The sequence below is a fragment of the Pseudomonas sp. HY2-MNA-CIBAN-0224 genome (assembly GCF_040310285.1).
Lineage (GTDB): Bacteria > Pseudomonadota > Gammaproteobacteria > Pseudomonadales > Pseudomonadaceae > Aquipseudomonas > Aquipseudomonas helleri.
In genome coordinates, this window is sequence record NZ_JBEOPQ010000010.1 from 57,672 (window position 1) to 106,867 (window position 49,196).

Genomic DNA, 49,196 nt, shown 5'->3' on the forward strand with positions numbered 1-49,196 from the left:
CCGTTGGGGTTGTGCAGTGAAGGTGGTGTCAAGTCAAATAGTGGGCTTGGTACCGACTCATCAAAAGTACACGCAGCTATTGATGACGGCGCACCCGCAGTTCCTGGCTTTGAAACAGGTTACTTGTACCGGGGGGATACACGATCGCATGAAACTATATTCAAAGAAGGTTTCCAAAGTAAGGGAGATAGCACGGACTTGGAGTTGCATGTGTTTGATAATAATACGCCTCCCAGTAATTTTGTGAGTACGTCTATCTCTCCTGAGGTGGCTATCGACTTTGGAACGGTGTATAGAACAAAGAGAGGATATCTTTATACATTGCGCTTGATGAGCGGGCGAGACGTAAACCGTGAATTAGGAGGGAAAGTGCCATTTCCTGAAGAGATGGAAATTGCTATCCCAGGAAACATAAGAAAGGAAGATGTGTTAGGAGTTACTCCGGTAAATGCTGATGGAACTCACATGGGCTATTCTATTCCTAATCTCGCGAGGGAATAAAAGTGGATGATCGAGAAATTGCGGTGAAAATTGACGGCCTCTTAGTAAAAGCAAAGCTGTCATATGACGTTGAGTCGTCCTGCATTGATTTGGCTATAAATGGGGCTGTGTATTCTTGTTGTGCAGAAAACTTATTTTCGAGCTTTATAAAATTAAGAGCCATGCTGCCAAATATTGAGTTCTTTTGTAAGGGGGCGAAAGTCAATGTGCATCCTTCAAGGGCCTCTTCGCAAATGTCATCAGGGCTTTTGGCGTATGAGCTGACCCTTGGGAAGCAAGCTCTCAGGGAGAATTTGGTCAATATTTTTGACTATGATTCTGAGGGAGTTACTAACGATCCACTTGTTCAGCGCGAATTTTTTGAACGCTGGATGAAATCTTTGAGATGAAGTCGTCAGGTTTGGTTTGTTAATCAAAATAATGCTCTTTTAAAAAGTTGTTCACCTAATGCTGCTTGAAAATACTCCACTCTGTAGGAGCGAGCTTGCCTCGCGATCTTTTGACTATTTAAAAGATCGCGAGGCAAGCTCGCTCCTACAGGGTTTTGTTGTTATCGCAAGGCAGTATTCAAATCGACAAATGCAACACGCGTTCATCTTGCTTGGGTTCTATTGCGCTGCGTTTGTTGACTTTTAATTCCCCGAGGTTGATCAACAGGGTGCGGGTGACGTTGCGGCTCAGCCCCAGCAGTTTGGCGGTGTGGACCTGGTTGTGGTGGCAAAATCGATAGGCCGCGCGTAACAGGCTGCGTTCGACGTTTTCGTGGAGGTTGTCAGACTGGCTCTCGAACAGGCGCTGGAATGCATGTTCCAGCAGTTCTTCGGCGCTCTGGTCGCTGTTGACGGTGCTGGTTTCTGGTCGGGTGATGCGCAGGTTGGACATGCGCAGGTCGTCACTCTGGATGACACCGTCGCGGCAGATCAGCAGGGTGTGGTGAATGACGTTTTCAAGTTCGCGGATGTTGCCCGGCCAGTTGGAGTGCGCGAGTTTTTGCTCTGCCTCCGGGCTCAGTACGACGTCACCATAACCGAGGCGACGGCTGTAGGTGTCGATGAAGTAGCGGGTCAGCGGGAGGATGTCGCCGGGGCGTTCGCGCAGCGGGGTAAGTTCCAGGTTGACCACGTTCAGGCGGTAGAACAGGTCTTCGCGAAAGTGCCCGGCGTTGATGGCTTTTTCAAGCTGTACGTTAGTGGCGGCCAGTACGCGGACGTTGATGGGAATGCTTTTGCGCGAGCCCAGGCGGACCACTTCGCGCTCTTGTAGAACACGCAGCAGCTTGACCTGAATCGGCATTGGCAAATCGCCAATTTCATCGAGAAACAGGGTGCCGCCGTTGGCTTCTTCGAACCAGCCTGCCTTCGCGCCCAGCGCGCCGGTAAAGGCGCCTTTCTCATGGCCGAAGAGTTCGGATTCCACCAGCGATTCTGAAAACGCCCCGCAGTTTACGGCCAGGAAAGGCTGGTGTTTGCGCGCGCTGAGGTTGTGAATGTGGCGCGCAATCAGTTCTTTGCCGGTGCCGGTTTCACCAATGATCAGCACGCTCGCATCACTGGGCGCGATTTGTTGCAGGTGCTGGAGCAAGGCTTTGGACTTGGGGTCTTCAAAGACTTGTGCGGTTGCCCGGATCGAGGTGGCCAAGGCCGGGGAAGGGGGGAGGGTTAGCAGTTGCATGTCGGTCCCTATGAATAAAATGTCGGGATGGGGGACGTGCCGTTAAGTGCCCAGTCGCCCAGTTCCTGAAGCTTGTAGTCCAGAGGGTCGTGCAGGCTCTGCGTGCGCAGGTTGCGCCAGTGCCTGTCGAGCGCCACGGAGGTTTGCGTCGCGCGCGCTCCGGTGACCTCGAAGACCTTGCTACACAACTCCAGGCCATTGCGGCTGGCGGCTACTTTGGCGGTAGCAATGGCGATGGCGACTTCGCCGCGCTCTTCACTGGTGAGCGCCGGGCCTTTGGCCCATGCCTCGTCCAGTACGGCTCCGGCGCGTTCGACTAGCAAGCGGGTGCTTTCCAGAGCAACCCAAAAGTCGCCGTAATGGCCAAGAATGTAGGGGTCCTGGGTGTTTTGGCTGGCGCTGGATTTAAACCAGGGCCGGGTTTCTTCCAGGGTGTAACGGCGCGCTTCTTCAAAGGCGCCTTCGGCGATGCCGAGAAAAATATTGGCGAAATGCAGTTGGGCTATCAGCGGCCGCAGGCAGGCAAAGGGCGTGCTCAGCGGGCCGGGATCGAGCAGCAAGTCCGAGTCTTCAACCCGCACACGCTGGAACGTCACGCTGCCACTGTCGGTCTGACGCTGGCCCATGTTGTGCCAGTCGTTGTGCAAGGTAATGCCCGAGCGGGCGCTGGGGATGGCGGCTATCAACAGCTTGCCGCCTGCGCTTTCGTCAATCGCAGAGGCAATCAGCATTTCAGAGTCGTTGGCGCCGGAGCAGAAGCTTTTTTTGCCGGAGAATTCACGCCAGCCTTCACGCTCCTTGACCACGGTGCGGGTGTCCAGCGGGTTGAGGGTATTGCCCCAGAACCAATTTTTGTTCGCCGTCAGCTTGAACCAGGTTTGCCATTGCGAGGGTTTGGCGAACAGTCGCACAGTGGATAGCATCAGGTGATGGAAGCCGAAGACATGGGCGATTGAACTGTCCACCCGGGCAAATTCGCGCACCACTGCAAACGTTTCAGACCAAGTGGCATTGAGACCGTCGAACTGGCCCGGAATGCTCATGGCCAGCAGGCCGCTGTCGCGCAAAAGATTACGTTCGTGCTTGGGCGTGCCACCTTGGGCATCACGCTCCACGGCGGTCAGGGCGAACTCGGCTGCCAGCTCTCGAGCGATGTCCAACGGTGCCTTCCTGGCATTTAGCTGTGTGACAGTCACGTGTGTTCACCTCGTTTGAATGTCGCCCCCCCAACGTGGTGTCAGGGGGTTGCCAGAAGGCTGCGGGTTATTTCACTTGGCCGTAATCACCGACAGCTTGGTGATCCCTGCGCGCTCAATCGAGGCCATGGCGCGTGCCACTTCGCCGTAGTTCACACCGTTATCGGCTTGCAATTGCACGCGAACTTCCGGGTCTTTGGCCTTGGCCGCCTGCAGGTTGAACTCCAGCAGGCCCGCTTCAACTTCATCCTTGTTGATGAACACTTTGCCCTGATCGTCGATGCTCACCACCAGCGGATCCTTTTGCTCCACAGGGGCGACCGAGTCGGTCTTGGGCAGGTTGATCGGAATCGCGTTGGTCAGCAGTGGTGCGGTGACGATAAACACCACCAGCAGCACCAGCATCACGTCGACCAGCGGCGTGACGTTGATTTCACTGAGTACTTCGTCGTTGTCTTGGGTTGAAAAGGCCATCTCAGGATGCCTCCTTCACTTTTTGCGCGGGCGCTGCAGACTTGTTCAGCACCGGGTGCAGGTGCACACGGAAGGCGCTCTTCTGGGCCAGGCTGTAGAAGTCGTGGGCGAAGTCGTCAAGGTCAGCAGCGGTCAGTTTCAGGCGACGCAGGAAGTAGTTGTAAACCAGCACCGCAGGGACTGCGACCGCGATCCCGACACCGGTGGCAACCAGTGCCGCACCAATCGGCCCCGCCACAGTTTCAAGGCTGGCAGAGCCGGCGGCGCTGATGCCTTTCAAGGCCGACATGATGCCCCACACGGTGCCGAACAGACCGATAAACGGCGAGGTGCTGCCGATACTGGCGAGGATCGCCAGGCCGGTTTCCAGCGAGCGGCGCTCACGCACGATTTGCTGGCGCAGCGAACGCTCCAGGCGGTCCTGATGGTTGATGTTGTGTGCCAGGTCATTGGCCTGTGGCGCATCGGTTACTTGAATGGCGGCATAACCGGCTTGGGCTACACGGGCAGCAGCACCCGGCGCCGTGCTGGCCAGCTCGGCGGCCGAGTCAAGGCTGGTGGCGGCCCAAAATTGCTTGAGAAAGCGACGGTCCTGGTTTTTCAGGCGGCTGAACTGCACGCCCTTGAGTAAGAACAGGCCCCAGGTGGCAACCGAGAAAATAATCAGCAGCCAGATGACCGCATGTTCAATGGATTCAAAGGGGGAAGCGATAAGGTTCATGGTTCAGGCTCTCTAAATTAGGTCATCAAAACGTTCAAGGCGCCGCGTCTTTTTCAGGACGCTCGCGGTGTAAAAAATGAGGTCCGGGCTTATTTGATTTTGAAATCAATCGGCACGCTGACCCAGCCGTCAATCGGGTCATTACCTTGTTTGGCCGGGACAAAACTCCAGCGTTTCACCGCATCTTTGGCTGCGTTGTCGAGTTGGTCGCGACCGCTGCTTTTCTGGATCTGGATTTCGCCAGGCTTACCGCTGGCCAACACGTGGACCCGCAGCAGCACAGTGCCTTCCCAGCCACGGCGCATGGCCAGTGACGGGTATTCCGGCGCCGGGTTGTGCAAATAGCCGGCATTGGCAGAAGCCGGGGTTATTGGCGCAGGGGCTGGCGGCGCGGGTAGAGCAGGGGGTGCAACCGGTTGCGGCGGCGCTGGCGGTTGTTCAACAGGCTTGGCCACGGGTTTAGGCACAGGCTTGACCACCGGTTTGGGTTTTGGGATCGGCTTGGGCGGTGGCGGTTTTACGGCCAGTTCGTCTTCCACAGGCGGAGGCGGTTCGACCACGGGCTGAACAACCGGCTCGGGCGGAGGCGGTTCCACCACAGGCGGTGCCGGTTGAGAAAACTCGATGGTCATTGGCGGAACTTCCGGCGGCACGATCGGCAATACCGGCGTCGGGTTCTGACTGATCCAGTAAATCACCGCACCGTGCAGTGCCAGTGCGAAAACCCCCAGCAGCACTGCTTCACGGCGGCTCAGGATGCGCTTGGGCGTACTTTGCAGGCGCGACAATGACAGTGGGCCGCGAAACGTGCGCCCAAGATCAAGCAGTTCGCCGCCGGGGCCCTGGCGCCAGAGCACATCCAGCGCGCTGGCAGTTTGGACATTGGCCATTAATAACTCCTGGCTTTTAGCAAAACGAAGTCGTATTCGCGATCAATACACTCCACTGAATGCACTTAGTTGCCGAAGCAAACAGGCATGCAAAAGTAATAGCAAGAGCCATACCAACTAGTAAAAGCGCCGTAAATCGGGCGTATTTTGTTAATTGTCAGACACAACAGTGTGGTTAATTCAGCGCATTGTTCATACACTGTTGCTGGAGCAACACGTGTTGAACAGCAGGCAGGCAAAACCCCTCTACCATGGGCGTCACGGCAACGACAGCAAGTGATGCAAATGCATATGCACTGATCAAATTGTTATAAGAAAACTTTAAAGCAGGTCGACTGTTGAAATGCAAACAGCCCCTTTACAAACTGTTTGGTTGACACCTGAAAGTTGCTCTTTAATTGCCGGAAATCGCTGTTTTTGGGCTGGCACGAACTCTGCAAAAGTCCGTGTGAGAGCGAGACTATACGAATAGATGCTCCACTCACTAACAGGCAGGAGCATTAATAATGAACAGTGCGTCAGAAAGGCGAGTATTACGACGTAGTGCACTGGCGACAGCTTCCAGCATGGGAATTCTCCTGATGCTGGTTCAGGCCACAGCGGTGGCTGCCGAGGACAAAGATCCTACGTTAGCCACGGTGGTGGTGTCCGGCGCCGAGGCCAGCGAGGCGCAGAAAACGCAAAAAGAACTGAAGAAAGTGGCGGGCAACACCGCCGTGGTCGACAACCGGGACATCGAGCGCGGTCGCGCAGCCAATGCCGAAGACGTTCTGGCCTTGCAACCCGGTGTGTTCGCCCAGGCCACCAGCGGCTCAAGCGCCAACAAGATTTCCATTCGTGGCTCGGGGCTCAATACCTTCTATCAAGGCTATGTGCTGGGCATCAAGTTTCTCTTTGACGGCCTGCCGCTGACCGGGCCGGGTGGTACTCAGGAAGACATGCTGGACATGCAGGCGGTGGACCACACTGACGTGCTGTACGGCGCTAACGCCTATCTCTATTCCGCCTTGTCGCTGGGCGGGGCCATCAACTTTGTCAGTAAAACCGGGCGCACTGATCCAGGCAATTACGCGCGCTTTGAGGCGGGCAGTTACGGCTATCAAAAAGAGCAATTAAGCACCGGCGGGGTCGTGGGTGATGCTGATTACTACGTCAGTGTTCTGCACAACCAGCGCGATGGTTATCAGGACGACACGTCCAACAAAGGCCAAGGCCTGGTCGCCAACTTTGGCTACGTGTTCAACCCAAAGCTGGAAACGCGATTCTTTGTGCGTTATCGCGAAGAGACCCTGACCCAGGGCAACACGCTGACCAAGTATCAGCTCAAGCATGACCCGACCAGCAACGCCGTGCCGATTGGTCGCAAGAAAGACGGCTCGACCCTGTTGGGCAGCAAGACAACCTACACCTTTGACGATAACGCCAAGCTGGAAGTGGGCCTGGGCTACAACGACTATCCGCTGTTGAACGGCTGGCGCTACAGCCCGTCCCCCCAAGATTGGCGCTCCAAAGACATCAACCTGACCCTGCGTTATCTGCGCACTGGCGACACGTTCCTGGGCTTGCCCAGCGACAGCAGCGTGACGTTCAGCAATACCCAGTCTTACCTGGCGGACGTGAAGTCCCACAGTCGGGTTACCGGCGCAACGCTCCAGAAAACCGATTACACCGGCTCACGCGATACGGTGTTCTCGTTGGGGAACGAGTTGCAGTTGGGCGATAAAACCTGGCTGTCCAGCGGGCTCTCGCTGATCAATATCAAACGCAAGGCCGACATTAAATACACCACCGGTGTTAATACCAGCGCCTTCCCCAGCGGTGTTGAATACACCGAAACCGATCTGGCCCCGCGTCTGGGCTTGCGCTATCAACTGACACCGGAATTCGAGTTGTTCGGCAACGTCAGCCGTTCGGTCGATCCACCCGTTACCTGGCAACTGGGTAGCACCGGGACCCCCTACATTCGCGATGTCCGCCCGCAAAAGGCCAACACCGTGGAGTTCGGGATTCGTGGCGGTCATGGCATCTTTGACGGCAGCCTGACCGTGTACCGTTCGTGGGTGCAAAAGGAATTGCTTTCGGTGGTCGTGCGTCAGGCCACGGCGACCCAGGACCAATTGGTGGCCACCTCCAACGGCAGCCCGACCATTCACCAGGGGATAGAGGCGGGGCTCAACGCATTGCTCTGGGAAGGCAAGAATGGCGACACGGTGTCGTTGCGTCAGGCTTATACCCTGAACGACTTCTACTACCGCCACGACTCAACGTTTGGCGACAACCAGTTGCCGGGGCTGCCGCGTCAGGTGTACCAGGCCGAGCTGCAATATCGGCAAGCGGGTGGTTTCTACGCACAACTCAATGCACGTGCGGCTTCCAGTTATTACGTCGATTTTGCCAACACCCTGAGTGCGCCGTCCTACACCCTCTGGGGAGCTAAAGTCGGTTACGAAGCTCCGAGCAAAAAATGGGAAGTATTTGTGGATGCCCGCAACCTGACCAACCAGCGCTACGCCACGGCGACCAACACCGCGTATGACGCCAAGGGTCAGGACTCGGCCAACTTTTATCCGGGCGACCCGTTCAACGTCACCACCGGCGTTTCGTTCCACTTCTAATAGGTGAAAATCTACAGATCGCGATACAAACTCGCTCTTATCAAACAGAGAATAAGTGATTGATTCTAAAGGCCTTGTAGGAGCGAGCTTGCTCGCGATCTTTTGATCTTGGTCTAAGAGCCCCCTCACCCTAGCCCTCTCCCGAAGGAGAGGGAACCAATTGGGGGATGCTGACGATATTCGCTGTCCTGTTTGATGCGCGACAGCGCGGCGTCGAAGACGGGGCGGCCATTCCTACAGTTTTTGGCACGATTCAAATTTCCTGTAGCCGCTGCCACCCATCGCAGCCTCATTCTTCGGCAGCGACTACAGGGCATTTGCCAGGTCTTGGCATTGTGCAAATACCGCTCTCTAAGCCAAAGGTTTAGAGTGGTGCCCAGGTTTGGATCGGGCGAGCACGGCGTTATGAATATTCGATTTCTGCAGACCTTCGTTTGGGTCGCACGGCTTGGCAGTTTTCGCCTGACCGCAGAGAAGCTTTCAACCACCCAGGCGGCGGTTTCCAGTCGCATTTCAGTGCTTGAAAACGAGCTCGGGGTGCAGTTGTTTCAGCGTGATTCGCGTGGGGTGAGCCTCACGCGCGAAGGTCAGAAGGTGTTGGGCTATGCCGAACAGATGCTCGCGACCCAGCAGCGTTTGTTGCAGTCGCTCGGCCAGACAGACAGTTTCGCCGGGCGCTTGCGTATCGGGGTCATGGACACGGTGATCCACAGTTGGCTCAGCGATCTGATCAGCGCCATAAGCCGCGATTACCCTCAGGTTGAAGTCGAGCTGACGGCGGATACGGCGTTGAATCTCAACGAGCAACTGCTCAAGGGGCATCTGGACCTTATTTTTCAAACTGATCTGGTGCGTGCCGACGGGGTGCGCAATGTGCAACTGGCCAGTTACGCGCTGAACTGGGTCGTGGCCAAGGCCAGCCCGCTTGATCGCAGCTATGCAAGCCTTTCAGACCTCTGTCAGGAACGCTTGCTGACCTTTTCGCGGTTATCGCGGCCACATCAGGACATGCTTAATTTCCTGCATCAGCAAGGCATTGCGACGCCCAGGGTCAGTTGCATCAACTCAGTGGCGGCGATCATCAAACTGGTGGCTGACGGCTTTGGCATAGGCGCGTTGCCACCGGTGCTGGTCAGCCGTGAATTGCACAGCCAAGCCATGGTTGCGTTGCCCATGGAGGCGCCACCAGGGTTTGCGGTGTTTGCCAGTTGGCGCGTCGGAGCAGGGCTGGAACTGAACGAAGTGGTGGTCAATCTGTGTCAGAGCGTGGTCGCGGATTATCAGCGCAGCGTGTCACACGACCACTTCGTATTGCCTGACAACTGATCCGTATTTTTTCGCCATATCTGCGTCTGTTATGAGTGCAGATCAAGGCGCACAATTCCCATCAACCTCTCGAGACAGGCAAGAACGTGAGACCCCAAGCTGTACTCGCCTCTTGCCGCCCGATGTGCTGCACCTGTTTTATTACGTAGGTTTGACGGGGAAATGTGATGGGTAAGATGGCGTGGTTTTTAGGCGGTTTTTTAATACTGACCATCGGTATCGGTATTTTGGCGACCATTCCGCCGGGTTGATCAGATGTTTCCACTCAGATGCGGGCATACCGGTGTTGCCCGCTCTGCCAGCAGCACTCCGACTACGCCCGCACGTATGATGAATGCGTTTATTCGATCGTAAAATCGACAGCGTAGTTATAGGGGTAGATATCCGAGTGTTGTCTTAACCGGGAATTACAATCTCCTGGGCCGATGACGCTATGAGTCCAGAAGTAATTAACTTTCGGCGACTGATGCAGATACGACTTTTCATAGGCGTATAAGAAGCTGGTTTCAAAATGCAGCATGTCTTTGCCAATGCTGTAGGCAAACCGGGTTTCAAATAAGGGTTTTTTAACACCGTACTCAATTAAAATGTCGCCCTTGAAGTGGGGGGCTGCATGGAGCTGGAAAACATTTCTGCTGTGGGCGGAAAACTCAGGAGGGAAGCTTCCCTCTCTGCCGCTGTGGGTGCCTTCTATTCTTTTTAGTTCATGCGCTGTGTTGTTGATAACGCGCAGGTTAACTATCAGTGTGTCGCTGAATTTGCTATTCATTTTTGAGATCCTTCTCATGGGGTGAATAGCTGAAGATTAGAGCCTTAACTTAGGTGCTGTCGGTGTAGTTGTCCTTTCTCTGATGCTGTTAATTCGTTTTTTAACGTAAGAATTATCTTGGTTATTTCTCAGGCAGATGCATCTTTTTCTAGTATGAGCTTTTAGGCAGCAAGAGTTCTGCGCACAGTCCGCCCCCTTCGCGATTGCTCAGGCAAAGCGAGCCCCCCAAGGCAATCGCCAGTTGCTGGGCAATCGCCAGCCCGAGCCCGGTGCCGCCCGTGTCGCGATTGCGCGAGCTTTCAACCCGGTAGAACGGTTTCAATACTTCGCGCAGTTCTTCGGCTGAAATTCCCGGCCCGCGATCAAGCACTTTGATTGATACATTGCCGTTGGCTTGCGCGCTGACTACCAGTTCGGCCGCTCCGGAAAACTTCAAGGCATTGTCCAGCAAGTTGATCAGTACCCGGCGCAGGGCATGGGGTCGGGTTTCGATGGGGGAGCCATAGCTGCCACTGCTGCTGACCGCTTTGCCCACGTCTTGATAGTCGAACACAATGCTGTCGACAAAGGCATCCAGGTCAAGTTTGCAGTTGGCCTCGGTTGAGCCATGCACGCTGCGGGCGTAGGCCACACCCTCGCGGACCAGGTGTTCCATTTCCCCCAGATCACTCAGCAGTTTGTCGCGCTCAGTCGAGTCGTCCATAAACTCGGCGCGCAGTTTCATGCGGGTAATGGGGGTCTGCAAATCGTGGGAAATGGCTGCGAGAATCTGCATGCGCTCTTTGAGGTAGTCTGCGATGCGCTGCTGCATGGCATTAAAGGCCACGGCGGCATGGGCGACCTCGGTCGGGCCGCTTTCGTCCAGATGCTGGATGCGGGCATTCGGGTCCAGGCTTTCTACCGCGCGTGACAGCCGGCTGAGCGGGCGTATGGCCAGCCTCACCGCCATCCAGGTACATCCCAGCAGCAGCGCCAGTTGCAGCACCAAAACCACCGGTAGCCACAGGGCCACGGGAATATCGGCCGGGCGCACGTCAATGGTCACAGGGTTGCCGTCAGCCAGTTGCAAAAACACCTGATAGTGCGGGCGCACGCCAGGGATGTCGGCAAAGGTCAGAGCGTAATGTTGGCCCAGCGTGTCTTTGATCGAGGAAGCCGACATGGGCGGGTCTGCAGTGTCCATGGGCACACCGCTGTCGCCTTTGGTTAACAGGTACTGGTAATGCTCCCGATTCAGGCGCGAGAGCCAAGCCTGACGCTCTTCGGCGGGCAGGCGGTCCAGGATGGCAACGGACGTTGAAATGTCGTTTTCCATGTTGTTGAGCATCGTCGAACGGGCGCTCAAATAGCGCTCATAGAACTGCACGCTGAACGACAGACCGTTGGCCAGTAGCAGACTTACCAGAAAGATCAGCGACAATTGCGACGCCAGGGTCTTGGGCCAGCGCAGCCATTTCATAGCGATGCACCGAGAATTTTCACGGGCAGTGAGAACACATAGCCTTCACTGCGCACGGTTTTGATACAGGCTGGCTCGCGGGCATCATCGAGCAAGCGTTGACGCAAACGACTGACCAGCAGGTCTATGGAGCGATCAAACAAGTCGGCATCACGGCCCTGTGTCAGGTTGAGCAATTGATCACGGCTGAGAACCCGCTGTGGATGGTCAAGAAACACGCGCAGCAGGCGGTATTCGGCGCCGCTGAGGGCGACCATGGTGTCGTCCTCATCCAGTAAATGGCGGGCGCTGGTGTCCAGCCGCCAACGACCAAAAGCCAACAAGCTGCCACTGTCGGTGACCTGCAAGTTGGGTGGCAACATGCGCGTACGCCTTAAAACGGCGTTGATCCTTGCGAGCAGTTCACGGGCAGCGAAAGGTTTGACCAGGTAGTCGTCGGCGCCCATTTCGAGGCCGATGATGCGGTCGGTTTCGTCACTGCGTGCTGTCAGCATTAATACCGGCGTGGCCTTGTGCTTGCCGGCGCGCAGTTCGCGGCACAGCAACAAGCCATCATCACCGGGCATCATGATGTCCAGCACAATCAAGTCGACAGGTGTGCTTTCCAGAAAGCTGCGCATTTGCCTGCCGTCGGCAACCACGGTGGTGCGCAGACCATTCTTTTTCAGGTAATTGCCCACCAGTTCGCGAATCTCACGATCATCGTCAACGATCAGGATGTGATCGACATGCTCCATGGCTTTAATCTCTCGCGGGTGGTTGGTGAGGCGCATCATAGCCAGAGACTGCGCTCTTGCCTGCAGGCCTTTGTATTTCAGTGTATCTGAGGTTTTACAGATACATCCTGAGGCAAAAATCTTCAGGCCGCTCCCACCCGGCCTTGGCCTGGAATGTATCGCTGTGTATCTGCACGCCTTCCAGATACGCAAAGAGTCATCGAGGCCGATTCTCGACACATTCGCGATACCTCACGGGCTTTGAATAGGACCCATCGAGATACCAAGCCTCGATGACTCTTAACCAAGACTGTGAGGAACTGATCATGAACATCAAAGCTACCTGTGCTGCCGGTGTGTTTGCCGCGTTAAGTCTGTTTGCCCTGGGGGCCCAGGCCCAAGAAATGCCGGTTGCGCAAAACTACACCTACGGCACGCATCTGGATGTGAAGAAGGTACTGGCTATCACTGAAGACCCAGGTTACGACTGCCAGGTGGTCAAATCGCACATGACCTACCTCGACTCCAAGGGGCAAACCCAGCAACTCAACTACCTGAAAGTTTCGCAAAACTGCAACGAGGGCGGCTAGTCCATGGCTGGCAAGTTTGCAGGTGTTGGCCGGGCAGCGCGTTGGCTGGCGTTGCTGGGTGCGATGGCCGCGAGTGGAGGAGCGTTCGCGGCCCAAGAAGGCGGTGTGCCGATGCCGGCGTTGTCCGGCGCCGTTGAATGGCTCAACTCACCGCCGCTGACACGCGAGTCGTTGCACGGCAAAGTGGTGCTGGTGGATTTCTGGACCTATGGCTGTATCAACTGTCAGCGCAGTCTGCCTTATGTCAATGCATGGGCAAAAAAGTACGCCAAAGAAGGGCTGGTGGTGATTGGCGTGCATACGCCTGAATATGAAGAAGAGCGAGTGATCGAGAACGTACGTCAGCAGGTGAAGAAGTTGGGTATTGAATACCCGGTTGCAATCGACAATAACAGCGTGATCTGGCGTGCTTTTGATAACCAGTATTGGCCAGCCCACTATTTTGTTGATGCCAAAGGCCAAGTACGGGCCACGCATTTTGGCGAAGGTATGTATCAGCAGCAGGAACAGTTTATACAACGTTTACTTGCCGAGAATCATGAGCAGTGATGCGGTATGTGACTGCGGGTTTGAACGAAATTTGTCAGTTTATTCTGTGATGCGGGTGGGTAAGTTCGACTTGAATGATTAGTGGCAGTTTTATTGTCCGCGAAGTGCTTCACTTTTTATTTATCAATAATTAAGAGTGAAGTGGGATGTTAAGCCGAGAAATCATGTTGAAGTTGTTTGCCAGGAGTGCACCGTATGTTGATCTATATTTGCCGCTGATTCATGGCGTGATTGATCGATATGAGATTAATACCCCGCAGCGGATAGCTGCTTTTCTTGCCCAGGTGGGACACGAAAGTGCCGGTTTCACGGTGCTTGTCGAGAACCTTAATTACAGTGCAGACGGTTTAGCCATGACCTGGGGGGCGCGCTTTGCCCTGAAGGATTCAGCGGGTAAATATGTGATGGTAAAAGACGGCAGCCGTTTGCGGCGTATGCCTAATAGCGAGGCGCAATTGCTGCACCGTAAGCCTGAGGCCATTGCCAATCGTGTGTACAGTGATCGTCTGGGTAACGGCTGCGAGGCGTCGGGGGAGGGGTGGCTCTACCGCGGTCGAGGTCTGATTCAAGTCACCGGCAAAGAGAACTATCGCGCCTGCAGCCTTGCGCTGTTTGCAGATGATCGCTTGCTCACGACTCCCCACTTGCTGGAAAACTGGCAATGGGCGGTGGCGAGTGCGTGCTGGTATTGGCAGGCACGCGGTATCAATAAATGGGCTGATGGCGATGATTTTGAATCGGTCACCAAGGCAGTCAATGGTGGTTTGAATGGGCATGCCGAGCGCTTGGCGGTGTACCGCGAGGCGTTGCGTTTATTGGAGGATTCCCCTTGATGCAGCGTTTGCTGCTCAACGAACGCCAAGGCTTGTCAAGGTTTCGCAGCTGACGCCGTGAAACCTCAACAGGCCAAGGGTGGCGCCTTAACTGACGACGCGATAGCAGGGCACGTAAGCGGCGCCGCCGGGCAGCTTCATGCGGTGTTGTTTAACGAAGGCATGCAGCAGTTTATCCAGCGGTTTCATGATCGCGGCGTCACCGTGAATCTCGTACGGGCCGTGCTTTTCGATCAGGTGAATGCCTTTTTCTTTGACGTTGCCGGCCACGATTCCGGAGAAAGCCTGGCGCAGGTTGATGGCCAGCTCATGGGGTGGCAGGCCGCTGCGCAATTGCAGGTTGGCCATGTTGGCATGGGTCGGGTCGAATGGGCGCTGGAACCCTTCATCGATTTTCAGCAACCAGTTGAAGTGGAACGCGTCATTGCGCTCGCGGCGGAACTGCTTCACCTCTTTAAGCCCTGCGGTCATTTGGCGGGCCACTTCAGGCGGGTTGTCGATGATGATCTGGTAGTGCTGTTGTGCCGCTTCGCCCAGGGTGGCGCCGACAAACTCGTGCAACTGTTGCAGGTAAGGTTCGGCTTCTTTGGGGCCCGTCAGAATGACCGGGAAGGGCACGTCTTTGTTGTCCGGGTGCATCAGAATCCCGAGCAGGTACAAAAACTCTTCAGCCGTGCCCGCACCGCCCGGGAAGATGATGATGCCGTGCCCTACACGCACAAACGCTTCGAGGCGTTTTTCGATGTCAGGCAGAATCACCAGCTCGTTAACGATTGGGTTCGGGGCTTCGGCGGCGATGATGCCGGGCTCTGTCAGGCCCAGGTAACGCCCCCCCACCAGGCGTTGCTTGGCGTGTGAAATGGTGGCGCCCTTCATCGGGCCTTTCATCACGCCGGGGCCACAGCCGGTGCAGATGTCCAGACTGCGCAAGCCCAGTTCATGGCCGACTTTTTTAGTGTATTTGTACTCTTCGGTGTTGATCGAGTGACCACCCCAGCACACCACAATCTTGGGGTCTACGCCTGGGCGCAGGGTGCGGGCGTTGCGCAGAAAATGGAAGACGTAGTCGGTGATGCCGGCAGAAGAACTCAGGTCAACGCGTGTACTTTCCAGACCGCTTTCGGTGTAGACAATGTCGCGCAGGGCGCTAAACAGCATCTCTCGGGTACTGGCAATCATTTCGCCGTCGACAAAGGCATCGGCCGGTGCATTCAATAGTTCAAGGCGAACACCACGGTCTTGCTGGTGAATCCGGACTTCGAAATCTTTATAGGCTTCAAGAATGGTTTTGGCGTTGTCGACGTGAGCACCGGTGTTGAGGATAGCCAGTACGCATTGGCGGAACAGTGTGTAACTGCGGCCTGAGCCGACTTCGCTCAGTTGTTGCACTTCACGTTGCGAGAGTGTCTCCAGGCTGCCTTTCGGGCTGACCGAAGCATTGATGACTTGTCTTTGAACCATTGTGGGCTTCCTGTGAGCGGGATCAAAAATGGCGTGGCGCAGCTTTATGAGTTCATATCAGCACTTCGCATTGGCCGAGCGAGAGGTCCCAACTCTTACGTCTTTGGATTCATTCGATTAAAGCATAGTGCCTCTGTGCAGGCATGTCGCAGAGCGATCCACCTTACGCGGGTCGCGCTGGCTACAGTAACACCGCGCACGCAGAAGACCACCTATCGATCGGCCAACTTTAGCTGTGGTCTCTGAGCAATTGCGGTGTCTGCAAGGGGTGGTCAACGGTAGGGCCTGGGCACGGTTTTAAGCGGGGATTTACAGGCATGGATGCGCAGATTCAGGGTTTCGACTGCCCGGCAGGGGCAGTCGAATCGTCAATACGGTGGTGCCGTTTTTAACGATCAGGCAGCCGGTTGGGCCTGCACATGATGGGACAGGGCTTCCTGAAGTTTTTTCTCTTGCTCAGGGGACAACGAGGTGCGCAGAACTTTGCCCTCGAAGCCTGCTTTTTGCAGTTCTTCCAGCACTCTCTCCGGTTGGTATTTGCGCAACAGCACAAACAGCGCCGAAGAGTTGTTCGGGATGGTTTCGCCCAGGTTCTTGATGAACTTGTCGTCGATCCCGTAATCGCTCAACGAGCCAGACAATGCACCGGCGCCAGCGCCCAGGGCGCCGCCAATGGCAAAACCGGCCAGCGGGTTGAGAAACAGCAGGCCAACCAGTGCGCCCCAGAGCCCGCCAGTGACCAGGCCCGAGGTGGCGCCAATGGCGGTCAGGTTGACGCTTTGTTTGACGTGGAGCTTGCCTTCACCGTTGCGCGTAACAATGACCGAGTCTTCGAGCTCAACCAGATATTCTTTGCTCAACGACACCAGCTCGGTGAGCGCGCGGTCGGCGGTTTGGGTGTCTGAAAATCCCACTACGATTAGATCGGACATGTCTTTCATTCCTTGGCAATACAGGTCCAGCCCAGAGGGGCTGATGTTAGAAGGAGTCGCTCAGTCGCCATGATGCAGGGGCATCGTGGCCGCAGTTATTCAGAGAATTTGAGTCTTCTGCGAGGAGAGAGCGTGGTCGCAAACCTGGATATGTCAAGTCAGCAGCGCATCACTGCCAGCAATCAGGGGGCATGATTGCAGAAAAAACGGGGATGGTTTCAATCGTGGAGGGCTGGCTAGGCAGCCCTGACACTCACTCCAAGGGCTGATACCTCGGAGAATTAAGACTGGTTGCCTTTGTCCGATGCATTCAGACCTGCCTGGATGCGTTGATAAATTTCTTCGCGGTGTACTGCGACGTCTTTCGGCGCGTTTATGCCGATTCTGACCTGCTGCCCGCTGACTCCTAAAATAGTGATCGTAATATCGTCACCGATGTTTATGCTTTCACCAACTTTACGGGTGAGTATCAGCATTTTTTTCTCCTTGATGGCTTTGTAAGGCACGTCTCTGAGACGGTGCGGCTTCGGTCATGGCTACAGAATACTGCTAAGTGCATATAAATGCGCCGCTCATTACAGACGTCATAGCCAGAGGTAAAATTCCCCAAACGAGGGAAGCTCATGCCTATGAAGCTTAAATAAGGGCGGATTTGATTTGTTCAAGGAGAGCAAAGGCCACTGCCCCAGTGATAAAATCGACCCACTCATACAGATAGGGGAAACGCAGTGCGTAAAGTCATCGTGATGACAGCAATATTGGCCTTGACGGCTTGCGGTCAGGAGTCTAACGATAAAATCGAGCAGGCTAAAGCGGCTTCTCACTCTGCGGTGGTCCAGGTGCCTGTTGCTCACTGGGCGCTGGAGCTCACTGAAGGGCAGAGAGCGACGATTACGGATACCACTGGCAGGCTGCTGGATAATGGCTTTGTTCCCTACATTCTCGAAAAAGACGGTGTGCAACATTTCTTGATCGGCCCTTATGCGACCGAGGCTCAAGCCCGGGAAGTGCAAGAACAGATCAAGCTCAAACCCAAGCTCGAAGGCATTGAAACCGACGTGATAGAGCTGCCGCCTTCGCCTTGATCGACTACCTGTCAGCCATGGATTCAAGCGTAGTGCCCAACGGGCACTACGCGAATGTCGGCACCTGTTTTTTAAGCGTGTCCGGCGCTACCGGTCCAAGCGAGAGCAGGATTACAGCAATACGATGCCCTGATTACACGCACATTAAGCGCGTGTCGTCGGCAATCTGGACATGCGAGTTGTTCAGCGTTTAGAAAGGTGTGACAAGCCCCAGGGCCGTTGCTTTGATCAATGCAGCGCTACGGGTTGAAACGCCGAACTTAAGACGAATATTGCTGAAATGAAAATTGACCCCCGACTCCGTGCATTTGAGGATCAGCGCAATCTCCCAGGAGGTTTTGCCCTGAGCCCCCCAAGCGAGCACTTCCTTTTCTTTGGGGGTGAGTTTGATAGCGCTCAGAGCATGCTCTTTGGTCTGGGCGTTAGGCTGCAGATGTGCTGATTGTCCACTGGTCGCTGATTGAGGCTGATGCATGGCAAGACACTCCCATAGATCAAAAAACGTAAGCGGGTTGTAGGAAATCTCTCTCTGTGCGAGAGGAATTTCCCGTAGGACTTTTCCTTGCTATGGGCTTATTTATAAACCGTTCTGCGGTGTTTGGAACCTGTCAAAAATAACAGTCTGAACACATTTCTGATCTCGGACTGGCAGGCGAGGCACCGCATTGCTTCGCCCCCTGACTGGCCCCTCAAACCAGCCTTAGCCCTTGCTTGCAACGAGCAGATGGCGCAAGTTTTATCTGGACACATATCGACGAACCGTGACGACAAGGGCCGCACGCTATGAGCAATCACAAGATCGAAATTCGTCGCAGCAATGTCGAAAAAATCCTTCTCGGAGCCGAGAAGGTCTTTGCCGAAAAAGGCTTTGCGGGCACCGCCATGGCGGATATTGCCGCTGAAGTTGAGCTGCCTCGTTCCAACTTGCACTATTACTTCAGTACCAAAACCGAGCTGTATAACGCGGTTTTGCTGGGTTTGCTGGAAGTGTGGAAACAAGATGCGCTGTGTTTTGAAACCTATGATGACCCGCGCCTGGTTCTCAGCAGTTACATTCGCGCCAAGATGACCCACTCGCGTACGCGGCCCTACGGCTCGAAAGTCTGGGCAGACGAAATCATCCATGGCGCGCCCACGTTGGGGCTCACGCTGGATGCGAGTCTCTATGATTGGGCAAAAATGAAAGAAGCCAAAATCCGCCAGTGGGTGGCAGACAAACGGATATTGCCGGTAGAGCCGTCCAGCGTGTTGTTCATGATCTGGGCTTCAACCCAGCACTACGCAGACTTCGATCACCAAGTGAACATCATCAACGAGCATCAACCGTTGAGTGACATCCAGTTCGAGCGCGCCATCCACAGTGTCACCAGCATCATCCTGCGCGGTATCGGGCTGGAGCCGTGACAGCGTCGCCCCATGTGATAACTACCCGTACCTAACCTGTGGGAGTCGGGCTTGCCCGCGATGCAGACGACTCGGTTAGCAATCGTCTGCGGTATTGATTCAATCGCGAGCAAGCCCGCTCCCACAGAGGGTCAAGAAGCCACGTGGTACGGATTACGCGGGTCGTGGTTCCAGTCCAAGAAAGGTTTGCCGGTGTTTTGCGGCACCATCTCGATACAGTCGTCCACCGGGCAAGTGATCTGGCACAGGTTGCACCCTACGCACTCATCATCAATCACTTCATAGCGGTGGGTCCCGTCGGCCAGTTTCTGGCTGGAAATGGCCTGGTGCGAAGTGTCTTCGCAGGCGATGTGGCAACGACCACAGCCAATGCATGCTTCTTGGTCGATCTTGGCGATGACTTGGTAGTTTATATCCAGATATTTCCAGTCAGTGGTATTGCCCACGGCCCTACCCGAAAAGTCCTCCAGGCTCGAATAGCCTTGGCTGTCCATCCAGCGCGATAAACCGTCTTTCATCTCATCAACAATCCTAAACCCGTGGAGCATGGCCGCGGTGCACACTTGCACGGCGCCACAGCCCAGGGCGATAAATTCCGCAGCATCGCGCCAACTGCCAATGCCGCCAATCCCACAGATCGGCAAGCCTTGGGTCTGTGGGTCGCGGGCAATTTCGGCCGCCATGTTCAGCGCGATCGGCTTGACGGCCGAACCGCAATACCCCCCGTGGGTACTCTGGCTGCCCACCACAGGCAGGGCGACCATGCGATCAAGGTCGACACTGGTGATCGAGTTAATAGTGTTGATCAACGACACCGCATCGGCACCGCCGCGATGGGCCGCCCGGGCGCTGAGGCGGATATCGGTGATGTTTGGCGTCAGTTTGACGATCACCGGCAGCGAGCAGTACGTCTTGCACCAGCGCGTGACCATTTCCACGTACTCCGGCACTTGGCCAACGGCCGCGCCCATGCCGCGTTCCGGCATGCCGTGTGGGCATCCAAAGTTCAGCTCGATACCATCGGCGCCCGTGGCTTCAACCAGCGGCAGGATGTACTTCCAGGCTTGCTCCTCACACGGCACCATCAGCGACACAATCAGTGCGCGGTCTGGCCAGTCTTTCTTGACCTGAGTGATTTCACGCAGGTTGATTTCCAGCGAGCGGTCGGTAATCAGCTCGATATTGTTGATGCCCATGACTTCACGGTTAGGCCCGAAGTGCGCCGAATAGCGTGAGGATACATTGACCGCCGCCGGGTCTTCGCCCAGGGTTTTCCAGACAACGCCGCCCCAGCCTGCCTCATAGGCGCGGACCACGTTATAGGCTTTGTCGGTCGGCGGCGCAGAGGCCAGCCAAAAGGGATTGGGGGCTTTGATACCGGCGAAGTTAATCGAGAGATCGGCCATTTACGCAGCCTCCTGAGTGAGCATGAGTTGGGCATGAATGGCTTGCGCGGCCAGCTTGCCGTGTTGCACCGCTTGCACGGTCAGGTCCTGGCCCAGCGAGGTGCAATCGCCACCGGCATACACGCCGGGGATGCTGGTGCGCAGGTGCTCATCCACGGTGATCCGATCGCCTGTGCGCTGGAGTGAATGGGCCAGCGGGTCACTCAGGGTGGCTTCGTCAAAGGTTTGGCCGATGGCCTTGAATACCGCATCGGCGGCCAGCTCAAAGGTTTCGCCGGTTTTCACCAGGCGACCGTCTGCAAGGCGGGTGCGGGCAAAGCGCATGCCGCGAACTTGGCCCTGATCGTCGAGCAACACCTCATCGGGTTGGGCCCAGGTCATCAGGCGCACCTGATTGGCCTTGGCGATGTCTTGCTCATGGCCGGTCGCACCCATGTCTTCCTGACCACGGCGATACACCAGGTTCACCTCGCGGGCGCCCAGACGGGCCATTTGTACGGCCATGTCGATAGCGGTATTGCCCGCGCCCAACACGATGCAACGTTCGGCCAGTGGCAGTTGGGTCAGGTCGTCGCTTTGGCGCAGCTCGCGAATGTAGTCAGTGGCAGCCAATACACCGGGTGCCTCTTCGTGGGCCAGACCGAGCTGCCGACTGGCGGCCAGGCCGATGGCCAGAAATACCGAATCAAATTGTTGGTGCAGGTCGCTCAGGCTCAGGTTGTCGCCCAAGCGCTGGCCGTGGCGAACTTCGATGCCACCGATCTGCAAGACAAAATCCACTTCACGCTGAGCGAAATCATCCACCAGCTTGTATTTGGCGATGCCGTATTCATTGAGACCGCCGGATTTTTCCCGGGCTTCGAAAATCACCACCTCGTGCCCTTGCAGGGCCAGCCGATGGGCGCAGGCCAGTCCGGCCGGGCCCGCGCCGACCACGGCAATGCGCTTGCCGGTTGAGGCGGCGCGGGTGAACGGGTACTCGTTGAATTGCGCATTATCAATCGCATAGCGCTGCAACAAGCCGATCAATACCGGCGCACATTCCTGCGCGTTATTGCGCACACACGCTTGCTGGCACAGCACTTCGGTGGGGCATACGCGGGCGCAACTGCCGCCGAGAATGTTGGCCGAAAGGATTTTCTGCGCAGCGCCTTGAACGTTTTCCTGCTGGATATTGCGAATAAAAGACGGAATGTCGATGTCGCTTGGGCACGCATTTACACACGGTGCGTCGTAGCAATACAGGCAACGCGAGCTTTCCAGTTCAGCCTGACGGGCGCTGAGCGGTGGCGCCAGATCAGTGAAGTGACTGGCCAGCACCAGCGCATTTTCGTGGGGGTGCGGTAGATGATTCAGGGACTTGATCACAGGAATTGCCTCACGGTTGTGGGAAGCGTCTGCCTCTGACGGGCAGTGGTGGTGTACTCAGCGCTTAACAGCAACGGGCTGGTGATGCTCGGCGCGCTTTTTCAACAGGTCGTACACGGCGGGGTAGGCCGGGCGTTCGATATAACGCCCGGCGCCGCGTTCGGCCCGCAAATCGCCATCGGCCCAGACCACCCGGCCCTGGCTGATGGTGTGGCTGGGCACGCCGCGCACGGTCTTGCCTTCGAATATGTTGAAGTCGACCTGTTGGTGGTGGGTTTTAGCGGAAATGGTGCGCGTGCCTTGCGGGTCCCACAGCACCAGATCGGCATCGGCACCCACGCGGATTGCGCCTTTGCGCGGGTACAGGTTGAAAATTTTCGCGGTGTTGGTCGAGGTCAGCGCCACGAACTCCTGCATCGACAAGCGCCCGGTGTTCACGCCTTCATCCCAGAGCACGGCCATGCGGTCTTCGATACCCGCCGTGCCGTTAGGGATTTTGCTGAAGTCGTCACGCCCGACGGCCTTTTGCTCGGCACAGAAACAGCAATGGTCGGTGGCGGTGGTGTGCAAATTGCCGGATTGCAGACCGTGCCACAGCGCTTGTTGGTGGCCCTGGGGACGGAAGGGCGGGCTCATCACATAGCCCGCGGCGGTTTGCCAGTCGGGGTTTTGATACACGCTGTCATCGAGCAGCAAGTGCCCGGCCAGCACCTCGCCGTACACCGGCTGGCCCTGGCTGCGGGCATAGGTGATTTCGTCCAGCGCTTCACGGGTCGAGACGTGCACCAGGTACAACGGCGTGCCAATGGTTTGCGCGATGCGAATGGCCCGGCTGGCGGCTTCGCCCTCAACTTGCGAAGGCCGCGACAGCGGGTGGGCTTCCGGGCCGGTGATGCCCTGTGCCAGCAGCTTGCGTTGCAAGTGATACACCAGTTCGCCGTTTTCTGCGTGCACGGTGGGCACCGCGCCCAGTTCCAGGCAGCGTTCAAAGCTGGCGACCAAGGTGTCATCGGCGGCCATGATCGCGTTTTTGTAGGCCATGAAATGTTTGAAACTGTTGATACCGTGATGGCTCACCAGCTCGGCCATTTCTTCGCGGACCTGCTCGCTCCACCACGTGATGGCGACATGGAAACCGTAGTCCGACGCGGACTTCTCAGCCCAGCCGCGCCACTGGTGAAAGGCCTCCAGCAACGACTGCTGAGGGTTGGGAATGACAAAGTCAATAATCGACGTTGTCCCGCCTGCCAGACCTGCCGCCGTACCACTGAAAAAGTCTTCACTGGCAACAGTGCCCATAAACGGTAACTGCATATGCGTGTGGGGATCGATACCGCCGGGGAGTAAATATTGGCCACTGCCATCCAGCACTTCACAACTGGGCGGAACTTCAAGATCAGTGCCAATTGCGCGGATTAGACCGTCTGCGCAATAAACATCAGCACGGTAACTTTCATCATGGGTCACAAGCGTAGCGCCACGGATTAACAGCGACATACCAAGTTCCTCGCAGGCAGACCGGCTGAGGCCGGTTCTAATGTTGTTATTACGACCGTAGTACAGGTTTTTATTCCTGTCACTGGTGACAGGAATAAAATCTAGTGGGTTGTTGAGGAATGAGCAAACATTATTTTCAAGTATGTATGTGTTACTTAATTTGTTGATTTATATAGGTTTAATCTTTAAATCACCAAATTGGTGCGCGCTTTCACCATTTCGGCGCACTTGACAGGAATTAAATATAGGTGAAGTTTCTTATGCTAAATCAGGCGCTTGAAGTCTTCGGAGAACAGCCAGAGTCAAACAAAAATAAATAAGCGTGCACCGATATGTTTCGTTTAGTTCTATCCGGCAATGCAAACTATTCTTGATAAGGGTTTATCGGCGTGTTGTGTGCGGTTTGAAAGTGCTTATAAACCAGCGAGTTGTAAGGTGTGAACACAACTGTCCGTGAACACAATAATTAACACGGCACAGTTTTTGATTGTCGCTGCCATTACCTCGCCGCCAAGGTTCGCAGGTAAGTGCACAGAGAATCGCCCTGCGTCCGTGCGCAGGGTTAATCACCATAAAAAAGAGAGTGAATGAGCATGCAACCGAGCAGATCCCAAGTCACCGAACGCAATGGTTTGTACGAATTGGAAGCCGGGCCTGAAGTTCTCGATAGCCCCCGGTACAACCACGACATTGCCCCCACCCGTGTGCATGAACGCACCTGGAATAAATGGCACATCACCGCGCTGTGGGTGGGCATGTCAATTTGTGTGCCGACTTACACCCTGGGCGGCGTATTGACCGCTTACTTCGGGCTGTCCGTCGGTGAGGCGCTGCTGGCGATTTTGCTGGCCAATATCGTGGTGCTGATCCCGCTGACGCTCAACGCTTTTGCCGGCACCAAATACGGCATTCCCTTTCCGGTGCTGTTGCGGTCCTCGTTCGGCATCCTCGGGTCCAACGTCCCGTGCCTGATCCGGGCACTGGTGGCCTGTGGCTGGTTCGGGATCCAGACCCTGTTCGGTGGCCTGGCCATCCACTTGTTTCTGGGATCGGTGTTCGAAGGCTGGAAAAGCCTGGGGGGCATCGGTGAAGTCATCGGTTTCATGCTGTTCTGGGCACTCAACCTGTGGGTAGTACTACGCGGAGCCGAGTCGATCAAATGGCTTGAGACCCTGTCTGCGCCGTTGTTGGTGCTGGTAGGGCTGGGCCTGCTGGTGTGGGCCTTACCGAATGTGTCGATGACCGAACTGTTGGCCCAGCCGCCGAAACGTCCTGAAGGGGCCAGCGCGTATGGCTACTTTTTTGCCGGGCTGACGGCGATGGTGGGTTTTTGGGCTACCTTGTCGCTGAATATTCCCGACTTCAGTCGCTATGCCAAAAGCCAGAAAGACCAGATTCTGGGGCAGATATTTGGCCTGCCGCTGACCATGTTTCTGTTCGCCGCGCTGGGTGTGATCATGACTGCCGCCTCGCAGAAACTGGTGGGCGTGACCGTCTCTGACCCCGTCAGCCTGATCGGCCATATTCAAAGCCCCGGCTGGGTCGCGCTGGCCATGGCGTTGATCATCATCGCCACCTTGTCGACCAACACCGCCGCCAACATCGTTTCCCCGACCAATGACTTCCAGAACATCGCGCCCAAGCTGATCAACCGCACCACGGCGGTGATTTTGACCGGGCTGGTGGGGCTGGCGCTGATGGCCCATGAACTGCTGAAAAAACTCGGTTTGCTGGTCTCGGATGTCAGCCTCGAAACCGTGTATTCCAACTGGTTACTGGGCTACTCCAGCCTGCTGGGGCCGATTGCCGGGATCATGGTGGTCGACTATTTCATCATCCGTCAGCAAAAACTCGACCTCGCCGGGCTCTACCGCGACGGCGTGTACCCGGCCTGGAACTGGAACGGTTTTATCGCCTTCGGCGTGCCGGTGGTCTTGACCCTTATGTCGTTGGGCAGCAGCGCTTTCAGCTGGTTTTATGACTACGGCTGGTTCACCGGGTCGCTGCTCGGTGCCGCAATTTACTACGGCTTGTGCCGCCTGAGCAGCCCGCAAACCGCGGTTGCCAAAAGCACGCTCTGACCCAATAAAAACGGCCTGAGGAATAACAATATGAACGCAGCACATCCCCTTCAGCAGCAAGCCACCCAGTCGATCAACGGTGAACGCCTGTGGGCGTCACTGATGGAATTGGCCAAGCTGGGCGCCACGGTCAAAGGCGGCGTGTGCCGCCTGGCCCTGACCGACCTCGACCGTCAGGCCAGGGACATCTTTGTACGCTGGTGCGAAGACGCCGGTTGCACCATCAGCGTCGACGCCGTGGGCAATATCTTTGCCCGCCGACCGGGGCTTTATCCTGACCTGCCGCCAGTGATGACCGGCAGCCACATCGACACCCAACCTACGGGCGGCAAGTTTGATGGCTGTTTCGGCGTGCTGGCCGGGGTCGAAGTGCTGCGTACCCTCAATGACCTGAACATCCAGACACAAGCGCCGATTGAAGTGGTGGTATGGACCAACGAAGAAGGTTCGCGCTTTGCCCCGTGCATGATGGGCTCGGGGGTGTTTGCCGAAAAATTCACCCTGGAAGAAACCCTCGCCAAAACCGATGCCCAAGGCGTGACTGTTGGTGAAGCACTGAACGCCATTGGCTATGCAGGCAGCCGCAAGGTCAGCGGGCATCCGGTAGGGGCTTATTTTGAAGCGCACATCGAGCAGGGGCCAATTCTGGAAGACGAACGCAAAACCATCGGTGTGGTGCTCGGGGCGCTGGGTCAAAAATGGTTTGACCTCAACCTGCGCGGCGTCGAAGCCCATGCCGGGCCAACCCCCATGCATTTGCGCAAAGACGCGCTGGTCGGCGCGGCGGCCGTGGTCGCGGCGGTCAACAAAGCTGCCCTGGGCCACCAGCCCCATGCCTGCGGCACCGTGGGCTGCCTGCAAGCGTACCCCGGCTCACGCAACGTCATCCCCGGTGAAGTGCGCATGACCCTGGACTTTCGTCACCTGCAGCCGGAACGGCTGGATTCGATGATCAGCGAAGTTCGCGACGTGATTGAGGCGACGTGCGCCAAGCACGGTTTGAGTTTTGAACTCACCCCGACGGCTGATTTCCCGCCGCTGTACTTCAACCCCGATTGCGTCAACGCGGTGCGCAACGCGGCGAGCGAGCTTGGCTTAAACCACATGGACATCGTCAGTGGAGCAGGGCACGACGCGATCTTCCTCGCCGAACTGGGCCCGGCGGGCATGATATTCGTGCCGTGTGAAGGCGGCATCAGCCACAACGAAATCGAAAACGCCGACCCCAAAGACCTGGCGGCGGGTTGCGCGGTGCTGCTCAAAGCCATGCTGGCAGCCTCCGAAACTGTAGCTGCCCAGCACTAACGCCTATCCCTTGTAGGAGCGAGCTTGCTCGCGATCTTTTGATTTTTAAAAAGATCGCGAGCAAGGTTTTTGATCTACTGCTGCCCCTCCCAACCACCCCCCAACGCGGTCAATAGCCCGACACTGGCTTGCAACTGCCGGGTGCGCAGGGCTTGTACCTGGCGTTCGGCCTGCAAGGCAGCGGTTTGCGCGGTCACTACATCCAGATAGCTCACGGCGCCTGCTTCATAGCTGTTGGTGGCCAGGGTCTGGGTGTGTTGCGCCGCATTGGCTGCGGCTTGTTCGTCGAGGTTTTCCTGTTGCAGGTCACGCAATTGCGCCAGGTTGTCTTCGACTTCGCGAACGGCGCGCAGCACTTGACTGCGGTAGTGGGCAGAGGCTTCTTCGAACTCGGCCTTGGCCTGACGCTCTTGGGCGTCGAGCCTGCCGCCGTCAAAAATCGGCAAGCTGACCAGCGGGCCCAGCGCCCAGAAGTGGTTGCCCGCCGCCAACAGGTTGCCGTAGCCCTGAGTCTGCCCGCCAAACAGGCCGGTCAGGCTGAAGTCGGGGTACCAGGCGGCCTTGGCCACGCCTATTTGCGCGTTGGCGGCAAATACCCGACGCTCGGCCGCGGCGATATCGGGGCGCCGTTGCAGCAGGGTGCTGGGCAGGGCTTGCGGTGGCTGCGGCAGGTTTAAGGTGTCGCTGCGCGCGGCCAGCTGGAATTGACTGGCGGGCACGCCCACCAGTTCGCCAATGGCGTGCTCGGTCAGGTTGCGTTGACCGCGCACATCGTCCAGTTGGGCTTCGGCCTGGGCCAATTGGTTCTGTGCACGGGTCAGGTCCATCTCCGAGGCAATTTGCCCTTGATAGCGTGCCTTGGTCAGGTCCAGGGCCTGGCGGTAATCGTCCAGCGACTTGGACAGGATGCGGCTTTGCGCATCCAGGCCATCGAGTTGAACGTAAAGGCCGGTCAGTTGCTTCTGCAAGCTCAAGCGTGCCACCGCCAGGTCATCGGCCGAGGCCTGAACCTGTGCGTCACCGGCGGCGACCTGGTTGCGGATTTTGCCCCACAGGTCCAGGTCGAAACTCAGCGCAAAGCCTGCGGTGTTGCTGTTGTACACCGAAGGTTGGGTGCTGCCGCGCAACGGTCGGTTTTCCGATTGGCGCTGGCGCAAGGTTTGCTCGCTGGCGGTGATTTGCGGGAACAGCCCGGCATGCAACTGGCTGGCATACGCCTGCGCCGAATCGAAGTGCGCGAGGGCCGCAGCAAGGTCCGGGTTGGCGCTGAGCAAGCGCTGTTGCAGGTCGTTCAAGCGCTCATCCTGATAGGCGCGCCACCACTGTGGCGACACGCTGTCGCCCGGCTGCGCACTGTGCCACGGGCCATCACTGGTCTGTTCGCGGTAGTGCTGCGGCAGGTCCAGCAGCGGCGGTTTGTACGTCGGGGCCAATGAGCAACCTTGCAGCGCGAGTGCCAGGAGCAAGGCGCTGCGTTTAAGTTTTGGCGACATGAGGGGCTCCCGCATCGGCAAGTTTGACCGAGTCGCCGTCACGCAAAGAATCAGGCGGGTTATCGATGACGGTGTCAGTGGGTTTCAGGCCCTGGTCGATCACCAGTTTGTCGCCCAGGTCCATGCCGATATGAATGTCCTGCAAGTGCACGTGTTGCGCGGTGTCCAACACGGCCACCTGGGTGCCCTGGGCGCGAAAGATCAACGCACTGGCCGGAATGCTGACGCCATGGGTATCTGCCGGAATCGACAGGACCGCTTCGGCGTAGTCGCCGGGCAGCAGGGCGTCGTTGGGGTTTTGCACCACAAACTGTGCGGTCAGGGTGCCGGAGCGCCGGTCAATCGAGGTCGAGTTGCCGACCAGCGTGGCGCTGAAGGTTTGCCCCGGATGCTCAGGCACATTGAGTTGCACCTGCATGTTGGGGCGAATCACGCTGGCATAGTTTTGCGGCACCGGCACGTAAAGGCGCAGTTGATGGGTGTCGGCGATGTCGAACAGTTCCGGATCGCTGTCGGTGTCGGCCTTCACCAGTTGGCCGATGTCGGTGTTGCGCGCGGTGATGGTCCCGGCGAAGGGCGCGCGGATGGTCTTGTAGTCTTCCAGCGAAGCCAACCGCGCGTAGTCCGCTTCGGCGGCCTGCGCGTTGGCTTTCGCCGCAGCGGCATTGGACAGTTTCTCGTCGGCTTCCTGACGCGATACCGAATGGCTGTCCACCAAGTTTTGCCAGCGCGTCGCGGTGGTCGCCGCGAGCTTGGCGTTGGACTGCTCTTGCAGCATATGTGCGTGAGCCTGTGCCAATTGCTGGTCAAGATCGGGGCTGTCAATCACCGCCAATACCTGACCGGCCTTGACCTTGCTGCCGATGTCGCTGGTCCAGCTTTTCAGGTAACCGTTCACCCGGGCGTGAATCGGCGCTTTGCTCCAGGCTTCCAGATGCGCGGGCAGGCGCAGAGTGTCGCCGTGGGCGTTTTGCAAAGGCTGGAACACGCTGACCACGGGCAGGGCGGCGGCTTCGGTCCAACCGACCACCGCCTGCTCATGCCGGCTGCGCGCGGCGAGGCCATTGGCGACCAGCAGCGCGGCCAGTGTCAGGCCGCCGATGCCCAGCAGCATCAGGCGCTTGCGCGAAGGTTTTTGATCAGACGACATGGGTAGTTTCTCCAGCAGCAGCGCGATTTTTTTCACGGCCGTGCACCAGGCTGAATACCACGGGCACGAACAGCAGGGTGGCGACGGTTGCCAGCATCAGACCACCAATCACGGCGCGTCCTAGCGGGGCGTTCTGTTCTTCCGAGATGGCCAGCGGCAGCATCCCGATCATCATCGCCAGGGCGGTCATGCACACCGGGCGGAAACGGGTGTAGCCCGCTTCAAGTGCAGCCTTGAGGGCATCGCCGTGAACGGCCAGGCGCTCTCGACAGAAGCTCACCACCAGGATCGAGTTGGCGGTGGCCACGCCCATGCACAAGATCGCACCGGTCAAGGCCGGGACCGACAGCGAGGTGCCGCTGAGGAACAGCATCCACACGATCCCGGCCAGGGCCGCGGGCAGGGCGGTGATGATCACAAACGGGTCAAGCCAGGACTGGAAGTTGACCACGATCAAAAGGTAGATCAGCACCACCGCACCCAGCAGACCAAAACTCAGGCCGCTGAACGCCTCATGCAGCGCGTCGATCTGACCGTGCAGGGAGATGATCGCGCCTTTGGGGCGCAGGTCCGACGCACCGTCGATGACCTTTTGTACATCCGCTGCCACCGAGCCCAGATCGCGGCCCTGAATGTTGGCGTACAGATCCAGGGTGGGCTGGATGTTGTAGTGCGTGACCACCGCCGGGCTGTCTACGCGGCTGATGGTTGCCAGCCCGCCGAGGATCGCTGACTGACCATTGCTGCCGGTCACCGGCAAGGCTTCCAGGGTTGGCAAGCTGTCGAGGCGATACTGCGGGGTTGCGGCCACCACGCCATATGACACGCCGTTTTGCGGGTTGAGCCAGAACGTCGGTGCCACCTGCGAGCTGCCGGCCAGCGAGGCCACCATGCTGTTGGTCACGTCGCGTTCGGTGATGCCCAGGCCATTGGCCCGCAGACGGTCGACCTTGACTTGCAGTGACGGGTAACCCACGGACTGCTGGATGCGCAGGTCGGCAATGCCCGGTACATGTTGCAGGCGCCGTTGCAGTTCCAGGGCGTAGGCCCGGTTGGCCGCGTCGTCACGCCCGGAAATCTTCACGTCCAGCGGCGCCGGAGCACCGAAGTTGAGGATCTGGCTGCTGATGTCGGCGGGCATGAAGGCGAACTGGCTGCCGGGGAAACTCTCGGGCAGGGCCTCGCGCAGGCGTTTGACATACTCGGCGGTCGGGCCGTGATTGGCTTTGAGGGTGACCTGGATATCGCCATCCTGCGGGCCAATGGTGCCGCTGCTGCTGTACGCCATGTCGATACCGCTCAACGGGATGCCGATGTTATCGATGATGGTGTCCAGTTGATCAGCCGGGATGATCTCGCGAATGCGCGATTCGATATGGTCAAACGCCGCGGCGCTTTCCTCGATCCGCGTCCCCAATGGCAAGCGCACGTGCAAGGCCAGCGCCCCGGCATCAGTCGCCGGGAAGAAGTCCTGGCCCAGGGTCGGGAGCAAGACAAAGGACGCCAGCACACAGGCCATGAAACCGAGCAAAAAGCGTTTGCGATTGGCCAGCGCCAGTTCCAGCACGCCGTAGTACGCATCGCGCACGGCCGAGAAGCGCCGTTCAAAACCTTGCTGGAAGTTCAGCAACGCACGCACTGGCGCCGAGTGTGTCCGGGTCGGCTGATCGCCCTCGTGATGGTTGATAAAACCATCTTCCGGGTGATGCCCGGGGCCTTGCTCCGGGTTGTGTGGCTTGAGCAGGAACATCGCCAGGGTGGGCACCAGGGTCCGCGACAGGATGAACGAACTGCCCATCGCAAAAATCACCGAGAGTGCCATGGGGCGGAACAGGTAGCCGGCAATCCCTTGCAACATGAACATCGGCACAAACACGATGCAGATACACAGCAGCGAGACAAACGCCGGGCCAACGATCTGTTTGGCACCATCGAGAATCGCCTTGCGCACCGTCTTGCCTTGCTCAAGGTGCCAGTTGATGTTCTCGATGGTCACCGTCGCATCGTCGACCAATATCCCCACCGCCAGTGCCAGCCCTCCGAGCGTCATCACGTTCAGGGTTTGCCCGGTGGCGGCCAGCAGGGCAATCGCCGAGAGCACGGCCAAGGGGATCGAGACGGCAATGATCAGGGTCGAACGCCAGCTGCCGAGGAACAGCAGAATCATGGCGCTGGTGAGCAGGGCGGCAATGATCCCTTCCTGCGCCACGCTGCCCACTGACTGTTTAACGAACACCGAAGCGTCGCCCAGCAATGAAGTTTTCAGTGAGGGTGGCAAGGTTTCATTGATGCGCGGCAGCATCCCGCGAATCCCGTCGACAATCGACAGGGTCGAGATATTGCCGTTCTTCAGTGCGGGCATGAGCACGGCGCGATGGCCGTCGACTCGCACGATGTTGGTTTGCGGCGGCGAACCATCCCGCACGTGGGCCACTTGGCCAATGGTGATCAGCGCACCGTCAACGGTCTTGATGGGCAAATCGTTGAGTTCATCAATCGCCGTTGGGCTGTTGTTCAGCATCACGGTGTATTCGTAAGTGCCGAGCTTGGCCGTGCCCACCGGAATGATCTGGTTCTGCGCGGCCAGCGCATTGCCCACGTCTTGCGCCGACAGGCCTTTGGCCGCAAGGGCCTGGGGGTCGAGGTCAAGGGTGATTTGGCGCTGCTTGCCGCCCATGGGCGTTGGCATGGCCAGGCCGGGCAGGGCGCTCAGGGGCAAGCGAATGTTGTTCTGCACCAGGTCGCGAATTTTCGCTTCTGAGAGCGTCGGGCTGGAAAACGCCAGTTGCAGGATCGGCACCGTCGAGGCGCTGTAGTTAAGAATCAGCGGCGGGGTAATGCCTGGCGGCATCTGCTTGAGCACGGTTTGTGACACGGCGGTCACTTGCGCGTTGGCCGTGCGGATATCGACGCCCGGCTGGAAGAAGATCTTCACAATGCCCATGCCGGGTAAAGATTGAGACTCGATGTGTTCGATATCGTTAACGGTGGTACTCAATGACCGTTCGTAGGTGTAAATAACTCGACCTGCCATGTCGGCAGGCGCCAGCCCTGTGTATTGCCACACCACGGCAACCACGGGGATACCGATGTCAGGGAACACATCCGTCGGGGTGCGCAAAGCCGCGAGAGGCCCGATGATGCAGATAAAAATCGCCAACACGATAAACGTGTAGGGCTTGTGCAGTGCGGTCTTTACCAGCCCGAGCATGCCTGAACCTCCGAAGGAGTGAAAATTGCAAACACGGGCAGTCTTACCGTCACACCTTAACTTTCAGCTTTCACCAACATGAAGGTTGCGTTAGTAAAGTCCTTAAACTCCCTTCACCTAGATTCATTGGGCCAGAGCGGTTTACGGGGCCAAGCTTGGAACCACTCGACGGGTTGACTCTCGGCCAGTCGCACTCTTTGGTTCCCTGTGTGAGGCATACCGTAATGAACCTTAAACCACTGCTGCTTATCCCGACCCTGAGCCTGGCCCTGCTGCTGACAGCGTGTGCCGGCCCCATGCCAAAGCAAGATCCGGGTGAGGCCTGGATTGGTTTGCAGGAAGAAGGTAACAGCGACCTGATGGCCGAGCGCGTAGACGGCAAGAACATCAATGATGGCCGCTACTTTGAAGTCACCCCGGGCGCCCACAAGCTGGACGTGACCTTATATGAAGGCGCCACCGGTGATGAAAACGAGGTGGATTGCCAGGGCAATGTCAACTACCAGAACTTCAAGGCGGGCGAGCGCTACAAGCTGGTTGAGTCGAGCCTTGGCACTCACGTAAGCGCCACTTTGGTGGATGCAAGCGGTAAAGAAGTGGCCCACACCGCCGACTTCAACTGCATGCCGGGCTAATCCCCCCCCCCCCGCGGGTGCGGAACCATGTGGGAGCGGGCTTGCTCGCGATAGAATCGACGCGCTTGAAGATTGAAACGCGTTGTTCTAATCGCGAGCAAGCCCGCTCCCACAGTTGGTTTTAAGGGGGCTTTAAAAAGAACGAACGATCTTGCCCAAGGTTTCCATGGCCTTTTCAGTGGTCTCATCCCACGGGCTGCCGTAGTTCAGGCGGATGCAGTTTCTAAAGCGCTGGGTCGCCGAGAAGATCGGCCCCGGCGCAATGCTGATGCCTTGAGCCAGGGCCATCTGGAACAGCTTGAGCGAGTCCATCTGCTCAGGCAGTTCAAGCCACAAAAAGTACCCGCCCGCCGGTTTGCTGACCCGGGTCTGCGCCGGGAAATACCGCGCAATCGCTGCCAGCATCGCGCTTTGCTGGTCTTCCAGAGCATCGCGCAGGCGCCGCAGGTGACGGTCGTAGCCGCCGTGCTGCAAGTAATCGGCAATCGCCGCTTGGGCGGGCATCGACGGGCACAGCGAGGTCATCAGTTTCAGCCGTTCGACCTTCTGCGCAAATCGCCCGGCGGCCACCCAGCCAACCCGATAACCCGGCGCCAGGCTTTTCGCGAACGAACCGCAATGCATCACCAGCCCTTCGGTATCAAAGGCTTTGGCCGGTTTCGGCGCGTGCTGGCCGAAGTACAGCTCGGCGTACACATCGTCTTCAATCAGCGGCACTTGATGCTCGCGCAACAGTTCGACCAGCACCTGCTTTTTGGCTTCGGGCATGGTCGCGCCAATCGGGTTTTGAAAACTGGTCATGCTCCAAACGGCTTTGATGGGGTGCCGTTCGAGGGTATGGGCCAGTGCGTCGAGGTCCATGCCGTCACGCGGGTGCACGGGGATTTCCACGGCCTTGAGCTTGAGCCGCTCCAGCACTTGCAGGCAGGCGTAAAAGGCCGGGGCTTCAATGGCCACCAGGTCGCCGGGTTCGGTCACCGCTTGCAGGCACAAGTTCAAGGCTTCCAGCGCGCCGTTGGTGATCAGCAATTCCTCCATGGGCAGCATCAGGCCGCCGACCATATAACGCAGGGCGATCTGGCGACGTAATTGCGGGTTGCCCGGCGACATGTCGGTGACCACCATACGTGGATCCATTTCGCGGCTGGCGGTGGCCATGGAGCGGGCCAGGCGTTGCAGCGGAAACAACATCGGGCTGGGGAAGGCCGAGCCGAACGGTACGGTGTGCGGGTCTTTGATGGAGTCCAGCACCGAGAACACCAAATCACTCACATCGACCTGGGTGGACTCGGTGGGGTGGCTGCTGACTTCCGGCTCGGAAAACGGGCTGGGTGCATGGGTGTTGACGAAATACCCCGAGCGCGGCTTGGCGCGAATCAGTCCACGGCGTTCGAGCAGGTAGTAGGCCTGGAATACCGTAGACGGGCTCACGCCGTAGGTCTGGCTGGCATAGCGCACCGAGGGCACGCGCTGGCCGGGGCCGAGCACCCCGGAACGGATCAGTTCAGCAATATCGTCAGCAAATTTTTCGTAGCGTTTCATGAACTAAAGCTCAGCTAATCCTGTGGGAGCGGGCTTGCTCGCGATGTTAACGACGCGGTTTGCCGGTATGGCCGGTCGATGCTATCGCGAGCAAGCCCGCTCCCACAGGAGAATGTGTGATTTAACGATTTATCGGTGCAACAAACCGGCTTTGGGCCACGCTGCGCACACCGGGGTCTGCGGTGTCGGTGACCACAAACTCAAGGGTTTGCGAACTGCTTTTCGGTGGTTCGGCCAGTAACGCGACAGACACGGGCACTTCAGCAATTTCGCCGGGGGCCAGGGTCAGCTCGGTCTTGCCGTTTAACTGGAAGTCATCGCCCTGTTGCAGCGCCACCCGGTAGTGCTGTGGCTGCTGGGTTTTGTTAATGATCTTGAGGCTGTAAATGTTCTCGATCTGGCTCAGGCTGTTCTCGCGGAACAGGCCCCGGTCCTTGATGACATCCAGTGACACCATCGAACGTTGGTTCAAGGCAATGACCAATGCGCCGATCATGACCACCAGCACCGCAGCGTAGCCAATCAGCCGGGGCCGCAGCAGGTGGGTTTTGCCGCCCTGCAATTCATGTTCAGAGGTGTAGCGCACCAGGCCGCGGGCATAACCCATTTTGTCCATGACCGAATCACAGGCATCGACACAGGCGGCGCAGCCAATGCACTCCATCTGCAAGCCGTCCCGGATGTCGATCCCGGTCGGGCACACTTGCACGCACATCGTGCAATCAATGCAATCGCCGAGCCCGGCCTGCGCCGGTTCAACCCCGCGTTTGCGCGGGCCACGGCTCTCGCCACGGCTGGCGTCATAGGCAATCGCCAAGGTGTCTTTGTCAAACATCACGCTCTGAAAACGTGCATACGGGCACATGTGCATGCACACCGCTTCACGCAGCCAGCCTGCGCTGAGGTAGGTGGCACCGCTAAAAAACACCACCCAGAACAAACTGATGCCGGCTATTTCCAGGGTCAGCAACTCGGCGGCCAGCGGCCGGATGGGGGTGAAATAGCCGACGAAGGTCAGCGCGGTCATCACACTGATCGCCAGCCACAACGCGTGTTTGGCCGTGCGCCGGGCAATCTTGTTGATGCGCCAGGGCGCGGCCTGCAGTTTGATGCGTTGGTTCCGATCGCCTTCAGTGACTTTTTCACACCACATAAACAGCCAGGTCCAGATGCTTTGCGGGCAGGTGTAGCCGCACCACACCCGGCCCGCAAACACCGTGATCGCAAACAGGCCAAAGGCCGCGATGATCAGCAGCGCCGACAGCAAGATGAAATCCTGCGGCCAGAACGTCGCGCCGAAAATATGGAACTTGCTCTCGGACAGGTCCCAAAGTACCGCCTGACGGCCATCCCAATGCAACCAGACCGTGCCGAAAAACAGTAAAAACAAAAAGCCGCTGCCAGCGATTCGAATCGAACGGAACAGCCCGGTAAAACTGCGGGTGTGGATCTGTGCGTCGGCAGGCTTGTTTTTTCTCGGTGCAGCGCGGCCAGGCGACGCTGCAACAGGGTCAAGTCTGTGCACGGGAATGTGTCTGCTCATGGTCTTTCGCTCATCAGCCTCCATCAGGCCAAGGCACTATCCCTCGCAAACTGTTTGCATAACAGGCTCAGCTGGCTGATTAAAAAGCAGATCAGAGAGGTTTTTTTGCAGGCTGCGACACTCTACCTCAGCTGGGTCAGGTCGCGATTTGCATGACGTGTACGGGCATGGCGCTTGTCAGATGAACTGATCTTGATCACGTGCACTGAAGCCACCGATCAACGGCATGGGCTTCAGGCTCCGCCCAGTGGTTTGAACTTTAACCCTGGCGCTGCGCTCGTAACCCTGCACGCAGTATGGGTATAAGAGTTGCAAGTGTTTTGCCATGACACCGCTGGCGCGAGGTGTTATCCAACGCAGGTCGAGCGCCGGGCGATACAGATACGCCAACCACGACTAGGCTAGGAACTGACTGCGAGTTGTAGGTACAGCTCAGGGGATGGTTCAGCGGCATGCAGCGTCATGCGTAACCTTTAGCGTACGGAGAGCAGCATGAGTTCGAGTGGGCAGGCAGGTGGGGGTAAGGACGCGCTGTTACCCGAGATTGCGGACATTCAAGCACTGGTCCGGGCCGAGCACCCGGACCCGTTTTCAGTCTTGGGCCCGCATGCGGATGGCAAGGGGGGTCAGTTAATTCGGGCGTTTCTGCCTGGAGCGGTGAATGTTCAGGTGCTGGCGCGCGAGGGGCAAGCGCTGCTGGGCAGTCTTGAGCAGGCTCAAACCCCAGGCTTGTTTGTGGGGCATTTTGTGCAGGCGCAGGCGTATCTGTTGCAGGTCGATTGGGGCGATGTTCAGCAAATCAGCGAAGATCCCTACAGTTTTGGCCCGCTGCTGGGTGAGATGGATCTGTATTTGTTCGCAGAAGGCAATCATCGTGATTTGAGCCATTGCCTGGGGGCGCAGTTGACCCACGTTGACGGGGTGCCAGGCGTGCGTTTCGCGGTGTGGGCGCCGAATGCGCGGCGGGTGTCGGTGGTCGGTGATTTCAACGGCTGGGACGGACGCCGTCACCCGATGCGCTTGCGCCATCCGAGCGGGGTGTGGGAGCTGTTTGTGCCACGTTTGCTGGCCGGTGAAGCGTACAAGTACGAAATACTGGGGGCGCAAGGGATTCTGCCGTTAAAGGCCGATCCCATGGCGCTGCAGACTCAATTGCCGCCGCTCACCGCGTCCATCGTGGCGGCGCCCTTGAACATTGACTGGCAGGACGGTGACTGGATGCACGCCCGTGCGCAGCATCAGCGTACTGATGCTGCGTTGTCTATTTATGAGCTGCACGTGGGCTCGTGGCAATGTGAAGTCGATGACGTGGGGGATGTGTCGCGCCAGTACAACTGGCGCGAGTTGGCCGAGTGCTTGATCCCTTACGTGCAGCAGCTGGGTTTTACCCATATTGAACTGATGCCGATCATGGAGCATCCGTTTGGCGGGTCGTGGGGTTATCAGCCGCTGTCGCAGTTCGCCCCCAGCGCCCGATACGGCTCGCCAGAAGACTTCGGTGCTTTTGTGAATGCCTGCCACGTGGCCGGGATCGGGGTGATTCTGGATTGGGTGCCCGCGCACTTCCCCAATGACACCCACGGCCTGGCGCAGTTTGACGGCACCGCGCTGTATGAATATGCCGACCCGCGAGAAGGCTTCCATCAAGACTGGAACACCTTGATCTACAACCTGGGCCGCACGGAAGTGCACGGTTTTATGCTTGCTTCGGCCTTGCACTGGCTCAAGCACTATCACGTTGACGGTTTGCGGGTCGATGCGGTGGCCTCGATGCTGTACCGCGACTATTCGCGCAAGGCCGGCGAGTGGGTTCCGAATATTCACGGCGGCCGGGAAAACCTCGAAGCGATCGACTTTTTGCGGCACCTCAACGATGTGGTCGCGCTGGAAGTCCCCGGCGCGCTGGTCATTGCCGAAGAGTCAACGGCCTGGCCCGGCGTTACCCAAGGGACCGAGCAGGGCGGCCTGGGCTTCTCGTACAAATGGAACATGGGCTGGATGCATGACTCGCTGCATTACATCCAGCAAGACCCGGTATACCGCGCCCACCACCACAACGAGTTGAGCTTTGGCCTGGTGTACGCCTGGCACGAGCACTTCATCCTGCCGATTTCCCACGACGAAGTGGTACACGGCAAGCACTCATTGATCGACAAAATGCCCGGCGACCGCTGGCAAAAATTCGCCAACCTGCGGGCTTACTTGAGCTTTATGTGGGCGCATCCGGGCAAAAAACTGCTGTTTATGGGCTGCGAGTTCGGCCAGTGGCGCGAGTGGAACCATGATCAGCAACTGGACTGGTACTTGCTGCAATACCCTGAACACCGGGGTGTGCAGAAACTGGTCAGTGACCTCAACCAGCTGTACCGCGAAGAACCGGCGCTGCATGAGCAGGACGTCGTGCCGCAAGGGTTTCAATGGTTGATTGGTGACGATGCGACCAACAGCGTCTACGCGTGGTTGCGCTGGAGCAAAGCCGGCAAGCCGGTACTGGTCGTCGCCAACTTCACCCCCGTACCCCGTGAAGCCTACCGCGTGGGCGTACCCGAGGCCGGGACCTGGCACGAGATCATCAACAGCGACGCCGGGGTCTACTCGGGGTCCAACTACGGCAATGGCGGCGGCGTGAACACAGACCCGCAACCGAGCCACGGCCAGGAAGTGTCATTGGCCCTGAACCTGCCGCCGTTGGGGGTGTTGATACTGCGGGCTGAGTAAAAACTCGCGTTGCCCTCTGTAGGAGCGAGCTTGCCTCGCGATCTTTTGATCGTTAAAAGATCGCGAGGGTAGGTCCCGGTTTACAAATGCACTTCAACCGCCAGCGGCAAATGATCCGACAGGTGCGTCCAGGGCTTGTTGCCCAGAATGACGGGTTCATGCCCGGTGGCATTGCGCAGGTAAATCCGGTCAAGCCTTAACAAAGGCCAGCGCGCCGGGTAGGTCTTGGCCAATTGGCCGTGATGGCGTTCAAACACTTCATGCAGGTCATCACGCTGCGCGAGGGCGGCATTGCCTTGCAGCTTCCAGTCATTGAAATCTCCGGCAATGATCACCGGCTCATGGGGCGGCAAGGACTTGAGCAGTTGGTGAAGCAATACGATTTGTAGCTGACGATGGCTTTCGAGCAAGCTCAAATGCACGCAGATCGCATGCACGTTTTCATGCCCCGGTACGTCCAGCACACAATGCAGCAAGCCGCGCCGCTCAGGGCCGGTGATTGAAACGTCGAGGTTGCGCGACGATTTGATCGGGTATTTGGACAGCAGTGCATTGCCGTGATGCCCGTTCGGGTACACCGCATTGCGGCCGTAGGCAAAATCAGTCCACATGCTGTCGGCGAGGAATTCGTATTGCGAGGTTTTTGGCCACTCTTCATAGCGCGAGGCATGTTTCTCATGCTCACCGAGCACTTCTTGCAAAAACACCAGGTCGGCCGACGTACTGCGCACCGCTTCACGCAGCTCAGGCAGGATGAAGCGGCGGTTGAACGCGGTGAAGCCCTTGTGGGTGTTGACGGTCAGTACTTTGATTCGGTGCACGGCAGGCTCGGGTACCGAGGCTATGGGCGCCCGAGTGTTGCCGACTACATCAATGGTCATGGTCGCTCCTGTCCTTTTAGGCGGCATGCCGCATGTCAATCACAGGTTATAGCTTAAGGAATGGGGACGTGACTGATGTTTATCAAGCTTTGCGTAATTAGCCACGCACGTGTCTGGCACGGGCGTGGCTGACGGTTTTTAAGACGCCTTGGCGTGTTGCAGTTCCAGCAGCACCAATGAGCGGCCGGTCACGCTGTAGGGCGTGTTGAATGCCAGGGCGGGCGAGCTTTTGAGTTCTGGATCGGTGGTGTCGAGCTTGCACACCCAACTGCTCCCATGGTCGACTTCGGGCAAGTTGAAGTCGAGGGTGTCGTGGCCCGCATTGACGATGATCAGCAAGGTGGCATCGGCCCCGGATTTCTGTACGCCGGAGATTTGTGTGCGGCCATCGAGCAGCATGCCCAGGCAACGGTTTTGCGCGTCTTCCCAGTCTTGGGTGGTCATCTCATTACCCGCCGGGGTGAGCCAGGTGACGTCCTTGACCCCGGGCTGTTCGCTGCTATGACCCACCAGGAACACCCCGCGGCGCAAGATCGGGTAGTGCAGGCGCAGCTTGATCAGGCGTTTGACAAAGGACAGCAGCGTTTTGGCGGGCTCGTCCAGTTCCCAGTTGACCCAGCCGATTTCGCTGTCCTGGCAATACGCATTGTTGTTGCCGTGCTGGGTGCGGGCGAACTCGTCACCGGCCACCAGCATGGGCGTGCCCTGGGCCAGCAACAAAGTGGCCATGAAGTTGCGCATCTGACGCTGGCGCAGCGCGTTGATCTCGGGGTCGTCGGTGGGACCTTCGACACCGTGGTTCCATGACAGGTTGTTATTGCTGCCGTCCTGGTTGTTTTCGTCGTTGGCTTCGTTGTGCTTGTCGTTGTACGACACCAGATCGTTAAGGGTGAAGCCGTCGTGGGCGGTAATAAAGTTGACGGACGTATAAGGGCGGCGCCCGCGTCGGTTGAAAAGGTCGGCGGAGGCGGTCATGCGCCCGGCAAACTCGGCCAGTTGCCCTTCATCGCCTTTCCAGAACGCCCGCACATTGTCGCGAAAGCGGTCATTCCACTCAGCCCAGCCGGGCGGGAAGCCGCCGACCTGATAGCCACCGGGGCCGCAGTCCCAAGGCTCGGCAATCAGTTTGACCTGACGCAGCAGCGGGTCCTGGCGACAGGCCACCAGAAAGCTGTGGCGTTCATCAAAACCATCGTGATAGCGGCCCAGAATGGTCGCCAGATCGAACCGGAAGCCATCGACGTGCATCTCCCCGGCCCAGTAGCGCAGCGAGTCGGTGACCATCTGCAAGACGCACGGGTGGCTCAGATCGAGGGTGTTGCCGGTGCCCGAATCGTTGATGTAGAAGCGCTTTTCATCGGGCATCAGCCGGTAATAGGAGGCGTTGTCGATGCCGCGCATGGACAGGGTCGGGCCTTGTTCATTGCCCTCAGCGGTGTGGTTGTAAACCACGTCCAGAATCACTTCCAGCCCGGCCTCATGCAGGTGCGCGACCATTTCCTTGAACTCGGCAATTTTGCCGCTGGCCAGGTAGCGCGGGTCGGGCGCGAAAAAGCTCAGGGTGTTGTAGCCCCAGTAGTTGGTCATGCCTTTTTGCAGCAGGTGCTGATCATTGACGAAGCCGTGGATCGGCAGCAGCTCGACACTGGTCACGCCCAGGTTGCGAATGTGCTTGATCACCTCATCGACCATCAGCCCGGCAAAGGTCCCGCGCACCGCCTCGGGCACCGCCGGGTGGCGCATGCTGATCCCGCGCACATGGGTTTCGTAAAAGATCGTGCGTTCCCACGGCACGCTGATGCGGTGGTCATGGCCCCAGGTGTGGGCCGGGTCGATGACTTTGCACTTGGGCACAAAAGGGGCGCTGTCGCGCTCGTCAAAACTCAGGTCGGCATCCGGGTGGCCAATGGTGTAGCCAAACAGCGCCTCGGACCATTTGAGTTCGCCCACCAATTGCTTGGCATAGGGGTCGATGAGCAATTTATGGTGGTTGAAACGGTGGCCGTTTTCGGGATCGTACGGGCCGTACACGCGATAGCCGTAGACCTGCCCCGGGTGTGCATCGGGCAGGTAGCCATGGAAGGTTTCGTCGGTGTATTCGGGCAGTTCGATGCGTTCCAGTTCGACTTCACCCGCAGCGTCGAACAGACACAGTTCAACCTTGGTGGCGTTGGCGGAAAACAGCGCGAAATTGACCCCCAGTCCATCCCAGGTTGCCCCCAGCGGGAAGGGCAGACCTTCTCGAATGCGTGAGGGCTGCGGTGCTGCTGACGTGCTCGTGCTCATGGTCGCTCCTTGATAAGTGCCGGTACTCAGGCGTTTCTCAACGCCGTGCATAATCCATCGCGTTCACTGCCGATGGCTTCAAGACCCCGCAGGTTTACGTGGCGCCCGCGGCTTTTTCTCGGCAGGGGGTTTGGGCTTGGCTGGCGCTTTGGGTTTGGCCGCTTTCGGCGCCGGTTTAGTCGGTGCCAATGCTTCGGCCTGGGCCAGCTTGCGGGCCATTTCCCAGTGCCGATCATGTTGGCCATCAGGCCTGCCTTCGGACTCCCAGATCTGGTAGGCAAACTCACGGATACGCTTATCGTCGTGACTCATGGCAATGGCTCCTCGGGTTAACGGTCTCGTTCATGGGCCTGCAAACGTGCGCAGGCGAGTAACTCGAAGCGCCGCGTTGCATCCAGGGTGTCCAGCAGGGTGTTGCAATCTGCCGGCAAGCGGCGGCACCAGTTGGGGTGGCCGCTGACGGTGCCGGGCAGGTTGGCCTGTTCTTCCAGGCCTAATGCATCTTCGATGGGCAGCAGTACCAGTGGTGCGCGGGTGTGGCCGAGAAAACGGATACTCGCGTCCAGCGTGGGGGCGTTGCCCAGGGTTTCTTCCTGAAAATTCTGCGGGTCCTGGCGCAATGCACGGTCCAGCCCTTCGCATTCACGCTGGCGGTTACGCCGCCAGTCATTGGCGGTGACCGGATCGATCAGATTAAGGCGCTCGTTCCAGTCAATATCGCGGCCTTGCAGCCAGCCGTTGAGCGTTGGCAGGTCATGGGTGCTGGTGGTGGCGAGGGCGTCATCCGGCCAGGCCAGAATGGGCTTGAAGTGCGCACCGTAGTCCTGCTCGAACAACAACACGCGCATGCCGAGAATGGCCCGCTCACTGAGCTTTTCACGCAGGCCTTCGGGGACCGTACCCAAGTCTTCACCCAAGACGATGGCTTGATGGCGCACCGACTCCAGGGCGACCAGACGCAGCAGGTCATCCACCGGGTAATACAAATAAGCGCCTTGGTCAGGCGAGGCGCCCAGCGGGATGACCCACAAGCGTTGCAGCCCCAGCACATGGTCGATGCGCAGGCCACCGGCATGGGCAAAGTTGGCGCGCAGCATTTCGATAAAGGCGCGGAAGCCGCTGCGTTTCAGGCCCTCAGGCGAGAAGGCCGAGATACCCCAGCCTTGCCCTGCGCGGTTGAGCAAGTCGGGCGGGGCGCCCACCGTCAATTGCGCCAGCAGTTCATCCTGACGGCACCAGGCCTGGCTCCCCGCACCGTCGGCGCCCACCGCCAGGTCGGCGATCATACCAATGGCCATGCCGCTGGCCCGCGCCGTGGCTTGCGCGCGGTCGAGGGTTTGCGCGATCAGCCACTGGCAGAACGCGTAGTAGGTGATGAGGTGCTGGTGCTCTTCGGCAAAGCGCAGCAGGGCCGGGCTGTCCGGGTTGCGTAGCTGTTCGGGCCAGTCGCGCCAGTCAAGGCTGCGTTGCTCGGCAGCGCTGACCGCTTGCAAGGCCTCGAAGCGGCAGTGGTTCTCCAGTGCTTCGCCGCCGATGTCGCGAAAGCGCTGGAAATCACTGAGCAGTGGCGAGTCTTCAGTGATGAAGTCTTCGTAGAGCTGGCGCAGCAACGTCTGTTTGGCGTGGGTCGCCGCAGGCCAGTCGATCAGCGGCAACCGCTCAAGGCGCTCCAGTTCGTCTTTTAGCCCTGTGGCTTCAATCGCCCGGTCGACGGCATCGCCGCCCAGAATGCTCGCCGGTGTTGCGTACAGGCAGTTGAGAAACAGACGGCTGGAGGGCGAGTACGGGCTGTAGTGTTTCGGCGCGCTGCTGAACATGGCATGCAGCGGGCTGATGGCCAGTGCGTCGGCACCCCGTTCGCCGGCGGCCTGGAGCAGCACTTCAAGCGCCCGGGTATCACCAAAGCCGCCATCACCAGCGCGGCGCAATGAATACAGCTGCACGCTCAAGCCCCACGTTCTGGGCGTTGACTGTTGCAGGGCATCGGCAATGCTGAAGCATTTGGCCGGTGCCACGGCCAGGGTAAAAAGCTGCTCCTCGACCTGCACCCGGTGATACCCGACAGGAATCATGCCCGGCAGCATGGCGTCGGCATCCAGCTGGATGGGCAATGAGCCGCCATTTTCCAGGTACACCGTGCAATGGCTGTGGGCGTGGAAATACCGCGACAGGTCCAGTGCCTTGCCCACGTCAGCGGTGAGCAAGGGCGGCAAGCGTTTGTTTTGTTGCTCCAGCTGCAAGTTGAGCAAGCTGGTTTCAATGGCCTCAGGGCTGTCGGCGGGCAGCCCCAAACCGGCCAGAATGGCTTCCAGCACCGGTTGCGTAACCCTTTGCGGTTGGCCGTTGGCATCAATCCAGTCAACGGCCAGTCCGGCTCGGCCGGCGAGTATTTCCAATTGCGCTTCGCTCATTGGCGGGCTCCCTTGAAGGCTGGCGAGTGGCTATCGAACGTCGGGCAAATCAGGCTGCTGCGGTGTTAAAACTTGCTGGTACGCACCATGGACTGCGCCACCAGGCGCTCATAAAGCTCGGCGTAGGGCTCCACGGCTTTGCACCAATTGAACGGTGCCGTCATTGCACGGCAGCGCATGGCGTTCATCAGCTCGGGATAGGCGAAGACCTTGAAGGCGCGGGTCAGGGCCTCGGTGTAGCTTTCGACGGTGGACTCATCGAATAAAAAGCCGGTGACGCCATTTTCAATGGTGTCGGCCAAACCACCGGTATTGCGCGCCACCGGCAGCGAACCAAAGCGTTGCGCGTACATCTGGCTCAGGCCGCAGGGCTCATAGCGCGAGGGCATCAATAAAAAGTCACTGCCGGCGAACATGCGCCGGGCATCGGCCTCGTTGAAGCCAATGCGCACGCCGATTTGCCCTGGAAAGCGCAGCCCCAGTTCACGCATGGCCTGTTCTTCTTCGGGCTCGCCGCGGCCAATAATGCAGATCTGCCCGCCCGAGGCGACGATGAAATCGGCCACTGCTTCAGTCAGGTCCAGGCCCTTTTGATAGACCAGCCGCGACACCACGGCGAACAAAGGCCCGGTAGACGGTTGCAGGCCAAACAAGTCGCGCACGTAAGCGGTATTGACCGCCCGGCCTTCCCAGTCACCGATGCTGAACGGCGCGACCAGGTGCGGATCGGTCGAAGCTTCCCACGTGTCATCGATACCGTTAGGGATGCCGCTGAGCAACCCTTGCTGGGTTTTGCTGGCCAAAAAGCCATCCAGCCCGCAGCCAAAGGCCGGGGTGGTGATTTCCTGGGCATAGGTCGCGCTGACGGTGGTGATGTGGCTGGCATACGCCATGCCCGCCTTGAGATACGACAGCTTGCCGTAAAACTCCATGCCGTCCTGTTGCAGGGCATGGGGCGGAATGCCCAATTCCGGGCAGCATGCGCGGCTGAATACACCCTGGTAGGCCAGATTATGAATGGTAAACAGCGTGGGCGTGCGTTGGCCGCGCCAGTGCATATAAGCCGGGGCCAGGCCGGCTGGCCAATCGTGGGCATGCACCAAATCGGGTTGCCAGTGGATCTGCGCCAGGTTGGCGGCGATATCAGCGGCGGCCAGGCCCAGGCGGGCAAACCGGATGTGGTTGTCCGGCCAGTCACGGCCATTATTGGCGCCGTAAGGAGTGCCCTCGCGCTCGTACAGTTCCGGGCAAATCAGCACATAAATGACCAAGCCGTCTGCGAGGTCCATGCGTCCGATTTTGCACGGTGGCAGCGCGGCATGGCCGCCGAGTTCACCAATGATGTGGATCGGGTTATCGCTGTGCAGCACTTGCCGATAGCCGGGGATCAACACCCGAACATCGTGCAAATGGCGCATGGCCCGGGGCAGAGCGGCTGACACATCGCCAAGGCCACCGGTTTTGACCAGGTCTGCCAGTTCGGAGGTCACGAACAGGACTTTCTTTTTATTGGGGTTGGTATTCACCACTGGCGGTACAGCCTTACCCGCAGGTGCCAACCCGGAGAGCGTGATCGAAGACGCCGCTGGCGGATTTAGCCGTTCGTCTTGATGTGGAGCAGCAGCACTGATCATGACTCTCTCCCGTTGTACTTATTTGAGCTGCTATCGGCCTCAGGGCCAGTCAGCCTCCGCTTTCAGATTGATAAAGTTCACCTTGGCCACAGGCGTAAAAGGTGAAAAAAGTGCTGCAAGGAATGCACCAAGCAGGCAGCCCTGTATCAGGTTGACCTGTCAGAGGGGTAGAAGGTTCGCTTTGTTTAAAACGACGTCGCGAGTTGTATACACGACAGCGATGAGTGTAGGAGAGATGCCGCAAGGGGCTAGGCGAGATTGGAAGAATATTGGGTGATGAGGACTTTTCAGACAAACAGCAGGAGCGAGCTTTAGAGCTCAAAAGACCGCGCTCGCTCCTGCTGGCTTATGCGGGGGTTACGGGTATTCGGCAACCACTTCGTCGCGGCCGTCGTTGCGCAAGCCAATGACTTGGAAAGCGTCTTTGCGGTCGCCCATTTCCATGCCTGGCGAGCCCATCGGCATGCCCGGAACCGCAATGCCTTTCAAATCATGACGCTTGCTCAGGGCAAACACCTGCTCGGCCGGCACGTGGCCTTCAACGAATTTACCGTTGATCACCCCGGTGTGGCACGAAGCCAGCCGTGGTTGTACACCAAGCTCTTGTTTGACGCGGCTCATGTCGTCTTCAACGTGGTCATTGACCTTGATGCCATTGGCTTGCAGGTGCGAGATCCAGGCCTTGCAGCAACCGCAGTTGGCATCGCGGTGTACGTCCATGGTCAGTTGTTCAGCAGCGTTGGCGAATGACGTAATAAAGAGTGTAGAGAGCGCAAAAATACGTAACGGGTTCTTCATTGATGACCTCTTGATGAAATAACTCAGCCTGGACTGCGCAGGCTGTCAGGCAACTGATGTTCAGATGACAGTTTTGTCAGGTGCCGACACTTTAGGCACAAACACGCTGATGTAACATGCCCACTTACTTTTCTGACGTGAACTGCTTATGGCTCTTGCTGCTCCGCCTGATTTGTCTGATCCCGCCGTGCCGGTACAGCCGCTGGCGCGCACCTACCCGCGCGGTTTGTACATTGAGCCGCATCAGCATGAATGGGGCCAGTTGTTGTATGCCATGAGCGGCGTGATGTGGGTTGATACCCCGGATGAAGCCTTGGCCGTGCCGCCGCAGCGGGCGGTATGGCTGCCACCTGGCGTGCCCCACGGGATTCGTGTGGTGTCGGATTTACAGATGCGCAATCTGTATTTGCCCCAAGTCACGGCGCGCACGCTCGACAGTCATGTGCAAGTGCTGGAAGTCGGGCGGCTGTTGCGAGAGTTGATCATCAATCTGGTGGATCAGCCCGACGCGCCACCGGCCTACACAGACGCGTTGCTCAATCTGACCTTGCTTGAGCTGCAGCGCGCCCGGCGCACGTTGCTCAAGGTGCCGATGCCTGACGCTGCGGATCGGCGGCTGCTCAATCTGTGCCAGTCGGTAATGGCCAACCCGACGCTGGACATCGCCTTTGAACAGCATGCCGGCCATGCCGGGGCCAGCGTGCGTACTTTGGCGCGGTTGTTTCAGACGGAGCTGGGCATGGGCTTTGCGCAATGGCGACGCCAGGTGCAGTTGGCCACGGCGGCGGCGGAGCTGATCCAGGGGGTGTCGGTGAGCCAGATCGCCCGTTCGCTGGGGTATTCACCGAGCAGCTTCAGCGACATGTTCCGCCGCGAGCTGGGTGTTCCGCCGTCTTTATATGGGCAGGGCCACCTGCCAGACGCTTGAATCTGGCCGACAGGCAGAAGGGTTTGACCGATGCGCGGCGTTTGCCGGTCATAGACTCATGGCCATCTCACTGACCCGGAGGCTAGAACATGAAGGCGCTGCAATTTTCCAAAACCGGTGATCTGGCCGCCTTGCAGGTGGTCGACGTGCCCATCCCGACGCCAACTGCTGACCAGGTGCTGGTGCAGGTCAAAGCCGCGGGCTTGAACCCCAGTGACGTAAAGAACGTACTGGGGCGTTTCCCTTACACCACCTTGCCGCGAATTCCGGGGCGCGATTTTGCCGGTGTCGTCGTTGAGGGGCCTAAAGAACTGCTTGGGCAAGCGGTCTGGGGCACCGGCAAGGACCTGGGGTTTAACCGTGACGGTTCCCACGCTGAGTATTTGACCCTGCCCGCCAGTGGCGTCGCGCACCAACCTGAGACATTGAGCTTTGTACAGGCCGCCAGCATGGGCGTGCCTTACACCACGGCCTGGGATGCCTTGCAGCGTAGTGGCGTAGTGGCCGGTACGCGTTTGCTGGTGATTGGCGCCAATGGCGCGGTGGGCTCGGCCACCTTGGGCCTGGCAAACGTGCTGGGCGCGCAGGTGTTGGCTGCCGTGCGTCGCTCTGAGCAGGCGCGGGTGCTGCGCGAGCAGGGTTATGAGGTGATCCTGCTCACGCAGCCCGAAGCATTGGCGGGCGAGGTCAATGCGGTGTTTGCCGGGGGCGCCGACGTGATTTTTGACACCACCGGTCACTGGCTGCCGGCCGCGGTGCCAGCGCTGGCGGTGTTTGGTCGGCTGGCCATTATTGCCGCGCCACTGGACGGGCACGTGCAATTACCTGCGCTGGCGCTGTACCGCAAAGGAGGCTCACTGATTGGCGTCAACAGCCTTCTATATAGCAGCACCGAGTGCGCACGCATGCTCAATCAATTTGGCCAGTACTTCGATGAAGGCTTACTGCCCGCGCCCCGCGACCTTGAACAAGCTCCGCTGGTGCAAGGGCTGGTCAGCTACGCTGAAGTCAACGCCGGGGCGAGCACCAAAGTGGTGCTGATTCCATAAATAAGCAACCTGTAGGAGCGAGCTTGCCTCGCGATCTTTTAAAGATCAAAAGATCGCGAGGCAAGCTC

At 58.2% G+C, this 49,196-nt stretch carries 41 protein-coding genes (1 of these 41 only partly in view); 15 read left to right on the forward strand and 26 right to left on the reverse strand.

The annotated features are described in order from the left end of the window. Nucleotides 1-501, forward strand: partial view of an RHS repeat-associated core domain-containing protein gene (locus AAEZ03_RS07780; RefSeq protein WP_350577477.1) — the end only. The gene continues 4,383 nt to the left of window position 1, outside the view; 501 of the gene's 4,884 nt are visible here — the last part of the coding sequence; its start codon lies off the left edge, out of view; its stop codon occupies nucleotides 499-501. Nucleotides 502-503: 2 nt separating this feature from the next. Further along, complete coding sequence (locus tag AAEZ03_RS07785) at nucleotides 504-890, forward strand: hypothetical protein (RefSeq protein ID WP_350577480.1); 387 nt, start codon at nucleotides 504-506, stop codon at nucleotides 888-890. A 178-nt stretch (nucleotides 891-1,068) separates the two neighbouring features. Here AAEZ03_RS07785 and AAEZ03_RS07790 read toward each other — a convergent pair whose 3' ends face one another. From AAEZ03_RS07790 to AAEZ03_RS07810, 5 genes are all read right to left on the reverse strand, one after another. Continuing rightward, nucleotides 1,069-2,172, reverse strand: coding sequence for a sigma-54 interaction domain-containing protein (locus AAEZ03_RS07790; protein WP_350577482.1), 1,104 nt, complete (start codon nucleotides 2,170-2,172; stop codon nucleotides 1,069-1,071). Nucleotides 2,173-2,180: 8 nt separating this feature from the next. Next, nucleotides 2,181-3,368: an acyl-CoA dehydrogenase family protein gene (locus AAEZ03_RS07795; RefSeq protein ID WP_350577484.1), complete on the reverse strand. Its 1,188-nt coding sequence runs from the start codon at nucleotides 3,366-3,368 to the stop codon at nucleotides 2,181-2,183. 72 nt (nucleotides 3,369-3,440) lie between these two features. Continuing rightward, nucleotides 3,441-3,842 (reverse strand): ExbD/TolR family protein, encoded by a 402-nt coding sequence (locus tag AAEZ03_RS07800; protein WP_048368932.1) that lies wholly within the window; start codon nucleotides 3,840-3,842, stop codon nucleotides 3,441-3,443. A gap of 1 nt (nucleotide 3,843) precedes the next feature. Beyond that, nucleotides 3,844-4,563, reverse strand: a complete 720-nt coding sequence (locus tag AAEZ03_RS07805; RefSeq protein ID WP_048368933.1) for a MotA/TolQ/ExbB proton channel family protein — start codon at nucleotides 4,561-4,563, stop codon at nucleotides 3,844-3,846. A gap of 89 nt (nucleotides 4,564-4,652) precedes the next feature. After that, nucleotides 4,653-5,453, reverse strand: a complete 801-nt coding sequence (locus tag AAEZ03_RS07810) for an energy transducer TonB (protein ID WP_350577488.1) — start codon at nucleotides 5,451-5,453, stop codon at nucleotides 4,653-4,655. Between the two features lie 566 nt (nucleotides 5,454-6,019). On the opposite strand from AAEZ03_RS07810, the gene AAEZ03_RS07815 reads away from it, so the two are divergent. Next, entirely contained in the window at nucleotides 6,020-8,068 is a 2,049-nt protein-coding gene (locus AAEZ03_RS07815; RefSeq protein ID WP_350577490.1) for a TonB-dependent receptor family protein, read from the forward strand. Between the two features lie 405 nt (nucleotides 8,069-8,473). Next, the gene (locus tag AAEZ03_RS07820) at nucleotides 8,474-9,394 is read left to right on the forward strand and encodes a LysR family transcriptional regulator (protein ID WP_350577493.1); all 921 of its coding nucleotides are present in this window, start codon (nucleotides 8,474-8,476) and stop codon (nucleotides 9,392-9,394) included. A 340-nt stretch (nucleotides 9,395-9,734) separates the two neighbouring features. Here the strand turns inward: AAEZ03_RS07820 and AAEZ03_RS07825 are convergent, their stop codons facing one another. The 3 genes from AAEZ03_RS07825 to AAEZ03_RS07835 all read right to left on the reverse strand — a co-directional run bounded on the left by AAEZ03_RS07825 (nucleotide 9,735) and on the right by AAEZ03_RS07835 (nucleotide 12,359). Next, a complete protein-coding gene (locus AAEZ03_RS07825) occupies nucleotides 9,735-10,163 on the reverse strand; it encodes a hypothetical protein (protein ID WP_123752149.1) in 429 nt (142 codons plus the stop codon). A gap of 148 nt (nucleotides 10,164-10,311) precedes the next feature. Beyond that, the gene (locus tag AAEZ03_RS07830) at nucleotides 10,312-11,622 is read right to left on the reverse strand and encodes a sensor histidine kinase (protein ID WP_350577497.1); all 1,311 of its coding nucleotides are present in this window, start codon (nucleotides 11,620-11,622) and stop codon (nucleotides 10,312-10,314) included. Beyond that, nucleotides 11,619-12,359, reverse strand: a complete 741-nt coding sequence (locus tag AAEZ03_RS07835) for a response regulator (RefSeq protein ID WP_048369095.1) — start codon at nucleotides 12,357-12,359, stop codon at nucleotides 11,619-11,621. The genes AAEZ03_RS07830 and AAEZ03_RS07835 overlap by 4 nt, the downstream gene beginning before the upstream one ends. Before the next feature lie 305 nt (nucleotides 12,360-12,664). On the opposite strand from AAEZ03_RS07835, the gene AAEZ03_RS07840 reads away from it, so the two are divergent. The 3 genes from AAEZ03_RS07840 (at nucleotide 12,665) to AAEZ03_RS07850 (ending at nucleotide 14,310) form a co-directional block, all read left to right on the forward strand. Further along, a complete protein-coding gene (locus AAEZ03_RS07840) occupies nucleotides 12,665-12,928 on the forward strand; it encodes a DUF2790 domain-containing protein (protein WP_048368939.1) in 264 nt (87 codons plus the stop codon). Nucleotides 12,929-12,931: 3 nt separating this feature from the next. Further along, nucleotides 12,932-13,477: a thioredoxin family protein gene (locus AAEZ03_RS07845; RefSeq protein WP_123752151.1), complete on the forward strand. Its 546-nt coding sequence runs from the start codon at nucleotides 12,932-12,934 to the stop codon at nucleotides 13,475-13,477. A gap of 164 nt (nucleotides 13,478-13,641) precedes the next feature. Further along, on the forward strand, nucleotides 13,642-14,310 hold the full coding sequence (locus AAEZ03_RS07850; protein WP_278938498.1) for a glycoside hydrolase family 19 protein: 669 nt from the start codon (nucleotides 13,642-13,644) through the stop codon (nucleotides 14,308-14,310). Between the two features lie 87 nt (nucleotides 14,311-14,397). On the opposite strand, the gene ppnN is transcribed toward AAEZ03_RS07850, so the two are convergent. From ppnN to csrA, 3 genes are all read right to left on the reverse strand, one after another. Beyond that, a complete protein-coding gene (gene ppnN / locus AAEZ03_RS07855) occupies nucleotides 14,398-15,771 on the reverse strand; it encodes a nucleotide 5'-monophosphate nucleosidase PpnN (RefSeq protein ID WP_153335157.1) in 1,374 nt (457 codons plus the stop codon). A 395-nt stretch (nucleotides 15,772-16,166) separates the two neighbouring features. After that, nucleotides 16,167-16,703, reverse strand: coding sequence for a DUF1269 domain-containing protein (locus tag AAEZ03_RS07860; protein ID WP_048368942.1), 537 nt, complete (start codon nucleotides 16,701-16,703; stop codon nucleotides 16,167-16,169). 281 nt (nucleotides 16,704-16,984) lie between these two features. Beyond that, on the reverse strand, nucleotides 16,985-17,179 hold the full coding sequence (gene csrA, locus AAEZ03_RS07865; protein WP_048368943.1) for a carbon storage regulator CsrA: 195 nt from the start codon (nucleotides 17,177-17,179) through the stop codon (nucleotides 16,985-16,987). Between the two features lie 252 nt (nucleotides 17,180-17,431). On the opposite strand from csrA, the gene AAEZ03_RS07870 reads away from it, so the two are divergent. Then, nucleotides 17,432-17,788, forward strand: coding sequence for a hypothetical protein (locus AAEZ03_RS07870; RefSeq protein ID WP_123752153.1), 357 nt, complete (start codon nucleotides 17,432-17,434; stop codon nucleotides 17,786-17,788). A gap of 190 nt (nucleotides 17,789-17,978) precedes the next feature. On the opposite strand, the gene AAEZ03_RS07875 is transcribed toward AAEZ03_RS07870, so the two are convergent. Next, on the reverse strand, nucleotides 17,979-18,263 hold the full coding sequence (locus AAEZ03_RS07875) for a LuxR C-terminal-related transcriptional regulator (protein WP_227024851.1): 285 nt from the start codon (nucleotides 18,261-18,263) through the stop codon (nucleotides 17,979-17,981). A gap of 308 nt (nucleotides 18,264-18,571) precedes the next feature. Here AAEZ03_RS07875 and AAEZ03_RS07880 point away from each other — a divergent pair, with 308 nt between their 5' ends. Then, nucleotides 18,572-19,192, forward strand: coding sequence for a TetR/AcrR family transcriptional regulator (locus tag AAEZ03_RS07880; RefSeq protein ID WP_048368946.1), 621 nt, complete (start codon nucleotides 18,572-18,574; stop codon nucleotides 19,190-19,192). 131 nt (nucleotides 19,193-19,323) lie between these two features. Here AAEZ03_RS07880 and preA read toward each other — a convergent pair whose 3' ends face one another. The 3 genes from preA to hydA are packed head-to-tail and all read right to left on the reverse strand — an operon-like array spanning nucleotide 19,324 to nucleotide 23,463. Continuing rightward, nucleotides 19,324-20,598: an NAD-dependent dihydropyrimidine dehydrogenase subunit PreA gene (gene preA, locus AAEZ03_RS07885; protein WP_350577505.1), complete on the reverse strand. Its 1,275-nt coding sequence runs from the start codon at nucleotides 20,596-20,598 to the stop codon at nucleotides 19,324-19,326. Next, complete coding sequence (locus tag AAEZ03_RS07890) at nucleotides 20,599-21,966, reverse strand: NAD(P)-dependent oxidoreductase (protein ID WP_350577508.1); 1,368 nt, start codon at nucleotides 21,964-21,966, stop codon at nucleotides 20,599-20,601. Nucleotides 21,967-22,023: 57 nt separating this feature from the next. Further along, nucleotides 22,024-23,463, reverse strand: a complete 1,440-nt coding sequence (gene hydA, locus AAEZ03_RS07895) for a dihydropyrimidinase (RefSeq protein WP_262124542.1) — start codon at nucleotides 23,461-23,463, stop codon at nucleotides 22,024-22,026. A 593-nt stretch (nucleotides 23,464-24,056) separates the two neighbouring features. Here hydA and AAEZ03_RS07900 point away from each other — a divergent pair. Both AAEZ03_RS07900 and AAEZ03_RS07905 read left to right on the forward strand, forming a co-directional pair. Next, the gene (locus AAEZ03_RS07900) at nucleotides 24,057-25,544 is read left to right on the forward strand and encodes an NCS1 family nucleobase:cation symporter-1 (protein WP_350577541.1); all 1,488 of its coding nucleotides are present in this window, start codon (nucleotides 24,057-24,059) and stop codon (nucleotides 25,542-25,544) included. Between the two features lie 30 nt (nucleotides 25,545-25,574). After that, a complete protein-coding gene (locus AAEZ03_RS07905) occupies nucleotides 25,575-26,849 on the forward strand; it encodes a Zn-dependent hydrolase (RefSeq protein WP_350577510.1) in 1,275 nt (424 codons plus the stop codon). A 74-nt stretch (nucleotides 26,850-26,923) separates the two neighbouring features. Here AAEZ03_RS07905 and AAEZ03_RS07910 read toward each other — a convergent pair whose 3' ends face one another. From AAEZ03_RS07910 to AAEZ03_RS07920, 3 genes are read right to left on the reverse strand one after another with little or no spacing between them, the layout of a single operon-like run. Then, nucleotides 26,924-28,342: an efflux transporter outer membrane subunit gene (locus AAEZ03_RS07910; protein WP_350577512.1), complete on the reverse strand. Its 1,419-nt coding sequence runs from the start codon at nucleotides 28,340-28,342 to the stop codon at nucleotides 26,924-26,926. Beyond that, on the reverse strand, nucleotides 28,326-29,492 hold the full coding sequence (locus AAEZ03_RS07915; RefSeq protein ID WP_262124538.1) for an efflux RND transporter periplasmic adaptor subunit: 1,167 nt from the start codon (nucleotides 29,490-29,492) through the stop codon (nucleotides 28,326-28,328). Before AAEZ03_RS07915 ends, AAEZ03_RS07910 begins: the two co-directional genes overlap by 17 nt. Further along, nucleotides 29,482-32,703: an efflux RND transporter permease subunit gene (locus AAEZ03_RS07920; protein ID WP_262124537.1), complete on the reverse strand. Its 3,222-nt coding sequence runs from the start codon at nucleotides 32,701-32,703 to the stop codon at nucleotides 29,482-29,484. The genes AAEZ03_RS07915 and AAEZ03_RS07920 overlap by 11 nt, the downstream gene beginning before the upstream one ends. Nucleotides 32,704-32,927: 224 nt before the next feature. Here AAEZ03_RS07920 and AAEZ03_RS07925 point away from each other — a divergent pair, with 224 nt between their 5' ends. Beyond that, a complete protein-coding gene (locus AAEZ03_RS07925) occupies nucleotides 32,928-33,338 on the forward strand; it encodes a PA0061/PA0062 family lipoprotein (RefSeq protein WP_048368958.1) in 411 nt (136 codons plus the stop codon). A 132-nt stretch (nucleotides 33,339-33,470) separates the two neighbouring features. Here AAEZ03_RS07925 and mapR read toward each other — a convergent pair whose 3' ends face one another. Both mapR and ccoG read right to left on the reverse strand, forming a co-directional pair. Beyond that, nucleotides 33,471-34,880 carry a GntR family transcriptional regulator MpaR gene (gene mapR / locus AAEZ03_RS07930; protein WP_350577516.1) on the reverse strand — a complete coding sequence of 470 codons (1,410 nt, stop codon included), beginning with the start codon at nucleotides 34,878-34,880 and terminating at the stop codon, nucleotides 33,471-33,473. Nucleotides 34,881-35,001: 121 nt separating this feature from the next. After that, nucleotides 35,002-36,423, reverse strand: coding sequence for a cytochrome c oxidase accessory protein CcoG (gene ccoG / locus AAEZ03_RS07935; RefSeq protein WP_350577519.1), 1,422 nt, complete (start codon nucleotides 36,421-36,423; stop codon nucleotides 35,002-35,004). A gap of 492 nt (nucleotides 36,424-36,915) precedes the next feature. Here ccoG and glgB point away from each other — a divergent pair, with 492 nt between their 5' ends. Further along, a complete protein-coding gene (gene glgB / locus AAEZ03_RS07940) occupies nucleotides 36,916-39,141 on the forward strand; it encodes a 1,4-alpha-glucan branching protein GlgB (protein WP_350577522.1) in 2,226 nt (741 codons plus the stop codon). Between the two features lie 80 nt (nucleotides 39,142-39,221). Here the strand turns inward: glgB and AAEZ03_RS07945 are convergent, their stop codons facing one another. The 6 genes from AAEZ03_RS07945 to AAEZ03_RS07970 all read right to left on the reverse strand — a co-directional run bounded on the left by AAEZ03_RS07945 (nucleotide 39,222) and on the right by AAEZ03_RS07970 (nucleotide 47,151). After that, nucleotides 39,222-40,022, reverse strand: a complete 801-nt coding sequence (locus AAEZ03_RS07945; RefSeq protein WP_350577524.1) for an endonuclease/exonuclease/phosphatase family protein — start codon at nucleotides 40,020-40,022, stop codon at nucleotides 39,222-39,224. 138 nt (nucleotides 40,023-40,160) lie between these two features. Then, nucleotides 40,161-42,308, reverse strand: coding sequence for a glycogen debranching protein GlgX (glgX, locus tag AAEZ03_RS07950; RefSeq protein WP_048368963.1), 2,148 nt, complete (start codon nucleotides 42,306-42,308; stop codon nucleotides 40,161-40,163). A 78-nt stretch (nucleotides 42,309-42,386) separates the two neighbouring features. Beyond that, nucleotides 42,387-42,620, reverse strand: a complete 234-nt coding sequence (locus tag AAEZ03_RS07955) for a DUF2934 domain-containing protein (RefSeq protein WP_048368964.1) — start codon at nucleotides 42,618-42,620, stop codon at nucleotides 42,387-42,389. Nucleotides 42,621-42,637: 17 nt separating this feature from the next. After that, on the reverse strand, nucleotides 42,638-44,719 hold the full coding sequence (gene malQ, locus AAEZ03_RS07960) for a 4-alpha-glucanotransferase (RefSeq protein ID WP_350577528.1): 2,082 nt from the start codon (nucleotides 44,717-44,719) through the stop codon (nucleotides 42,638-42,640). A 65-nt stretch (nucleotides 44,720-44,784) separates the two neighbouring features. Continuing rightward, nucleotides 44,785-46,353: a glycogen synthase GlgA gene (gene glgA, locus AAEZ03_RS07965; protein ID WP_350577531.1), complete on the reverse strand. Its 1,569-nt coding sequence runs from the start codon at nucleotides 46,351-46,353 to the stop codon at nucleotides 44,785-44,787. Between the two features lie 357 nt (nucleotides 46,354-46,710). Beyond that, on the reverse strand, nucleotides 46,711-47,151 hold the full coding sequence (locus tag AAEZ03_RS07970; RefSeq protein ID WP_273219089.1) for a DUF411 domain-containing protein: 441 nt from the start codon (nucleotides 47,149-47,151) through the stop codon (nucleotides 46,711-46,713). Between the two features lie 148 nt (nucleotides 47,152-47,299). On the opposite strand from AAEZ03_RS07970, the gene AAEZ03_RS07975 reads away from it, so the two are divergent. Both AAEZ03_RS07975 and AAEZ03_RS07980 read left to right on the forward strand, forming a co-directional pair. Then, entirely contained in the window at nucleotides 47,300-48,079 is a 780-nt protein-coding gene (locus tag AAEZ03_RS07975) for an AraC family transcriptional regulator (protein WP_350577533.1), read from the forward strand. 89 nt (nucleotides 48,080-48,168) lie between these two features. Next, nucleotides 48,169-49,128, forward strand: coding sequence for a quinone oxidoreductase family protein (locus AAEZ03_RS07980; RefSeq protein ID WP_350577535.1), 960 nt, complete (start codon nucleotides 48,169-48,171; stop codon nucleotides 49,126-49,128). Nucleotides 49,129-49,196 lie beyond the last annotated feature (68 nt).

Bases quoted from the DNA above. Each gene is read 5' to 3' on its own strand.
- AAEZ03_RS07905 (WP_350577510.1), top strand. From the start codon at position 25,575: ATGAACGCAGCACATCCCCTTCAGCAGCAAGCCACCCAGTCGATCAAC.
- AAEZ03_RS07915 (WP_262124538.1), bottom strand. From the start codon at position 29,492: ATGTCGTCTGATCAAAAACCTTCGCGCAAGCGCCTGATGCTGCTGGGC.
- AAEZ03_RS07805 (WP_048368933.1), bottom strand. From the start codon at position 4,563: ATGAACCTTATCGCTTCCCCCTTTGAATCCATTGAACATGCGGTCATC.
- glgA (WP_350577531.1), bottom strand. From the start codon at position 46,353: ATGATCAGTGCTGCTGCTCCACATCAAGACGAACGGCTAAATCCGCCA.
- AAEZ03_RS07980 (WP_350577535.1), top strand. From the start codon at position 48,169: ATGAAGGCGCTGCAATTTTCCAAAACCGGTGATCTGGCCGCCTTGCAG.
- AAEZ03_RS07945 (WP_350577524.1), bottom strand. From the start codon at position 40,022: ATGACCATTGATGTAGTCGGCAACACTCGGGCGCCCATAGCCTCGGTA.
- AAEZ03_RS07845 (WP_123752151.1), top strand. From the start codon at position 12,932: ATGGCTGGCAAGTTTGCAGGTGTTGGCCGGGCAGCGCGTTGGCTGGCG.
- AAEZ03_RS07790 (WP_350577482.1), bottom strand. From the start codon at position 2,172: ATGCAACTGCTAACCCTCCCCCCTTCCCCGGCCTTGGCCACCTCGATC.
- AAEZ03_RS07860 (WP_048368942.1), bottom strand. From the start codon at position 16,703: ATGTCCGATCTAATCGTAGTGGGATTTTCAGACACCCAAACCGCCGAC.
- AAEZ03_RS07825 (WP_123752149.1), bottom strand. From the start codon at position 10,163: ATGAATAGCAAATTCAGCGACACACTGATAGTTAACCTGCGCGTTATC.
- mapR (WP_350577516.1), bottom strand. From the start codon at position 34,880: ATGAAACGCTACGAAAAATTTGCTGACGATATTGCTGAACTGATCCGT.
- AAEZ03_RS07850 (WP_278938498.1), top strand. From the start codon at position 13,642: ATGTTGAAGTTGTTTGCCAGGAGTGCACCGTATGTTGATCTATATTTG.
- AAEZ03_RS07920 (WP_262124537.1), bottom strand. From the start codon at position 32,703: ATGCTCGGGCTGGTAAAGACCGCACTGCACAAGCCCTACACGTTTATC.
- AAEZ03_RS07820 (WP_350577493.1), top strand. From the start codon at position 8,474: ATGAATATTCGATTTCTGCAGACCTTCGTTTGGGTCGCACGGCTTGGC.
- AAEZ03_RS07910 (WP_350577512.1), bottom strand. From the start codon at position 28,342: ATGTCGCCAAAACTTAAACGCAGCGCCTTGCTCCTGGCACTCGCGCTG.
- AAEZ03_RS07925 (WP_048368958.1), top strand. From the start codon at position 32,928: ATGAACCTTAAACCACTGCTGCTTATCCCGACCCTGAGCCTGGCCCTG.
- csrA (WP_048368943.1), bottom strand. From the start codon at position 17,179: ATGCTGATACTCACCCGTAAAGTTGGTGAAAGCATAAACATCGGTGAC.
- AAEZ03_RS07875 (WP_227024851.1), bottom strand. From the start codon at position 18,263: ATGCATCAGCCTCAATCAGCGACCAGTGGACAATCAGCACATCTGCAG.
- glgX (WP_048368963.1), bottom strand. From the start codon at position 42,308: ATGAGCACGAGCACGTCAGCAGCACCGCAGCCCTCACGCATTCGAGAA.
- AAEZ03_RS07830 (WP_350577497.1), bottom strand. From the start codon at position 11,622: ATGAAATGGCTGCGCTGGCCCAAGACCCTGGCGTCGCAATTGTCGCTG.
- AAEZ03_RS07810 (WP_350577488.1), bottom strand. From the start codon at position 5,453: ATGGCCAATGTCCAAACTGCCAGCGCGCTGGATGTGCTCTGGCGCCAG.
- AAEZ03_RS07815 (WP_350577490.1), top strand. From the start codon at position 6,020: ATGGGAATTCTCCTGATGCTGGTTCAGGCCACAGCGGTGGCTGCCGAG.
- AAEZ03_RS07900 (WP_350577541.1), top strand. From the start codon at position 24,057: ATGCAACCGAGCAGATCCCAAGTCACCGAACGCAATGGTTTGTACGAA.
- AAEZ03_RS07840 (WP_048368939.1), top strand. From the start codon at position 12,665: ATGAACATCAAAGCTACCTGTGCTGCCGGTGTGTTTGCCGCGTTAAGT.
- ppnN (WP_153335157.1), bottom strand. From the start codon at position 15,771: ATGGTTCAAAGACAAGTCATCAATGCTTCGGTCAGCCCGAAAGGCAGC.
- glgB (WP_350577522.1), top strand. From the start codon at position 36,916: ATGAGTTCGAGTGGGCAGGCAGGTGGGGGTAAGGACGCGCTGTTACCC.
- ccoG (WP_350577519.1), bottom strand. From the start codon at position 36,423: ATGAGCAGACACATTCCCGTGCACAGACTTGACCCTGTTGCAGCGTCG.
- AAEZ03_RS07970 (WP_273219089.1), bottom strand. From the start codon at position 47,151: ATGAAGAACCCGTTACGTATTTTTGCGCTCTCTACACTCTTTATTACG.
- AAEZ03_RS07955 (WP_048368964.1), bottom strand. From the start codon at position 42,620: ATGAGTCACGACGATAAGCGTATCCGTGAGTTTGCCTACCAGATCTGG.
- AAEZ03_RS07835 (WP_048369095.1), bottom strand. From the start codon at position 12,359: ATGGAGCATGTCGATCACATCCTGATCGTTGACGATGATCGTGAGATT.
- preA (WP_350577505.1), bottom strand. From the start codon at position 20,598: ATGGCCGATCTCTCGATTAACTTCGCCGGTATCAAAGCCCCCAATCCC.
- hydA (WP_262124542.1), bottom strand. From the start codon at position 23,463: ATGTCGCTGTTAATCCGTGGCGCTACGCTTGTGACCCATGATGAAAGT.
- malQ (WP_350577528.1), bottom strand. From the start codon at position 44,719: ATGAGCGAAGCGCAATTGGAAATACTCGCCGGCCGAGCCGGACTGGCC.
- AAEZ03_RS07975 (WP_350577533.1), top strand. From the start codon at position 47,300: ATGGCTCTTGCTGCTCCGCCTGATTTGTCTGATCCCGCCGTGCCGGTA.
- AAEZ03_RS07800 (WP_048368932.1), bottom strand. From the start codon at position 3,842: ATGGCCTTTTCAACCCAAGACAACGACGAAGTACTCAGTGAAATCAAC.
- AAEZ03_RS07880 (WP_048368946.1), top strand. From the start codon at position 18,572: ATGAGCAATCACAAGATCGAAATTCGTCGCAGCAATGTCGAAAAAATC.